Annotated in this window: 42 protein-coding genes and 3 pseudogenes (1 of these 45 cut by a window edge); 22 read left to right on the forward strand and 23 right to left on the reverse strand. The window is 73.8% G+C overall.

Features of this window, described 5'->3' with window-relative positions:
• Positions 1-417 precede the first annotated feature (417 nt).
• The gene (locus AB0I68_RS11915; protein WP_363177097.1) at positions 418-2,805 is read left to right on the forward strand and encodes an alpha-N-acetylglucosaminidase; all 2,388 of its coding nucleotides are present in this window, start codon (positions 418-420) and stop codon (positions 2,803-2,805) included.
• A gap of 42 nt (positions 2,806-2,847) precedes the next feature.
• Here AB0I68_RS11915 and AB0I68_RS11920 read toward each other — a convergent pair whose 3' ends face one another.
• Both AB0I68_RS11920 and AB0I68_RS11925 read right to left on the reverse strand, forming a co-directional pair.
• Complete coding sequence (locus AB0I68_RS11920; protein WP_363177177.1) at positions 2,848-3,816, reverse strand: MASE1 domain-containing protein; 969 nt, start codon at positions 3,814-3,816, stop codon at positions 2,848-2,850.
• Positions 3,817-3,846: 30 nt separating this feature from the next.
• Positions 3,847-4,680, reverse strand: a complete 834-nt coding sequence (locus AB0I68_RS11925; protein WP_363177098.1) for a PP2C family protein-serine/threonine phosphatase — start codon at positions 4,678-4,680, stop codon at positions 3,847-3,849.
• A gap of 219 nt (positions 4,681-4,899) precedes the next feature.
• Here AB0I68_RS11925 and AB0I68_RS11930 point away from each other — a divergent pair, with 219 nt between their 5' ends.
• Positions 4,900-5,820, forward strand: a complete 921-nt coding sequence (locus AB0I68_RS11930) for a MurR/RpiR family transcriptional regulator (RefSeq protein ID WP_363177099.1) — start codon at positions 4,900-4,902, stop codon at positions 5,818-5,820.
• Between the two features lie 315 nt (positions 5,821-6,135).
• On the forward strand, positions 6,136-6,507 hold the full coding sequence (locus tag AB0I68_RS11935; protein ID WP_363177100.1) for a hypothetical protein: 372 nt from the start codon (positions 6,136-6,138) through the stop codon (positions 6,505-6,507).
• Here the strand turns inward: AB0I68_RS11935 and AB0I68_RS11940 are convergent.
• Genes AB0I68_RS11940 through AB0I68_RS11950 form a run of 3 tightly spaced genes read right to left on the reverse strand, consistent with a single transcriptional unit; the run spans position 6,494 to position 12,884 of the window.
• Positions 6,494-7,558 carry a serine protease gene (locus AB0I68_RS11940; protein WP_363177101.1) on the reverse strand — a complete coding sequence of 355 codons (1,065 nt, stop codon included), beginning with the start codon at positions 7,556-7,558 and terminating at the stop codon, positions 6,494-6,496. The two genes, AB0I68_RS11935 and AB0I68_RS11940, sit on opposite strands and share 14 nt — an antisense overlap.
• Before the next feature lies 1 nt (position 7,559).
• Entirely contained in the window at positions 7,560-8,717 is a 1,158-nt protein-coding gene (locus tag AB0I68_RS11945) for a trypsin-like peptidase domain-containing protein (RefSeq protein ID WP_363177102.1), read from the reverse strand.
• Between the two features lie 6 nt (positions 8,718-8,723).
• Entirely contained in the window at positions 8,724-12,884 is a 4,161-nt protein-coding gene (locus tag AB0I68_RS11950; protein ID WP_363177103.1) for a hypothetical protein, read from the reverse strand.
• Positions 12,885-13,180: 296 nt separating this feature from the next.
• Between AB0I68_RS11950 and AB0I68_RS11955 the strand changes: the two genes are divergently transcribed.
• Both AB0I68_RS11955 and AB0I68_RS11960 read left to right on the forward strand, forming a co-directional pair.
• Positions 13,181-14,008: a caspase family protein gene (locus tag AB0I68_RS11955; protein WP_363177104.1), complete on the forward strand. Its 828-nt coding sequence runs from the start codon at positions 13,181-13,183 to the stop codon at positions 14,006-14,008.
• Positions 14,009-14,079: 71 nt separating this feature from the next.
• A pseudogene (locus AB0I68_RS11960) lies at positions 14,080-14,253 on the forward strand (winged helix-turn-helix transcriptional regulator); the annotation flags it as partial.
• A gap of 177 nt (positions 14,254-14,430) precedes the next feature.
• Here the strand turns inward: AB0I68_RS11960 and AB0I68_RS11965 are convergent.
• Positions 14,431-15,051, reverse strand: coding sequence for a response regulator transcription factor (locus AB0I68_RS11965; RefSeq protein WP_363177178.1), 621 nt, complete (start codon positions 15,049-15,051; stop codon positions 14,431-14,433).
• Positions 15,052-15,107: 56 nt separating this feature from the next.
• Positions 15,108-16,211: a sensor histidine kinase gene (locus tag AB0I68_RS11970; RefSeq protein WP_363177105.1), complete on the reverse strand. Its 1,104-nt coding sequence runs from the start codon at positions 16,209-16,211 to the stop codon at positions 15,108-15,110.
• Positions 16,212-16,432: 221 nt separating this feature from the next.
• On the opposite strand from AB0I68_RS11970, the gene AB0I68_RS11975 reads away from it, so the two are divergent.
• The 4 genes and pseudogenes from AB0I68_RS11975 (at position 16,433) to AB0I68_RS11990 (ending at position 19,686) form a co-directional block, all read left to right on the forward strand.
• Entirely contained in the window at positions 16,433-17,725 is a 1,293-nt protein-coding gene (locus tag AB0I68_RS11975) for a tannase/feruloyl esterase family alpha/beta hydrolase (RefSeq protein ID WP_363177106.1), read from the forward strand.
• 182 nt (positions 17,726-17,907) lie between these two features.
• Positions 17,908-18,099, forward strand: a complete 192-nt coding sequence (locus AB0I68_RS11980; RefSeq protein ID WP_363177107.1) for a DUF5302 family protein — start codon at positions 17,908-17,910, stop codon at positions 18,097-18,099.
• Positions 18,100-18,319: 220 nt separating this feature from the next.
• Positions 18,320-18,596 (forward strand): annotated as a pseudogene (locus AB0I68_RS11985) (rodlin); the annotation flags it as partial.
• 205 nt (positions 18,597-18,801) lie between these two features.
• A complete protein-coding gene (locus AB0I68_RS11990) occupies positions 18,802-19,686 on the forward strand; it encodes a glycoside hydrolase family 19 protein (RefSeq protein ID WP_363177179.1) in 885 nt (294 codons plus the stop codon).
• A gap of 33 nt (positions 19,687-19,719) precedes the next feature.
• Here the strand turns inward: AB0I68_RS11990 and AB0I68_RS11995 are convergent, their stop codons facing one another.
• The 5 genes from AB0I68_RS11995 to AB0I68_RS12015 form a co-directional block, all read right to left on the reverse strand.
• On the reverse strand, positions 19,720-22,491 hold the full coding sequence (locus tag AB0I68_RS11995) for a LuxR family transcriptional regulator (protein WP_363177108.1): 2,772 nt from the start codon (positions 22,489-22,491) through the stop codon (positions 19,720-19,722).
• Between the two features lie 189 nt (positions 22,492-22,680).
• Positions 22,681-24,504, reverse strand: coding sequence for a S8 family serine peptidase (locus AB0I68_RS12000; RefSeq protein WP_363177109.1), 1,824 nt, complete (start codon positions 24,502-24,504; stop codon positions 22,681-22,683).
• Between the two features lie 564 nt (positions 24,505-25,068).
• The gene (locus tag AB0I68_RS12005) at positions 25,069-29,205 is read right to left on the reverse strand and encodes a trypsin-like peptidase domain-containing protein (RefSeq protein ID WP_363177110.1); all 4,137 of its coding nucleotides are present in this window, start codon (positions 29,203-29,205) and stop codon (positions 25,069-25,071) included.
• Between the two features lie 6 nt (positions 29,206-29,211).
• Positions 29,212-29,559 carry a CU044_2847 family protein gene (locus AB0I68_RS12010; protein WP_363177111.1) on the reverse strand — a complete coding sequence of 116 codons (348 nt, stop codon included), beginning with the start codon at positions 29,557-29,559 and terminating at the stop codon, positions 29,212-29,214.
• Positions 29,560-29,747: 188 nt separating this feature from the next.
• A complete protein-coding gene (locus AB0I68_RS12015) occupies positions 29,748-30,497 on the reverse strand; it encodes a DUF1838 family protein (protein WP_363177112.1) in 750 nt (249 codons plus the stop codon).
• Positions 30,498-30,608: 111 nt separating this feature from the next.
• Here AB0I68_RS12015 and AB0I68_RS12020 point away from each other — a divergent pair, with 111 nt between their 5' ends.
• The 7 genes and pseudogenes from AB0I68_RS12020 to AB0I68_RS12050 all read left to right on the forward strand — a co-directional run.
• Positions 30,609-31,601 carry a DUF1996 domain-containing protein gene (locus AB0I68_RS12020; RefSeq protein ID WP_363177113.1) on the forward strand — a complete coding sequence of 331 codons (993 nt, stop codon included), beginning with the start codon at positions 30,609-30,611 and terminating at the stop codon, positions 31,599-31,601.
• A gap of 83 nt (positions 31,602-31,684) precedes the next feature.
• Positions 31,685-32,281, forward strand: coding sequence for a sigma-70 family RNA polymerase sigma factor (locus AB0I68_RS12025; RefSeq protein WP_363177114.1), 597 nt, complete (start codon positions 31,685-31,687; stop codon positions 32,279-32,281).
• Positions 32,278-33,006: a zf-HC2 domain-containing protein gene (locus AB0I68_RS12030; RefSeq protein ID WP_363177115.1), complete on the forward strand. Its 729-nt coding sequence runs from the start codon at positions 32,278-32,280 to the stop codon at positions 33,004-33,006. Before AB0I68_RS12025 ends, AB0I68_RS12030 begins: the two co-directional genes overlap by 4 nt.
• 117 nt (positions 33,007-33,123) lie before the next feature.
• Positions 33,124-36,495: a hypothetical protein gene (locus tag AB0I68_RS12035; protein WP_363177116.1), complete on the forward strand. Its 3,372-nt coding sequence runs from the start codon at positions 33,124-33,126 to the stop codon at positions 36,493-36,495.
• A gap of 130 nt (positions 36,496-36,625) precedes the next feature.
• Entirely contained in the window at positions 36,626-37,555 is a 930-nt protein-coding gene (locus tag AB0I68_RS12040) for a hypothetical protein (RefSeq protein ID WP_363177117.1), read from the forward strand.
• Positions 37,552-38,352, forward strand: a complete 801-nt coding sequence (locus AB0I68_RS12045) for an alpha-L-glutamate ligase (RefSeq protein WP_363177118.1) — start codon at positions 37,552-37,554, stop codon at positions 38,350-38,352. Before AB0I68_RS12040 ends, AB0I68_RS12045 begins: the two co-directional genes overlap by 4 nt.
• A gap of 10 nt (positions 38,353-38,362) precedes the next feature.
• A pseudogene (locus tag AB0I68_RS12050) lies at positions 38,363-38,536 on the forward strand (alcohol dehydrogenase catalytic domain-containing protein); the annotation flags it as partial.
• A gap of 163 nt (positions 38,537-38,699) precedes the next feature.
• Here AB0I68_RS12050 and AB0I68_RS12055 read toward each other — a convergent pair.
• The 3 genes from AB0I68_RS12055 to AB0I68_RS12065 form a co-directional block, all read right to left on the reverse strand.
• Positions 38,700-39,533: a PaaX family transcriptional regulator C-terminal domain-containing protein gene (locus tag AB0I68_RS12055; protein WP_363177119.1), complete on the reverse strand. Its 834-nt coding sequence runs from the start codon at positions 39,531-39,533 to the stop codon at positions 38,700-38,702.
• Between the two features lie 60 nt (positions 39,534-39,593).
• A complete protein-coding gene (locus AB0I68_RS12060) occupies positions 39,594-39,773 on the reverse strand; it encodes a hypothetical protein (protein ID WP_363177120.1) in 180 nt (59 codons plus the stop codon).
• A gap of 232 nt (positions 39,774-40,005) precedes the next feature.
• Entirely contained in the window at positions 40,006-41,073 is a 1,068-nt protein-coding gene (locus AB0I68_RS12065) for a DUF2330 domain-containing protein (RefSeq protein ID WP_363177121.1), read from the reverse strand.
• A 129-nt stretch (positions 41,074-41,202) separates the two neighbouring features.
• Here AB0I68_RS12065 and AB0I68_RS12070 point away from each other — a divergent pair, with 129 nt between their 5' ends.
• Positions 41,203-41,685: a hypothetical protein gene (locus tag AB0I68_RS12070; RefSeq protein WP_363177122.1), complete on the forward strand. Its 483-nt coding sequence runs from the start codon at positions 41,203-41,205 to the stop codon at positions 41,683-41,685.
• Here the strand turns inward: AB0I68_RS12070 and AB0I68_RS12075 are convergent.
• From AB0I68_RS12075 to AB0I68_RS12095, 5 genes are read right to left on the reverse strand one after another with little or no spacing between them, the layout of a single operon-like run.
• On the reverse strand, positions 41,643-42,356 hold the full coding sequence (locus tag AB0I68_RS12075; RefSeq protein ID WP_363177123.1) for an HAD family phosphatase: 714 nt from the start codon (positions 42,354-42,356) through the stop codon (positions 41,643-41,645). The two genes, AB0I68_RS12070 and AB0I68_RS12075, sit on opposite strands and share 43 nt — an antisense overlap.
• A complete protein-coding gene (locus tag AB0I68_RS12080) occupies positions 42,353-43,468 on the reverse strand; it encodes an ABC transporter ATP-binding protein (protein ID WP_363177124.1) in 1,116 nt (371 codons plus the stop codon). Before AB0I68_RS12080 ends, AB0I68_RS12075 begins: the two co-directional genes overlap by 4 nt.
• Before the next feature lie 5 nt (positions 43,469-43,473).
• Positions 43,474-44,418, reverse strand: coding sequence for an ABC transporter permease subunit (locus AB0I68_RS12085; RefSeq protein ID WP_363177125.1), 945 nt, complete (start codon positions 44,416-44,418; stop codon positions 43,474-43,476).
• Positions 44,406-45,314 (reverse strand): ABC transporter permease subunit, encoded by a 909-nt coding sequence (locus tag AB0I68_RS12090; protein WP_363177126.1) that lies wholly within the window; start codon positions 45,312-45,314, stop codon positions 44,406-44,408. The genes AB0I68_RS12085 and AB0I68_RS12090 overlap by 13 nt, the downstream gene beginning before the upstream one ends.
• Positions 45,314-46,438, reverse strand: coding sequence for an extracellular solute-binding protein (locus AB0I68_RS12095; protein ID WP_363177180.1), 1,125 nt, complete (start codon positions 46,436-46,438; stop codon positions 45,314-45,316). Before AB0I68_RS12095 ends, AB0I68_RS12090 begins: the two co-directional genes overlap by 1 nt.
• 289 nt (positions 46,439-46,727) lie before the next feature.
• Between AB0I68_RS12095 and AB0I68_RS12100 the strand changes: the two genes are divergently transcribed.
• On the forward strand, positions 46,728-47,474 hold the full coding sequence (locus tag AB0I68_RS12100) for a GntR family transcriptional regulator (protein WP_363177127.1): 747 nt from the start codon (positions 46,728-46,730) through the stop codon (positions 47,472-47,474).
• A 4-nt stretch (positions 47,475-47,478) separates the two neighbouring features.
• On the opposite strand, the gene AB0I68_RS12105 is transcribed toward AB0I68_RS12100, so the two are convergent.
• The gene (locus AB0I68_RS12105) at positions 47,479-48,378 is read right to left on the reverse strand and encodes an NAD-dependent epimerase/dehydratase family protein (RefSeq protein ID WP_363177128.1); all 900 of its coding nucleotides are present in this window, start codon (positions 48,376-48,378) and stop codon (positions 47,479-47,481) included.
• A 71-nt stretch (positions 48,379-48,449) separates the two neighbouring features.
• Between AB0I68_RS12105 and AB0I68_RS12110 the strand changes: the two genes are divergently transcribed.
• Positions 48,450-49,334: a LysR family transcriptional regulator gene (locus tag AB0I68_RS12110; protein WP_363177129.1), complete on the forward strand. Its 885-nt coding sequence runs from the start codon at positions 48,450-48,452 to the stop codon at positions 49,332-49,334.
• Positions 49,335-49,664: 330 nt separating this feature from the next.
• Here the strand turns inward: AB0I68_RS12110 and AB0I68_RS12115 are convergent, their stop codons facing one another.
• Both AB0I68_RS12115 and AB0I68_RS12120 read right to left on the reverse strand, forming a co-directional pair.
• Positions 49,665-50,345: a hypothetical protein gene (locus AB0I68_RS12115; protein ID WP_363177130.1), complete on the reverse strand. Its 681-nt coding sequence runs from the start codon at positions 50,343-50,345 to the stop codon at positions 49,665-49,667.
• Positions 50,346-50,452: 107 nt separating this feature from the next.
• Positions 50,453-51,160, reverse strand: coding sequence for an ABC transporter ATP-binding protein (locus tag AB0I68_RS12120; RefSeq protein ID WP_363177131.1), 708 nt, complete (start codon positions 51,158-51,160; stop codon positions 50,453-50,455).
• A 180-nt stretch (positions 51,161-51,340) separates the two neighbouring features.
• Here AB0I68_RS12120 and AB0I68_RS12125 point away from each other — a divergent pair, with 180 nt between their 5' ends.
• The 3 genes in view from AB0I68_RS12125 to AB0I68_RS12135 are tightly spaced (each overlapping or abutting the next) and all read left to right on the forward strand, a layout consistent with a single transcriptional unit that may run on beyond the window.
• A complete protein-coding gene (locus AB0I68_RS12125; RefSeq protein WP_363177132.1) occupies positions 51,341-54,643 on the forward strand; it encodes an FtsX-like permease family protein in 3,303 nt (1,100 codons plus the stop codon).
• Complete coding sequence (locus AB0I68_RS12130) at positions 54,640-57,405, forward strand: hypothetical protein (RefSeq protein WP_363177133.1); 2,766 nt, start codon at positions 54,640-54,642, stop codon at positions 57,403-57,405. The genes AB0I68_RS12125 and AB0I68_RS12130 overlap by 4 nt, the downstream gene beginning before the upstream one ends.
• Positions 57,402-57,671 carry the start of an ABC transporter ATP-binding protein gene (locus AB0I68_RS12135; protein WP_363177134.1) on the forward strand. It continues 708 nt past the right edge of the window, so 270 of the gene's 978 nt are visible here — the first part of the coding sequence; its start codon is at positions 57,402-57,404; its stop codon lies beyond the right edge, outside the window. The genes AB0I68_RS12130 and AB0I68_RS12135 overlap by 4 nt, the downstream gene beginning before the upstream one ends.

A 57,671-nucleotide genomic window follows, 5' to 3' on the forward strand; every position in this document is an offset into this window, starting at 1 on the left:
CGATTCACGGGCCTGGTGGCGGTGTTCGCCCGGGAGACGACGGGGGCGGTGGCGTCCGGGTCCGGGGCGGCCACGTCCCCCGGCGGGCAGGGCGCGGGCGGCGGGCACCCGGGGTCGTGGCGGTCGGCGCGCCGGAGATCCCAAGGCAGTCCGCGGGGGAAGCACGCCGTGTCGGAGGCTGCCTCGTCACCTGTCGGAGGCCTCCGGGCGCGGCGTGCTCGGGCGCCGGGCGAAGCACGGCGCCCGGACCTCGGCCCCGGCCGCGCCACTCCCCCGGCGGTCCCCGCCCGGGGAGCCGCCCGGGGAGCCGCCTGCGCGAGGCGGCGGCGGCCTGCCGGCACAGGGCGTCACCTCCCGGTACCCGGCGGCGTTATGGGGCTGCCGCCCTGCGGGGCCACCGATTCGGGAGGACCTCCGATGCCACGATCCGACCGCCCCCGGCCGCCCCGCCGGCCCGGGCTCCCGGCCCTCCTCGCGCTGCTGGCCCTCGCGGCCGCCCCGGGTGGGGCCGCCGCGCTGCCCGTCACCCCGTCGGCGGAACCCGCCCCGCCCACCGCATCCGCCCCACCCACCCCGGCCGCCCCGCCCGCTCTGCCAGCCCCAGCCGCCCCGCCCACGCCGCCCGCCCCAGCCGCCCTGCTCGCCCCGCCCGGCCCAGCCGCCCCGGCCGCCCCGGCCGCCGAGCCGGTACGCACCGGTGTCCCGGCCGCCGAGGCCGCGCTGCGGCGGCTGCTGCCCCGGCATGCCGACCAGTTCACCCTCCTGCCCGGGACCCGCGGCGCCGACGGCCAGGACGCGTTCACGGTGTCCGGCCGGGCCGGGGCCGTCGTCGTCCGGGGCAGTACGCCGGCGACCGTGCTGACCGGGGTCGGCTGGTACCTCCGGCACGTCGCCCGGGTGGACATCGGCTGGCCGGGCGACAGCCTGGGCGAGCTCCCGGACGTCCTGCCCGGAGTCCCCCAGCCGGTCACCCGCAGCGCCCTGGTGCGTCACCGGTACGCCCTCAACGACACCGACGACGGATACGCGGGCGCGTACCGCACGTGGGAGGAGCGCCGGCAGCAGATCGACCTGCTCGCCCTCCACGGCATCAACGAGGTACTGGTCCAGGTCGGCGCGGAGTATCCGTACTACGCGGCCCTCCAGCGGTACGGGTACACGGCGGCGGAACTGCGCGCATGGATCCCGGGCCCCGCGCACCAGAGCTGGTGGCTGCTGCAGAACCTGAGCGGCTTCGGCGGCCCGGTCGGGGAGCAGCTGATCGAGGAGCGGGCGGCGCTCGGCCGGCGGGTCGCCGACGAACTGCGCGCCCTCGGCATGACCCCGGTCCTGCCCGGCTTCTTCGGCACGGTGCCGCCGGGCTTCGCCGACCGCAACCCCGGCGCCCGGGTACGGCCCCAGGGCACGTGGGACGGGTTCGCCCGGCCCGACTGGCTGGATCCGGCCGGGCCCGTGTTCGCCGCGCTCGCGGCCGACTACTACGCCGCGCAGCACACCCGGTTCGGCGACAGCCCGATGTACCGGATGAGCCCGCTGCACGAGGGCGGGACGGCGGCGTCCGTCGATGTGAAGGCGGCCGCGGGCGCCGTGCAGAAGGCCCTCGACACGGCGCATCCGGGCGCCATCTGGGCCGTGCTGGGCTGGCAGGACGACCCGACCAAGGAGCTGCTCGCCGGGGTGGACGCCTCCCGGATGCTGATCGTGGACGGGATGTCCGAGCGCTACGAGAAGCCGGACCGCGAGACGTCCTGGGCACACACCCCGTACGCGCTGGGCACGATCCACAACTTCGGCGGGCACACGACGGTCGGCGCCAACACCTCCGTCTGGATCGAACGCTTCGACGAGTGGCGCGCCAAGCCGGACAGCGCGCTGACCGGCATCGCGTACATGCCGGAGGCGGCGGGGACCGACCCGGCGGCCTTCGAGCTCTTCACCGACCTCGCGTGGGAGCCCGGGCCGATCGACCAGCAGGAGTGGTTCGCCGCCTACGCGCGCAGCCGTTACGGCGCCGCGGACGGGTACGCGGAGGCCGCCTGGGAGGCACTGCGGCGCGGCCCCTACAGCACCGGGACCGCCACCGCGCAACCCCAGGACGGCCTCTTCACCGCCCGGCCGAGTCTGACGGCGAACAAGGCGACCACCTGGGGGCCCGGGGAAATGCGCTACCCGGCGGCGTCGGTGCGCACCGCGCTGGACGCGCTGCTGAAGGCCGCGCCCCGGCTGCGCCGTTCGAGCGCGTACCGGTACGACCTGGTGGACATCGCGCGGCAGGCCCTCGCCAACCATGCGCGGGTGCTGCTGCCGCAGATCAGGACCGCATACGAGGCCGGGGACCTCGGCCGGTTCCGCCTGCTGGTCGAGGAGTGGCAGCGCGACGAGCGGATGCTGGCGGCCGTCACCGGATCGGACCGGCACTTCCTGTTCGGCCGGTGGACGGCCGCCGCCCGGTCCTGGGGTGCGAACGACGGGGAGCGCGACCGCTACGAGTACGACGTCCGCTCCCTGCTGACGACGTGGGGCACGCGTACGACCAGCGAGCGGCCGTCCTGGCTGCACGACTACGCGAACCGCGAGTGGGCCGGGATGCTCGAGGAGTTCTACGCGCCGCGCTGGGCGCGGTACTTCGCCTCGCTGGACAAGGCTCTGGTCTCGGGTGACACGCCGGAGGCCATCGACTGGTACGCCGTCGAGGACGCGTGGGCCCGCCGTACCACGGCGCATCCGACGGAGCCGAACGGGGATCCGTACGCGCTCGCGCGCGCCGTCGCGGATGCGCTGCCCCCGGCGGACGCACGGACCTGACGCACCGCCGGACCGCCCGCCCCGCCCCGTCCTGGTCTGCGGTCAGTCCCCGGGCCTGCGGGGGGCGAGCCGTTCGACGACCTCGGCCAGGTCCTCGCACACCTGCTCGATCTTCAGGCGGATGTTGTGCTGCTCGGTGACCAACGCGGACAGCAGCAGCGCGGTCAGGGCCGCCGAACCGTTGAGCGCCTGAAGGTTGACCATGATCTCGAAGAGGGTGTGGCCGGAGAACGGTCCGACGCGTTCGGTCGCCGCCACGATCGTCAGGACGGACAGGAGCAGCACGACGGGCGCGCTGCCTGCCAGCCGGAAGCGCACGGCCGACCAGATCAGCAGCGGGAAGACGAGGAAGAGCAGCGACAGGGAGCTCCGGGTGGTCACCAGCGCCACGACCCCGGCGGCGACCGTCAGCGCCACCGCCTCGGCGACGCGGTAGGGGTCCTTCGGCATCCTCACCCTGGGCAGGACGAGCAGCAGCGGGGTCACGACGAGCACCCCCATCGCGTCGCCGGCCCACCACGCCGACCACACGGGCCAGAACCGGCTCGGTGCCAGGTCCCCGTTGCCCACCAGCACGAGGGTGCCGATGGTGGCGCTGAGCAGCATCGGCAGCAGCCCGCCCAGGAAGACCAGGGCCGCCCCGTCCCGGAGCCGGTCCAGCTCCGTTCGGAAGCCCGCGCGGCGCAGCAGCAGGTACGCGCACACCGGCGCGAGGGTGTTTCCGGCGATGATCCCGATGTCGGGGGTGTGGACGCCGCTGAGGTGCGCGATGGAGAAATACGCTCCGAGGGCGATGCCCGGCCAGACCCGCAGGCCGAGCCAGAGCAGGGCGGCGACCGCGATGCCGGTGGGCGGCCACAGGGGCGTGACCACCGCGCCCTCGACGACCACGCGCAGCAGGAGGCCGATCCGTCCTGCGACGTAGTAGGCAACGGTGACGGCGAGGATCTCGAGAAGGGTGCGGGTCAGTCGTCGCCATTCCTCGGTGGGCACCACAGCATCAGACAACAGCCGCCCCCTCCGGGCGGAGCGTGACACGCGCTACCAGGGGCGGGGTCCTGCCGCGTCATGGCTGAGGACGAGCACCGCCGCGTCGTCCGCGTGACCGGTGGAGTCGGCCACCTTCATGATCTCGGCGGCGATCTCGTCGGGGTCGGCGCCCGCCGCCTCCCGGACCACCTGGGCCACGCGGGCCAGCCCGACGTCGATCGGGAACGACGGCCCTTCGACGACGCCGTCGGTGAGCAGGACGATGGAGCCCGCCTGGTCCAGCCGGCGCCGGGTCACCGCGTACCCCGCCCCGGGCTCCACTCCCAGCGGCAGGCCTCCGTCGTCGTCGGTGATGCCGTACCGGCCGTCGACCGTGGCCCAGACGGAGGGCACGTGGCCGGCCCGGGCGCTCTCGAGCTCCCAAGTCTCGGGGTCGAAGCGGAGCAGGGTGCAGGTCGCGAAGAGTTCGCAGTCCATCGATAGCAGTACGTCGTTCGCCCGGCTCAGCACCTCGCCCGGGTCCACGACGACGGCGGACACCGCGCGCAGGCCGACGCGGACCTGCCCCATGAAGGCGGCGGCCTCGACGTCGTGCCCCTGGACGTCGCCGATGGAGAAGGCGAGAGCGCCTTCGGGCAGCCGGAAGCCGTCGTACCAGTCGCCGCCGATGTCCAGGCCGTGCCGGGCGGGTGCGTAGCGGGCCGCGCTGCGCAGCCCGGGCAGGTCGGGGAGCGCGGCCGGCAGCATCTCGCGCTGGAGGGCCACGGCGAGCTCCACCCGGGCCTGCTGCATCTCCGCCCCGGCCCGCACCCGGGCGGTGAGCCGTCCCAGGGTGGTCAGCAGGTCGTCGGCGCTCACCGATTTCGGGGGACGGCGCGGGGTCACGGACCACTCCCGGGTGCATCCATATGTGCCTGCCCTCGGCTCTCGGCTCTCGCTGCGCGCGCTGCGCCAAAGATCCGAGCACATCATATTTCCACCCTCCGGGGGCCGCGACAGATACGGTCCGTCCAGCTCCGGGTCCGGCCCTGCCGGTTACGGGTCGGCCGACCACAGGGCGTGAGCTATGTTTGAAGACGAGTGACATGAGAGGGAGGCCCATCGGTGTCATCGGGGCAGCAGGCACGCGCACAGGCGGCTGCGATCACGCCGAGTGGGCAGGCGCCGCCGGTCCAGGAGCGCGCCCCCGGCGACCGGGTACGGGCCCTGTTCGACGGCCATCGGCTGTCCCCCGGGCAGCGGCGGATCGCCCAGTACCTGATCGACCACCTCACCGAGGCCGCGTTCCTCTCCATCACCGAGCTCGCGGAGCGGGTGGGCGTCAGCCAGCCGTCGGTGACACGTTTCGCCACCGCCCTCGGGTTCAGCGGCTATCCGGCCCTGCGCGACGCCTTGCAGCCGATGGCACTGAGCGCGGTCGCGGGCTCCCCGGAGACCCACGAGCAGTTCCGCCGCAACGAGCTGCAGGCGGCCGTGGACGCCGAGATCGCGAACCTGGAGAGCGTACGGCGGCTGCTCGCCGACACCCACCAGGTGCTCGACATCGGCCGCGAGCTGGCCCGCTCGGTGCCGCTGACGGTTCTGGGCCTGCGGATCTCGGTCTCGCTCGCGGAGTACTTCGCCTACGCGGCACGGCGCATCCATCCCGATGTCCGGCTGGTGACACGTGGAGGCAGCGTCGCCTACGACGCCCTGCTCCAGTCCCGGGAAGCGGGCGGGACCTGGGCGCTGGCCTTCGCCATGCCCCGGCACGCCAAGGAGACCCTGGCGGCGCTCCGGGCCGCCCGCAGCGCCGGGCTGAAGATCGCGCTGATCACCGACACCACCCTGGGTCCGCTGGTGGACGAGGCGGACGTGGCGCTGACCGCCGGGACCGGGGCGCGGCTGGTGTTCGACTCGTACGCGGCGCCGGGCATGCTCTCCGCGGCCCTGCTGCAGGCGATGGCCGACGCGGATCCCGAGCGGACGCAGGCGCGGCTCGAAGGGTACGAGCAGGTCGCCGACCAGCACGGATTCTTCCTGTAAGACCGATTTTGAACCGGTACGAGGCAGTCCACTTTCATGCCGTCCGCGGGTATGTAATTTTTCATTCTCTTGTTTACTCGACGGTATATATGTTTACTAAGCAGCGCGCCGGATCCACCAGACGCCAAGGAGAGCGACCCCACGCTCTCTCAGAACAGGCATCCGCGCGGGACGCTCCTCCTCACGTCCCGCCTCGGTGCCGGTTCCCGACGCTGGGATCCACCAGAGCGCTTGTGGCGGCCTCGGTCAACCCCTGGGCCGAGGCCGCCCACCAACGTCTCGATCAGAGTTCGACACCATTCGGAAGCGACGAGAATGCGCCAGACGGCCTCTACCACGCTCAGCCCGGACTGGCCTTGCCAGGTCAAGGCCCCCGGTACCCACGACTGGGAACGCACGGCCATGCGCTGGCTGCGGGATCTGCTCCCGGCCCGCTACGGCAGCTATTCGACGCTGACGCGGAGCCCCGTCCTCCTCACCCGGCACGCCCAGCTCCAGCTCCAGCACGAGATGCGTGCGGTCCGGGTCGCGCTGGAGACCGCCCGGGCCGAACTGCCCTCGATGGGCGTGGCCGAGTCCGTCATCGAGAACTCGATCCGGATGTACGCCGTCGAGCTCCAGCAGCTCGGCCGGCTCTCCCGCGCGGTGCGCCTCCTCGGCGACGCGCTGCGCGTCACACCCAGTTGACCTGCGCACGGCGCAGCAGCGGGTCGTCCACCAGCTCCCACAGCGGTACCGCGTAGTTCCCGAAGCCGTAGCGGCCTCCGTAGTGCAGGCCGAGGACGCGGTGATCGACCAGGTCGAAGACCGGGGAGCCGCTGTTGCCGCCCAGCGTGGAGCAGTCGTGCTTCACGGTGAGCTCGCCGGGAACCAGCCCCGTCGTCGTGCCGGGCTGGAGGCGCTTCACGTTGTAGACGTCCATGAAGATGCGGCGCATGGCCTCCGGTTCGTTGCGGCGGCCGTCCTCCGCCGGGTAGCCGATCACGTACACCGGCCGGCCGGGCACGTCGGCGGGCGGATCGGCCGCCACGGCCAGCGGGGTCGTCGGAGCCCGGCCGCCCTGGGCGGCGTCGATGCGCAGCAGGGCCATGTCGACGTCGGGGTGGATCCCCACCACTTCGGTGACCGCGAACTCCAGCGAGGCGTCGCCGGGAACGGCGGCCAGCTCCTCGGCCAGGTCCAGCCGCGCGCCCATGCCCGGCCGGAACGTCCAGCCGGCTCCGTCGCCCGTCGCGAACTCGACGGCCACATGGCGGTTCGTCATCACGACGTCGGGACTGACGAGGAACGCGGTGCCCAGCCAGTCCAGACTGGCGTGTCCCGTGACCTCCACCCGGCCCACGCGGGCGATCGACGCCCGGATGCCGTCGCGCTGGCCGTCGAGCACCGCCCAGTCGCCCTGCTGCGAGGGGAAGTCCTGCCCCTGGATCAGCAGGGCCGGCCGGCCTTCGAGCAGGACGATCGCCTCGACGCCGAAGTACTCGTCGTCGTCGACCTCGTCCGCCCGCCCGGCCGCGAGCTTCTCCAGTCCGCTGACGCCCGCGTTCAGCACCCTCGCCCGCTCCTGGCGGGCGAACTCGCCGATCTGCCCGGCCGGTGCCCGGTCCGCCGGGAGGCTCTCCGCCGACTCGGGGATCTCCTCCTCCAGTCCCCGGCGTACCCGGTCGGCGACCTCGCGCAGGTCCCCGAAGACCTGCTCGGGCCCGGTCGCCACCGGTGAGCTGCCGCTGCCACGCATCTCATGCCACCTCCGTCCGGCTCTGCTGCTGCGCCAGCGCCGACTGCGCCGCCGTGATCTCGTCGTGGACCTCGGGGCTGTGCTCCCGCAGGTGCCGCATCACGCTGCTCATCTGGGTGCCGACATTGACGAACGCGGTGCTCTTGCCCTGGAAGTTGACGTCCTCGACGCGCCGCGTCCCGCGGTGGAGTGCGACCACCTGCCAGTCGTCGGTGAAGACGGGTGATCCGGACGAGCCGCCCCGGGTGTCGGTGAAGTAGCGCACGTCGTTCTCGTTCGCCTCGTAGACGAGGTTGTTGCGCAGGGCGACCCGCTTCGGCTGGCCGCCGGGGTGCTGGATGATGTTGACCGCCACCGGCTCCTGGGCGACCGTCAGCGGCTCGATGGCCACCCGCAGAGCCTCCCGCGGCGGCTGGCCGGTGAGCCGCAGGATCGCGTAGTCCAGCTCCTCGTCCCAGGCGACGAGGCCGCTGGCGGGCACCTCTTCGGTCTCCGTGCCGTCCGCGCCGTAGTCGAAGCGCGAGCGGGAGTTCTGCGCCTGCAGCTGGAGGTCAGCCGGATCCACGATGCCGCGGTCGGTGGCACTGCGGGTCCGGGCGTTCACCACGTGGTGGTTGGTGACGAGCAGGTCCGGGGCGATGAGCCAGCCCGTCCCCGAGTGCGGGAAGCCGTTCGGCTGGAGCGGGGCGCCGGCCCGGTACGGCAGGACCTTGATCCGGGCGACCGCCCTGCCCGCCTCCTCTCCGCCGCGCAGGAACTCGAAGGGCACCGTGTCGTCCCGGTGGATGATCTCTTCCTTGGTCTCCCCGGCGGGCAGGGCGGCCGGCACGTCGGGCTCACCGGCGGCGTCGCGCGCCACGTCGTCCAGGGCCTTCTGGAAGACGGCGAGCGGGCCGGCCTCGACGGTCTGGGCGACGGCGTTGCGCAGCCAGATCTCCAGCGGTACCGAGCCGTCGACGAGCCGCTCCACGCGGTTCATCTCGTTCAGGTCCGAGTGCACCTGCATGCCGGGAGCGGCGACCAGCGGCAGCGTGCCCCGGTACCTGGGCATGATGCCGTCGAGGAGCAGCCGCCGTACCAGCGGGTCGGCCAGCCCGGCCTCCAGTGAGGCGTCGACCAGCCGGACGATTTCCTCGGAGGGGAGATACGCATCGCTCATACGGGCTCAGGCCGCTCGCGGGCCGTTCCTTTCGGCTGTGCGGGCCGGTACGGGCGGCACCGGGCCGGGGGCGCCCGCACCCATGGCGGCCGCCACGCCGGAGACGAGTTCGCCGCTGTGGTCGTGCAGCACGAGAAGCCGCTGGGCGAGCCCGTCGAGGGTGCCCCGGTCGCGGGCCTCGCGCAGGAGGCCGGCCATGGCGGAGTACGGGACATCGGCGGGCGCGGCGCTCTCCTGCGGGGGCCCGTACGGCAGGACCACGGCGGCGGGGGACGAGGACGGCGGCGGGGACGGCAGGGACTGGGGCGGGGGAAGCGGTGGCGCGGGCTGGGCCGGCGGTACGGGGCCGACGGCGTTCCGGAGGATCTTCGCCAGGGCGAACCGCAGCTCGGGCTGCGCCGCCAGCACGCGGACGATCGTGTCCGCGAGCGCGTCCAGGGCCCCGTCGTCGGTGTCCGGCAGTCCCACGACCTCCAGGCAGTGGCCGAGCGCGGCCGGATCCTGCCGGGACACCTCGGCCGCGACGGCCCGGACCAGGACCGGCTGCTCGGCCAGCGCCTCGTCGGGCAGCTGCCGCAGCCGCCGGGCGAGGCGACGCTCGGTTTCGGGGCCGCCTTCGCGCGAGGCAACCAGCCGGGCCCGGGCCAGCATGGCTCCCATCGCGTCGAAGTCGCGGCCGAGGCCGGTCGCGATGTCCTCCGCCTCGACGAGGTCGCGTTCGGCGTCCTGCACGTCGCCGTCCTCCTCCGCGAGGCGCGCGGAGAGCAGCAGCAGCTCCAGCTGCGCATCGGCGTCGCCCGCCTCCTCCGCACGGTCGACGGCCTCCTGCGCCATGTCCCTGGCCTCCGTACGCCGTCCGCTGCGGGCCAGGGTCTCGACGAGCAGGGGGTGGAGGGGGCTGCCCGGTGTCCAGGGGCGGCGTTCGGCGAGCCGGGCCGCGGCCTCGTCGGTGTAGCCCTGCGCCAGCAGGTCCTCGATCTCGCGTGCGGCGATCCGCTCCCAGTCCTCCTGGTCGGCGTCGGACATCACCTGGTCCGCGATGTGCCCGCCGAGGCGGCCGGTCAGGAAGGCGGCCGACCGGGAGGACATGTCCTGGTCCGCGCGGTCGAGGTAGCGCTCGACGCCGGGCTCCCAGCGCTGCTCCACGGAACGGGGGTTCTCGTTCAGGCGCAGCCGGTGGTAGATCTCCTCGGCGCGGGCCTCCGGCCCCTCGCGGGCCGCGTAGTACTCCACCGCGCGCTGCCCGACGGTGCGCATCATGTCGGTGCGCGCGGTGTCCGACAGGCGCAGCATGATGGCCCGCAGGTCGGAGCGGTGCCTCAGGACATTGGGGCCGGCCGGCTCCATGAGGTCCAGCCGGGCCAGCCGTCCGAAGAGGCGGCGCGCCTGCTCCGCGGAGTCGACGTCCAGTCCGCACGCCGCGGCGAGGACGTCCTGGATCAGCTCGGGGGTGATGGTGCGCAGCGCCAGGCCCGCCTGGGCGAGGGCGCGTGCCTCCGCGTCGGCGATGTGCTTGAGGATGCGGTCGTACAGGATCCCCTGGACGAGCATCTGGTCGACCTTGCGGTAGAAGTACCGGCGCCGGGCGGGCAGGCTCTCGACGAGCTCGGTGAGCGAGCCGGCCTCCTCGCGGGCGGTCACGGCCGCCTGCGCGGCCAGCTTCAGGCTGAGCGGGTGACCGCCGACCCGATCGGCCAGGGACCGGGCCACGGCCTCGTCCTCGACCCCGCAGGACATCAGGAGTTCCACGGCGGCGTCCGGTTCGAGGTCGCCGAGCGCGATCGTCTTCGGTTCCGCGGCCCGTGCCGGATGGTGGACGCCGGCCCGTCCGGCGACGATGAACCGCAGCCTCGGATACGCCTCTTGGAAGGCCGACCAGATGGCCCACATCCGGCCGAGCACGGGGTTCGCGCGGTACTGGGCCTCCTCGAACGAGTCGATCACGATCACCAGCGGCGGGCCGCCGCCCGCGCCGCCGCCCGCGCCCGCCACCGCCTGGACGAGGCATTCGGCGACCCGGCGGACGAGGTCCGTCTCGCGGGTGCGCGCCCGGCTGTGGAACTGTTCGGCGGCCCCGCGCCCGGCTCCCGAGCGGGTGGTGGAGAGCTGGTACAGCTCGTCGACCGTGTTCTGCTCCTCCCGCTGGGTGCGGGCGGTCTCCTCGCACTCACCGGCCAGCGCGTCGAACGCGGCGCGCCGCTCGGGGTACTGGACGCCGAGCTGCCGGGCGATGTCGGCGACCAGAGTGACCGGCTCGTGGACGGAGAGCGTGGGCCGCTCGAAGTCGATGTAGGCGAAGGGGAAGCCGGCGGGGAGGTCGAGGAGGAACTTGGCGAGCAGGGTGCTCTTCCCCATGCCGCCCAGCCCGTGGACGAGCAAGGGGGGGTCCTTGACGGAGCCACCGCCCTCGGGGCCTCGTCCCGGCAGCTCCGGCTGCGGCGCGGCGGGCGGGGAGGCCGCGGGCAGTGCGACGTATGCGCGCAGCTGGTCCAGCTCGGCGGCGCGCCCGCAGAACCTGCCCTTGACCAGGCGTTCGAGCGGCTGGCGCAGTCTGGCCCGCTCCAGCAGCTGCTGGACGTGCTCGGGGTCCGCAATCCCCGTCGTGTGCGGGATCTGCGCGAGCCACAGCACCGCCTGGAGGATGTCGGCTAGCCCGTCGACGTCCTGTTCCATCAGCGCCGGCGGTGTGCCGCAGAGGTAGGCGAGCGCGAACCGTTCCGGTCCGGGGCCCTCGGGGGCCTGGCCGAGGTTGGCCTCCAGGCCGAGGCGCGCGGCCTCCGGGCCGGCCAGGCCGCGCAGTGCCGCCTCGCGGGCCTCCGGCTTGAGGACCCAGGTGGTACGGGGCTGCATGCCGAGGGTCGCGCAGTCGTGGACGAGTTCCAGCGCCGCCCGGCCGCTGCTCGCCCCCTCGCCCGGCAGCCGCAGCCGGGTGGGATCGAACCCGGTGAGCAGGCTTGCGGCCTCCCGGTACGCCCTGCGGCTGTCCGCGACGGCCGGCGCGGGCTCGAACGCCGCGGCGAGCAGTTCCCCGCGCAGCCGGGCGGCGAAGTCCTCGCCGGACCGCAGCGAGAGGTAGACGTGCACGGTCCGTTCCGCCGCCGTGCAGATCTTCCGCATGTAGCTGTCGTCCCCCGGACCCTGCGCCGCGTCGAGGACCGTCGCGACGGCCACGCCGGCCAGCGCCTCGATCTCGGCCGTGTCCCGCGGCTCGGGCGTCTGCGCGAAGAACGTCCGGAAGAACGTGTCCAGATCGTCGGGACCGACGACCCGTGCCGTGTCCCGGCACTCGTTCTTGCGGATGTCGTACGGCAGCTGGCGCATCGTCGGCCCGTAGCCCAGCAGCACCAGCCGGGGCACGGTCTCCTCCTGCACCGGGGTGTACTCGTAGACGGCCAGGGCCAGCTGGCCGATGCAGTCCCAGACGTCGGAGTTGACGTCGAGCTTGTCGCACTCGTCGAGGACGAGCCAGAACCGCTCCTCCGCAGCCGTGGCGCGACTGACGATCCGGTGCACGGCGTCGTCGACCGACGGCAGTGGATCGTTCAACTGTGCCGTGTTCAACGGTGAGATGTCGGCGTCCCGGTCCGAGACGAACTCGGCCAGCCGCCGGATCACCTGGGCGGCGGTCGAGGTGCGCGACAGCGTCACCCGCACCGGGCGGAATCCGCAGTGCTGGCCGAGGTAGCGGATCAGGTTGTACGTGTACGAGCGCCCGCTGTCGGCCTCGCCGTCGACCACCAGCACGGTCTTCTCGGGGTCGGCGAGGAATTCCCGCAGGCGCGCCCGCAGGTCGGCGCGGTCGATGAACACCTCGGTGCCGTTCTTGAGCACGCCGGCGAGGAAGTAGTCCGGGGCGCAGGAGTGCACGGTCGCGTCCTCCCGCAGCCTGGCCCGGAGCCTCATGGCCTCCGTGCCGGCCGGCAGGGAGGCCAGCTGGTCGAGGCTGAGCAGGACGTCGAGCAGGCGGAGCTGCGCCGCTATGTCCTTGCGCGAGGCGCGTACCAGCGTGGCGGCGTTCTCTCCGCTCTTGTTGGTCAGCGCGAGGCTGCCGATGAATTCCGGGGGGAACGCGTACTGCGCGAGCCTGTCCTGCGGGTCCGGGGTGTCGAGGAAATAGTCACGCACCCAGGTGGTGACGAGGCCCCATTCCGTATCGGTGAGCGGCATACCGCACCTACCCGGCCACCCCTGACGGGCGGCAGACGGATTGATTGCTACCTGTCATGGTTTCACTCGGTCTGTTCGGTGGCAAGGCGGCCGAACAGCACGCGCACCGGTTCCCGGACGGCCTCGGCCGCGAGGCTGGTCACCGCCAGTATTGGCCGGGCGCGGAGTGGCCGCCAGTCGGTCCCGGGCGTTGCTCCGGCCGCCGCGCCCGATCGGGCGTCGCTGCGCGCCGCGCGATTGGGCGGGCCCTCGGCCGCGGAACCCATGCCCGAGGTACCGCCCCATCCGATGCCATCGTGCTCACCTCGTCCGAGGAGGACCTCATGCCCGCAGGCCTGTCCATCCACGTAGGACTCAACAACGTCGACCCCCGCGCATACGACGGCTGGGACGGACAGCTCGTGGCGTGCGAGAACGACGCCCGCGACATGGCCGAACTGGCCCGCGGCGCCGGGTTCGACGACACCGTGATCCTGACGAAGGACGCCACCGTGGACACCGTCACGGCCGCACTGCGCCAGGCGGCCGGGAAGCTCAAGGGCGGGGACATCCTGCTCCTCACCTACTCGGGCCACGGCGGCCAGATGCCCGACACCGACGGCGACGAACCGGACGAGCTCGACGAGACCCTCGTGTTCTTCGACCGCCAGTTCCTCGACGACGAGCTGCACCGGGAATTCCTGCGGTTCCACCAGGACGTCCGGATCCTCACCCTCCTCGACTGCTGCCACAGCGGCACCGCCACCGAACTGGTCGACACCCCCGCCCCGGGGGAGGCGGTCCGGCTGATGCCGGTGCTGAAGCAGCAGCAGATCTTCGAGCGGGACAAGGCGTTCTTCCAGGAGCTCCAGCGCGAGCTGAGGAGTACGGACGGCGACGGCCGGGAACCCGGCGTCGTCCTCATCTCCGCCTGCCAGGACGACCAGGTCGCCATGGACGGCCGCGTCAACGGCAAGTTCACCGAAACCCTGCTCCGGGTCTGGAACGGCGGGGAGTTCAGCGGCGGCTACGAGGCCTTCCACCAGCGCATCAAGAAGGCCATGCCCGCCACCCAGATCCCGAACTTCTTCACGACGGGCAACCCCGACGCCGGCTTCCTCGCCCAGAAGCCCTTCACGGTCTGAGCCGCCGGGGATCGGCGTCACCGGTCCGCCACGTCAGTTCGGTCACTGAACCGACGCGCAACGGTTGGCCCATGGCGCTCCCCCGCGACTACCGCGGCCAGTCCTGCTCCCTCTCCCGCGCCATGGAGGTCGTCGGCGAGCGCCGGACCCTGCTGATCGTGCGGGACGCCTTCTTCGGAGTCCGGCGGTTCGGGGACTTCGCAGCCCACCTCGGCATCCCGCGCGCGGTTCTCGCCGACCGGCTCGCCGGCCGCGGGTGCACCAGCGGCGCGCGGTGCGGGGGAAGGACGGCGCGTGACCTTTGGCGCGGTCCGTCGTTGAACACGGCGGTCAAGCGAAGTGCACCAGTGAAGTCCCGGGTCTCCCCGCGAGGCCCGGGACTTCGTGCGTCGGCGCCGGGATCCCGGGCGGCGGCGTCCGGGTCAGATGAGCCCGTTGTCCCTGGCGTAGAGGGCGGCCTGGGTCCGGTCGCGCAGGCCCAGCCGGCTCAGGACGCGGGAGATGTGGTTCTTGACGGTGCCCTCGCTGAGGTAGAGGCGGGAGGCGATCTCCTTGTTCGTGGCACCCGCCGAGATGAGGCGGAGGACCTCCGTCTCGCGGGGCGTGAGCAGCTCGGGGGCCGGGAGTCCGGCCGCCAGGTCGGCGATGACCGTCTGGTCGAACTGGGCGATCCCCGCGTGGGCGAGACGTACGGCCCGGGCCAGCTCGGCGGCGGGCAGGTTCTTCAGGAGGTAGCCGACCGCGCCGGCCTTCAGCGCCCGGGTGACGTACTCGTCGTCGTTGAACGTCGTCAGCATCACGATCTTGCATGCGGGCAGGCTGCGGCGGAGCAGCCCCGTGGCGGCCACGCCGTCGATCCCGGGCATCCGGACGTCCATCAGCACCACGTCGGGGCGGCAGGCCGGGGCCGTTTCGGCGGCCTCGGCGCCGTCGCGGGCGCTGCCCGCCACCTCGATGCCCGGCTGGATGCCGAGGAGTGCGGTGATGCCCTCCCTCACGAGGTCCTGGTCGTCGACGACGAAGACCCGTACGTTCGCGTTCACGCCGGCGTCCCCGTTCCCGTTCCCGTTCTGGTTGTGGTTCTGGTTCTGGTTCTGGTTCACCACGGGACCCCGACCGTGAGGACCGTGCCGCCGGCCGAGCTGTCGATGGCCACGGTTCCCTCGGCGATACGGACCCGTTCGCGCAGTCCCGTGAGCCCGAACCCCTCGTCGGCAGCGGCGAATCCGGTGCCGTTGTCGACCACTTGGAGGCGGGCTCCGTGCTCGTCGTGGGCGACGTTCACCCCGATCTCGGTGGCGCCGGAATGCCGGCAGGCGTTGGTCAGCCCCTCCTGTGCGGCCCGGTACAGCACCAGCAGCGGCCTGCGTTCGGCGCCCGACATCTCGAGGGTGATGCGGCGGCTCCCGCCGTCCAGGTGGTGGACGAGGTCGGCGAGCGCCCGGGACAGGCCGACCGGTTCGGACTCCGACTCGGGACCCAGGGTGCGCACGGACGCCCGTACCTCGTCCAGGGCGCGGTTCGCCGACCAGCGGGCATGCGACACGGCTTGCGCCGAACCCTGCGGATCGAGCGAGGCGAACGCCTCGGCCTTCTCCAACTGGATCCCGATCGCCGTCAGATGGTGGCCCAGGCTGTCGTGGATCTCGCGGGCCAGCCGGTTGCGTTCGCGGGCCGCCGACAGCTCCGCGACCTGGGCGAGGGTGCCCTCCAGCCGGGCCCGGGCCTGCTGCTCGCGAACGGCCACCGCGGCCATGGCGAGGGCCAGGACGACCCCCAGGGCGAACATCAGCAGGTCCGAGATGTACTCGGCCCGCACCTGCCAGTGCGGTACCCAGAGGGTGAACGCGCCGGCCAGCGCCGCCACGCAGCCGACGCCGAGCCCGATGGCGACGGCGGACCCGTACGCGAACAACGCCAGGAACGGTACGAGGACGAACAGCACGCGCGACAGTCCGGAGTCGTCGAGGGCCGCCACCGCGCAGAGCAGCACCACCCTGAGGGCGAACACCGCGCCCGGAGCGATCCGCCGGCCCCGCCACTCCCGCCGTTCACGACGGTCCAGGGCGATCAAGGCGCCGAGCAGGGCCGCGTATCCGGCGGTCCGGGCGCCCGGGCCCGCACCGATCAGGGCGTAGTAGACACCCCCGAGCAGTACGGCGCCGTACAGAACGGCGGGTATCCAGGGAACCGGCCGCGACATCGGGCCTCCTCAAGGGCTCATGAAGGCTCGAAGGCTCTCTTCCGGTGCAGCGTACGCGGCCGCTACCCCGATCCCGCATGCACGCGAGGAAGCGGCGCAGGGATTGGCCGGAGGTCATGTGACCTCTGGTCACAGCGGATCGGGCCGTCTCTCACTTACCCACGATGACCTGCGGTTTCTAGATTTCGAGGCGTCACGTTCCCCATCGAGAAGAGTGCGTCGTGCTTCGCCATCTCGCCATCGCCCCGTTGCTGCTCGCCACCGCCCTGACCGTTCCGGCGGCCACCACCCAAGGGGACCGCTGCTCCGGCGTACGGGTCCCGGGAGCCGAGTACGCGGTCTCCAGCTGCCTGACCGACCTGACGACCACGGGAACCACCCGGACCGGGCACACCGACAAGGAGGACTGGAAGGGTCTGGTGGCGCCGGACACCGTCACCCCGTCCGGGGTCCCCGGGGTCCAGATCGACGGCTACTTCCCCGACACCTCCACCACCAACACCAACCACGGCTGGAACCACGACAGCCAGTTCGTCATCCGGCTGCCCAAGAACTGGAACGGCGGGCTCGTCGTGGCCGGCCCGCCCGGGACCCGCGAGCAGTACGCCAACGACCCGATCATCAGCGACCAGGTGCTCGCCAAGGGCTACGCCTACGCCGCCACCGACAAGGGCAACACCGGCGACGAGCTCTACAAGGACGGCGACCGCCCCGGCGACGCGATCATGGAGTGGCACCGCCGGGTGGCGGAGCTCACCGTGGCGGCGAAGAAGGTCACCGACCAGCACTACGGACGCACCCCGCGCGTCACCTACGCCGCCGGGCTCTCCGCGGGCGGATACCTGGTCCGCTGGCAGCTCGAGCACTACCCGGAGCTCTACACGGGCGGCATCGACTGGAACGCCCTCACCTTCACCAAGGAGGGCAGCCTGCTCACCACCCTCCCGCCGGCGCTGCGCGCCTTCCCCCGCCTGACCCAGGGCGACCAGGCCGCACGCGATGCCGCACGCGACGAGATCATCGCAGCGGGCTACCCGGCGGATTCCGAGAAGCAGTGGGGCTACCACTACGCCTACCAGTGGGACCTCCTGCAGCGTGTGGTCCGCGAGGAGGTCGACCCCGGCTACGACGGCGCAACCCAGGGCGGCACCCCCTTCTGCCCGGCGGGTACCGGTCCCGGCTGCGACACGGACTACGACTTCGCCTCGCGCCCCCGGTCGGTGCACCGGGCGGTCGAGCGGATCTCGCTGACCGGGAAGATCCAGCGCCCGCTGATCAGCATCCAGGGCACGCTCGACGCGCTGACCCCGCCGGCCGCCTTCGGTGACGTGTACGACCGGATGGTCGCCGACGCCGGGCGCGCGCCCCTGCACCGCTACGTCCACGTCCCCGGAGGCACCCACACCGACGGGCTGGTCGTGATCGACAAGGAGGCGTACAAGCCGATGCTGCCGTCCTTCGTCGCGGCATTCGGTGAGCTGGAGGCGTGGGCACGGCCCACCACCCGCTCGTAGCCCGGCCCGGCGGCCCGGCGGCCCGGCCCCCGCCCCTTCCGCATCCGCATCCGCGGCGGGAGCCGGGCCGGGCCGTTTCCCGGTCGGCGCCCGCCGCGGGACCCCCTGGGCGCGGAACCCGCTGGTCAGGGGGGACGGCAGCTGACAGACTGAAGCGGCTTCAGGTCAACCCAGGAGGACACATGGCAGAAGAGTCGGACACCCCGCAGGACGAATCGGCGGCCGAGGCGGCCAAGCGCAAGTTCCGGGAGGCCCTCGAGCGCAACGCCCGCAGTGCCCATGCACAGCAGGCTCACCAGAGCCGGGCGAAGATCCAGGGCGCCAGCGGTGGCGCGGGCGGCAAGAACAAGAAGACCCGCCGCAAGACGGGCTGACCGGTCCCGGCCTCCGCGTGAATGCCCGCTCGGGACCGGCGTCCTGCCCGCCGGTCCGCGGCATCCTGCGCAGAACCGTTCGAACGGATCAAGCCAGTCCCTGTATGTCGTACGAGGGGCCGCTTCCAGCTCGTGGAGCTGTTGGCGGCCCCTTTTGCGTGGGCCCGGTCCGGACCCGGGCACTGGGCCACTCGGGTGACTTGCGATAACCAAGCCGATCTACGGCAACCAGGAGACCGAGGGCGCGATGAGCCCGCAGCTCAGCCTGGTCCAGGGCTCGCTCAACAAGCTCTGCGTTCGGCCTGCCGGCGAAGGTCAACGCCCAGTCGGTGTTTGCGCTCATCGCCAACGTCGGCGTCCAGGACATCAACGTCCTGCACAACCCGATGAGCCAGCAGTGCACCGAGAACTCCACCCAGGCCAAGGGTGACGACTCGGCCTCGCACATCCTCAGCAACATCCCGGTCCTCTCCGGCAACCTCTCCGCCGGCAGCTGATCACCGCTCGACCACCGGCAGGGCCCGTACGCGCGATGGCACGTACGGGCCCTGCCCGTTGCCCGAACCCGATGAAAACTGGTCTAGACCTTGACAGGTCCAGACCAGTTTCGCTTCAGTGGCGGTACTCGCCCCCCCCCACGGCAACTCCCCCCACTGAAGGAGCAATTACGTGATACGTGCGCTTCGCCGCCGCGCTCTCGCCCTGGCGGCCGCCGCGGCCGCCACCTTCGGCCTCGCGGTCGCCCTCCCCGCCTCCCCCGCCTCCGCGGCCGCGGCCTGCGTCACCCCGTGGGCCTCGTCCGCCGTCTACACCAACGGCCAGAGCGCCTCGTACAGCGGGCACAACTGGCAGGCCAAGTGGTGGACCCAGGGCGAGACGCCCGGCACCACCGGCCAATGGGGCGTCTGGTCCGACCTCGGCACCTGCGGCGATGGCGGCGGCCAGGACCCGGACCCCGGCACCCCGTCCGGATTCGTGGTCTCCGAGGCCCAGTTCAACCAGATGTTCCCGAACCGGAACCCCTTCTACACCTACAACGGCCTGGTCTCGGCCCTGTCGGCGTACCCCGCCTTCGCCCACACCGGTGACGACACCGTCAAACGGCGCGAGGCGGCCGCGTTCCTGGCCAACGTCTCGCACGAGACGGGCGGGCTCGTGTACATCGTCGAGCAGAACACCGCCAACTACCCCCACTACTGCGACGCGAGCCAGCCCTACGGCTGTCCCGCCGGACAGGCCGCCTACTACGGCCGCGGCCCGATCCAGCTCAGCTGGAACTTCAACTACAAGGCGGCCGGTGACGCCCTCGGCATCAACCTGCTCGCCAACCCGTACCTCGTGGAGCAGGATCCGGCCATCGCCATGAAGACGGCCCTGTGGTACTGGAACACCCAGAACGGCCCGGGCACGATGACCGCCCACGCCGCCATGGTGAACGGAGCCGGCTTCGGCGAGACGATCCGCTCCATCAACGGCTCCCTGGAGTGCAACGGCGGCAACCCCGCCCAGGTCCAGAGCCGGGTGAACGCGTACCAGAGCTTCACGCAGATCCTGGGCGTGACACCGGGCGGCAACCTCAGCTGCTGACCGGGACCGGGCCGGCCACCGCGCTGCGCTCCCTCAGCGGGTGCGCAGAGTGGTGGCCAGCTGGGCTCGCGAGCGTACGTCGAGCTTCTGGTAGATCCGGGTCAGCCGGGCCTCGACCGTCTTGACGCTGACGAAGAGCTTCGCGGCCGCCTCCTGGTTGCTGGCGCCCTCGGCGACGAGCAGGGCGAGACGGGTCTCCGCCTCGGTCAGGACGGCCAGGGCCACGGCTGCGCCGCCCTCGGCCGGCGCCGGCTCCCGGTTCTCGGCGGCCAGTTCCGCCCAGGGCTTCGCGCCGGCCGCGGCGAACACCTCGGCAGCCGCCCGCAGCGCGGCGCGGGCGGGTGCGCGCCGCCGGCGGCGCCGTTCCACCCGGGCCAGGGCGAGCAGCGTACGGCCGCGCTCCACCGGGAGCTGGAGCACACTGAACCGGTCCGCCGTGGCCTGCAGCAGGTGCACGGCGGCTTCGGCGTCGCCGTGCGCGGACAGGCACAGGCCGCGGGCCCGGTCGAGTGCGGCCACCACCGCGGTCCGCCCGAGGCCGACGGCGACCGTACGGACGGAGTCGAGCAGCTCCGCGGCCTCGTCGGGTGCGTCCGCGGCCACCAGTGCCTCGGCCAGCTCTCCGTGCCAGCGCAGGATCGAGGGGTCGACGACCTGCTGGGCCTCCTCCAGTTCGGCCACCCGGCGCAGGGTGGCCACGGCCTTCGCGGCCTCCCCCGTCGCCAGCTCGGTCAGGCCGAGCGCGTACAGGCTGCGCGAGAGGAACACCTGGTCGTGCTCCTCCTCGGAGGCCTGGATGCCGCGCCGGGCGTAGCCGGCGGCGCGCGCGAAGCTGCCGCCCATGGCCTCCGCCATCGCGGCGGCGTACCAGGCGGGGCCGGGCGAGAGGCCCGCCTCGATGGTCAGTTCGAGGGCGCGGCGGGCGTGCGCGGACGCGATCGCGCACCGGCCGCGCCGCAGTTCGACCTCGGTGAGGCTGCGCAGCACCTCGAAGACGTCTTCCGCGGATCCCGTGCGCCGGACGGCGGGCAGCAGGACGAGCAGCTGGTGCCGGGCGTCGGCGAGGCGGTCGTCGAAGAGGGCGTGCCGGACGGCGAGGTACTGCGGGGCGTTGCGCATGCCGAGCGGCACTTCGGGGGCGGGCAGGGCCAGGGCCTCGGCCAGGATGTCCTCGGCGTCCGCGTCCCCGAGGATGCGGCCCATGCGGGCCCGTACGGTCAGTGCCATGGCCTCGGCGACCTGGTCGCCGCCCAGGGCGGCGAGCCGGCCGGCCTCGGCCGCCGCGTCGCGGGAGCGGACGGGGTCGCCGTCGCTGAGGTTGTACTTCGTGGCGATCCTCAGTTGCACGGCCGCCTGGAGGGCGGGGTCCCCGGCGGCGTCGGCCATGGCGCACGCGAAGGTCTCGTCGAGGGCGGCGAGGGCCTGTCCCGCGGCGTCGATCACCGCGAGCCGGGCCCGTACCCGGTCGGCGGGCGAGGCGTCGCGGGCCAGCACGGCACGGGTGGCGCGGCGCGCGAGGTCGGCGCGGCCGGCCCAGCCGGCGTCCTCGGCGGCGGCGACGAGACGGGCCAGTTCATCCCCGGGCCGGTCGGTCGGCGTACGTTCGGCCGCGAGCAGGCCGAGCTCGGCGGCCAGGGCGCGCTGGCCGCGTCGTCGGCAGGCCGCGGCGGCCTCGGTGATCTCGGCGGCGAGCCGTTCCCCGGGGGTGTCCACGGCCAGCGCCCGGTGGCGTACGGCCTGGACGGGGTCGTCGACGGCCGCGGCGAGCGCGGCGTGTCCGGCGGCGCGTTCCGGCCAGCCGGCGTCGGCGGCCAGGGCCATGGGCAGGGCGCCGGCGGTGAACGCGACCGCGCCGTCCTCGCCCACGGTGACCAGCGCGGCCCGCTCCGCCTCGGCGAGTTCGGCCTCGGCGTCTGGTCGGCCGGCCCGGCGCAGCAGGGCGGTCGTCGGGCGCGCCGCGAGGGCGGCGAGCAGCAGGGTGCGGCGGGCCCGGGCCGGGGCTTCGGCGAGGAGCCGGCGGGCGACCTCGCGGGCCTGGCCGGACAGGGGCAGGGTGTCGGCGTGGTGGGCGCTGCCGTCGCGGGCCTCGGCGGCTGCGGCGAGGGAGTGGCCGAGGGCGAGGGCGAGGCGCGGGTTTCCGCCACTGGCCTGGTGGATGCGGCCGGCGAGGCGGGCGGGGAGGCCGTGGCGGGCGAGGAGTTCGGCCACCTCGTCGGCGCCGAGCGGGGGGACCCGGATCTCGGGGGTGCCGGGGCCGCACAGGGGGCCGCCGACGGGGGCGCCGCCCTGGACGCATTCGGCCACGAGGACCCGTACGCGGGGCGGGGTCAGGCGCAGGGCGAAACGGAGCAGATCGGTACTTTCCGCGTCCAGCCACTGGGCGTTGTCGAGGACGAGCAGGACGGGGGTGCGGGCGGCGAGGGTGCGGAGCACCTCGACGACGGCGAGGCGCAGCGCGACGTGGTCGCGGCCGGCCCGGGGCGCGTCGGCCTCGCGGCGCAGGAGGGCGATGGCGGTGCGCTGGGGTCCGGAGAGCCGTTCCAGCGCGGCGCACGGCACGGAGGCGAGCAGCGCGGCGGCGGAGGCCTCCGGGATCCACTGGTCCGCGGCCTCGGGGGCGAGCCGGAGCACGGTCTCGTGGCGCGTCGCGGCGGCGGCCGCGACGGCGCCTGCCACCTCGGTCTTGCCCGCGCCGGCGGGTCCGGTGAGGAGCGCCCGCCCGTGCGCGGTCAGCGCGCGTTCGACCGCCTTGATCAGTTCACCGTGTCCGACGGTCGTGTCAGCGTTCCCCGTCGCCGCCACCACGCACAGCCACCAGCCTCTCGGTCCCCACTCTGCGCCTCTCCTGTGAGACGCGACAATACGAGGTCGGATGCCGGGTGGACACGGATTGTGACGCAGAATTCAGTCAGCTGTCAGGAAACGGCTGCGGACCTGCCGATACGAGGTGTATCAGCAGGTCCGCGGGGCTCAATGGTCCGTACTATCGGTCCCTCAGAAGCCGAGGCTCCAGGCGTCGATGTAGCCGGTGTCGCCGGCGGCGTTGTCGTTGACGCGGAGCTTCCAGGTGCCGTTCGCGACCTCCGAGGAGGCGTCCACGGTGTACTGCTGGTTGATGTTGTCGGTGCTGCCGCCGGCCCGGTTGTGCAGCGTGTAGACGCTGCCGTCGGGGGCCACCAGGTCGACCTTCAGGTCACCGATGTAGGTGTGCACGATGTTCACGTTCACCTTGAGGGCGGCCGGGGCGTTGCCCGCCACTCCGCTGACCGTGATGGGGCTCTCCACGGTCGAGTTGTCGGCGATGTTCACGTTCGTGGTGTTCTCGAAGCCCGGGGCCGGCGGCGCGGTCACGGCGGCGACGGTCGCGGCCGCGTCGGCGAGACCGGCGCCGCAGCCACCGGTGCAGGTGCCGGCGAGCGGGCGGGCGTTGGCCTTGATGGCCGACTCGACCTGAGCCGGGGTCAGCGAGGGCTTGGCGGCGACGACGAGCGCGGCGAGGCCCGCGATGTGCGGGGCGGCCATGCTGGTGCCCTGGTAGGGCTTGTAGATCTCGGAGCCCGGGGTGGTGGCGCCGTCGTTCAGGGTGGAGAGGATGCCGTTCTCGGGGGTGGTGACGGTGCCGGGCGTGTCGGTGGCGCGGCGGGTCTCACCGCCCGGCGCGGCGATGTCGACCTTGCTGCCGTAGTTGGAGTAGAAGGAGCGGTCGCCGGTGCGGTTGGTGGCGGCCACGGAGACCACGTTGTTGCAGCTGGCGGGCGAGAAGCCGGCCGCGTCCGCGTTGCTGTTGCCGGCGGCGACCACGACCGTGGTGCCGCGGGCGACGGCCGCGTTGATCGCGTTCTGGTAGGACGCGGTGCAGGCGCCGGAGCCGCCGAGGCTCATGTTGATGACCTTGGCCGGGGTGGCGTTCGCCGGGATGCCCGCGACGGAGCCGCCGGAGGCCCAGGTGATGGCGTCGACGATGTCGGAGGTGGTGCCGCCGCACTTGCCGAGCACGCGGACGGGCTGGATCTTCGCGTTGTACGCGATGCCCGCGACGCCCTTGGCGTTGTTGGTGGCTGCGGCGATGGTGCCCGCGACGTGGGTGCCGTGCCAGGAGGAGCCGCTGGCCGTGGAGCCGGTGCCGCACTCGCCCGCCGCGCTCCAGTCGCCCTGGTCGGACGGGTCGCTGTCGCGGCCGTTGCCGTCACGGGCGGCGGTGGAGTCGCTGATGAAGTCGTAGCCGGCGACGATGTTCGGGGCCACGTCGGAGTGGGCCACGTAGCCGGTGTCGATCACGGCGACGGTGACGCCGGAGCCGGTGCTCTTGTCCCAGGCGGCCGGAACGTTCATGCCGGCGGTGGGCTCGAAGAGGTCCCACTGCTTGGCGTACTCGGTGTCGTTCGGGGTGGACATCGCGTAGGCGCGGGCGTCCGGCTCGACGTACGCGACGTCCGGGTCGGCACGGAACTGGGCCATCACGTCCGCCGCGTCGGCCGGGGCGGTCGCACCACCCAGGTTGACGAGGGCGGCGCCGGTGCCGAGGCGGCGGTCGAACTTCGCCTTCTTGCCGGCCTTCTTGCCCTTGGCGGCGGCGTCGTCCGCGGCGGCCTTGTTGGAACTGGCCTCGGTGGCGGAGGACTTGTAGCCGACGATCAGGTTCTGCACCGGCGCGGCGGCGGGGGAAGCGGGCGCGCCCGCGGCCGGGAGGGCGGAGGCGGCGGCCGGGGCCGGCGCGGGGGCCGAGCCGGCCAGGGCGACAGAAGCGGTGGCGGAGCCGGCGAGGAGGGTGACGGAGATCGCCACCACGGATATGAGCCGGCTTCTCGTTGCGTGCACGGTGTTCCCTTCGCGGGCCGTTTCCGGGCAAGCCGGAGCGGGCGGTTGGAGCTGTGTGGGAGGTGAACCGGCGGCTACGGGGCCGGGGACGGGTTGGTCACGCCCGTCCCGGCCACCGCTGCTCGCCGCGTTGCCCCGGCCGCTTCGGCGGGGCGGGGGCAACGGCGGTGCGGGCGATCCATCCGGCCGCACGGTTTCGCACCATGTGGGGTTGGTGCGGGGTCCGTGCGGGGTGGGAAAGATCGCCGGTGGGCAGACAGTAGGCAACGCGAGGATGAACCCGATACCGGGAAAACCCTTGTCCACCCCCCTGAAGCCCCCCTACACCTCCCCGGACCCTACCTCCCGCCCCCGCGGAACCATCGCCGGGGGTGCCCCGTGCAGCGTGGCCCGATCACGCGCCGAGGCACCCTCGAGTGCCGGCCCCGGGCAGCCCGCCGCGCCCACCGCCGGCCGCTGCGGCAGCCCGCCGCGCACCGCCACAGCCCTGCACGGCCCGTCCCGGGCTGCGGGTCGGGCCGTGCAGGGCTGCGCTTGCTCAAGGGGTTCTGTGCGTTCCCGGCATCAGGGGCGTGGACACACGTGCCCGACTGCCTTCCGTTCCACGTCGTCGAGGCCACCGCTGAAGGCGTCACAGATCTTGTCGATCGAATCCTTGGCCGGGGAGACGTCCCTCAACCGCACCTTTGCGTCGTCACCGCCGGTGGCGAAGGTATGCCAGTCGCCGCTGAACGCCACCGACCGCACTCCCCCGCTGTGGCCGGTGGCCTTGGGGCGGAACTTGTCGGTGGCCACATCCCACCACCACACGGTCGACGTCTCGTTGCTGCTGATGGCGAGTGTGCGTCCATCGGGGCTGAACGCCAGCGCGTTCACCTCCTTCGTGAGGCTGTCCAGGGGTCTGCCGCGCCTGCCGTTGGCCACTTTCCACAACCGCACCGTCTTGTCGGCGCTGCCGGTGGCGAGAGTGCGCCCATCCGGGCTGAACGCCACCGCCCGCACCGTACGTGTGTGGCCGGACAGCTCGTGGCCGGGCTTGCCCTTACGCGCGTCCCACAACCGCGCCTTCTTGTCATCGCCGCCAGAGGCGAGAGTGACCCCGTCCGCGCTCAGTGCCACAGCCCGCACCACGCCGTTGTGGCCGGGCAGCGTGTGGCGGAGCTCGCCGGTCTGCGCATCCCACAAACGCACCCTGCCGTCATCGCCGCCAGAGGCGAGAGTCCGCCCATCCGCGCTCAACGCCACCGACCACACCACACCGGTGTGGCCGGACAGCGTGTGGCGGAGCTCGCCGGTCTGCGCATCCCACAAACGCACCCTGCCGTCATCGCCGCCAGAGGCGAGAGTCCGCCCATCCGCGCTCAACGCCACCGACCACACCACACCGGTGTGGCCGGACAGCGTGTGGCGGAGCTCGCCGGTCTGCGCATCCCACAAACGCACCCTGCCGTCATCACTGCCGGAGGCGAGAGTCCGCCCGTCCTTGCTCAGGGCCACCGACCGCACCACACCGGTGTGGGACAGCGGGCGGCGATTCATACCGGTGTCCGCAGCCCACAACCGCACCGTCCCGTCGACGCTGCCGGTGGCAAGGGTCTGCCCATCCGGTCGGAACGCCACCGAGTTCACGCCTTCGGTGTGGCCGGACAGCGTGTCTCCGAACGTTCGGTTGACCCCATCCCACAACCGCACGGTGCCGTCGCCGATGCCACAGGCGAGCCTGCCTCCATCCGGGCTGTACGCCACCGACCACACCGCGTCGGTGCGGCCGGGCAGCGGTTTGCCGACCTCGTCCTTGGTCATGTCCCACACCCGCACGGTGCCGTCGAGGCTGCCCGTGGCCAGAGTGCGTCCGTCCGGGCTGAACGCCACCGAGTTCACCGGTCCGGCGTGGCCGGACAGCGTCCGGCGGAGGCGGACCTCTGCGTTGCCCACATCCCACAGCCGCACCGTCTTGTCCTCACTGCCGGTGGCGAGGATCTTCCCGTCCCTGCTGAACGCCACCGCGTTCACCGGTTCGTTGTGGCTGCCGGACGACAGGCGGCGATTCGTACCGGTGTCCACATCCCACAGCCGCACCGTCCCGTCGACACTGCCGACGGCGAGGGTGTGCCTGTCCGGGCTGAACGCCACCGATTTCACCGCGTCGGTGTGGTCGGGCAGTGTGCGGAAACTGCCGTCGTCCACGTTCCACAACCGCACGGTCCTGTCGTCACCGCCAGTGGCGAGGATCTTCCCGTCCGGGCTGAAGGCCACCGACCGCACCGGTCCGGTGTGGCCGGTCAGTGTGCGGAAACTGCCGTCGTCCACGTTCCACAACCGCACGATCTTGTCATCACCTGCGGTGGCGAGCGTGCTCCCGTCCGGGCTCGACGCCACCGACCACACCGTTTTGCCCTGGCCGGGGAAACGCCGTCGCAGCGGGAGGTCTGCGGCATTTTCTAGACTTTCGTTGGATTCGGCAGTGTGGCTGGTGTTGTACGCGCGGATGGCCAGGAGCGCGGCACGGTCGGGGTTTGTGCTCAAGAGCGTGTCGGACTGGGTGGCAAGCTCCCGGGACAGGGCTGTCCGACGTTGGTGCTCGGCTACCTCCCTCTGCACGAAGGCTTCTCCCCCGGCGACGAGCGCGAGGGCGAGCAGGGTGCCCAGGACGATGTTCAGGCGTCTGCTGCGCCGGATGACGGCCACCTGGCGCTGCTGGCTCGCCGTGAGGAAGACCGCGATGTCGCCCGGCAGGCGGCGTTGCTGTGACCACTCGACGCCCTCGGCGAGTGCTGTTCCGACGAGGAGGTCCCCCGGGTCGCCGCTTTCCGCATGGCGCTCCTGCCGTTCCCAGGTGCCCTCGAGCCAATCCTGGAAGCGGTGGTCCTGGCTGACCCACTCGCGCAGTGTGCCCCAGTCCTGGATGAGTGCATCGTGGATCAGTTCGGCGACCGGCGGCCCGGCAGGGGTGTCGGGGCTGTCGGGCGTGCGGGGCGTGTGCGTGGTGATGATGCGGTAGCGGGTGAGGGCGGCCAGTACCTCGTCGAAGGCCTCTCCGGCGTCGGGCGTGGTGTGGGGGTCGGCCGCCAGGTCGCGCAGGTCGTGCAAGGGGACCTGCGCGCGGATGGCGGGAATGTGGTGGGCGGGGTCGGCCGGCCGCACCAGGGAGGTCAGGATCCGCTGCGCGACGAGCCGGTGATCGGGGGACAGCTGGTTGAGGGCCGTCTCGCACCACGTGGTCAGGCTGCCCGTGACTCCGCCGATGCGCCGGTACGCCTCATGCGTGAGGAATCCGTCCTGGCGCCTCTGCCACAGCTGGCTGAGCGTCAGCTCCAGCAGAGGCAGCACGGTGACGGGTGCCTGGTGGTCGGCAGCCCCCCGGGGCGTGATGGCCAGGACGTCGATGATGATCTGCTCGGGCAGCCCGTGCTGGAAGTGGGCTCCCATGTCCTGGGCGGGCAGGGTGATGATGTCGTGCAGGTCCTGCCGGCTCAGTGCGCTCGGTACGTTGAGGAGCCCCGGCATCGCCGCCTCCACGATCCGCGCCAGGGCCGCCAGCTGGGGGTAGAAGTCGTCACGCATGATCAGGATCACGCTGAGCTCGACGTTTGACTTCACGGCTGCGGTGATCTGGTCCGTCGCGGCCAGGCGGCGCTCGTGCTGCCGGCCGTTGCCGGACTGGGCGAGCAGCTCCTCGAACTGGTCGATGACCAGGACGACGCGCTCATAGGGTGCGGCCTCGAGCCGGCGGGTGACGGCCGCGGCGATCCCGTCGGTGGCGGCCCCCGGAAGGCCGGCGCGCTCGATTTCGACGAGCAGGTTCTGCCGCGGCCGGGCGAGGACTTGCAGCCACCGGTCGCTGCCGGGCAGTTCACCGGCGGCCAGTGCGGGCAGGACGCCGGCTTCGACCAGGGACGACTTGCCCGAGCCGGAGGGCCCGAGCAGCAGGGTCAGCCGCCGCTGCCGGGCCAAATTCGCCAGCACTTGCGCCACTGCGTCCTTGCGGCCTTCGAACCAGCGGGCCTCCTCCGCGGTGAACGGCTCCAGCCCCCGGTAGGGGCACACGTCCTGCTCCGCCAGGTCGGGCCAGACCTCCCGCAGGACCTTCGCGGGGGTGACGTAGGCGATGTCCTGCCCCTTCGTGAGCGCGTCCGGGGCGGTGATCTCGCTGAGCATGCCGATGACCAGGTCGGTCCGCTCGTCGAGGACCGGCCCGCCGCTGAACCCGGTCGTCAGGTCGTTGGCGTCGGTCAACTGGAGATACTCGCCCCTGCCCTCGCCGGCCGGCAGCAGATCGACGGCCACACCGCGGCCGAAGTGCCCTCCCGGCGGGGCCTGGGCGGGGAACCCGAACGAGCGCACGGCGTGGCCCCGGCAGCCTGCCGCAGAGCCCAACGCGAGCACCTCCACATCCGGCAGGGTGCCGCTCAGACGGACGACGGCCACGTCCTCGGCCTCGGGAGCGCGCCACGGCTCCTCCAGCACCCGTCCCTCGACCCGAGGCGCGCCGGGCGCGTGCGGGAAGACCAGCTGCACGCTCCCGCCGGGCCCGGATCCGGCCCCGGTGACGACATGCGCACAGGTGACCAGGATGTCCTCGGCCACCAGGAAGCCCGCCCCGGCCACAGCCCCGTCGGCGCCGAGGATCTGGGCCACGGAAGGCGGCAGCCCCGCTCCCGGCGCGTGGTCCCGCTCCGGCTCCTCGGCGGCGCTGTTCACCCCGGATCAGCCCGCACCGTCGCGCAGGCCCGGCTGACCGGGGTCGTTCCGCTTCCATGCCACGGTCACGGTCAAGTGGCACCCGGCGCCGGTCTTGGTGATCACGGCCCCGGCCTGGACCGCGAGGTCGACACCGAACCCGACGACGATCTGGTCGGGGCGGGCCTTGCGCAGTTGCTCCAGGGTGGCGCGCACCGCCTCCGTGACCGGCACCAGAGCCTCTTGCAGGGTCTCCGGCAGGTCGTGGATGGCATCGCCGAGGCGACCGGCCTTCACCGGTCCTTCCAGCCCGGCCGGGGCCTCGATCAGGAGACCGCCCCCGCCGTCCAGGGGAATCCGAGCCAGAGGTGCCACAACTCCTCCTCCACCCGCTCTGTCGGGCTGAGGGCCGCTGATGGCCGCGAACGGGATCGCGATGGCGTCGGGTTGGCGGCGGTCGCGATCGACGCCTGCCTGCGGGCCCGCTGCCGGGTCCCGACCATCATCGTCACATCCGGGTACGTGCTGCATCCCGTGGTACGCCGTCCAGGGGCGAAGGCCCGTCAGGGCCGGCGCTGCCCGGGGTCGTGCTGCCTGCGGAAGTAGGTCCAGCTGGTCTCGTTGGGTTCGGTCCACTTCTCCGGGGCGTGGGCGTACTCGGGGTGGTGGGCGGCGATGTGGGCGCGGGTCCGTTCGGGGACTTCGGCGTAGGAGCCGAGCTTGCGGCCCCGGCAGTGGAAGGTGAGGCCGCCCGGGCGCTGGCCCTGTTCCATCCACGGCAGCCACGGGGACATCCGCATCCAGGACATGGTGCACGGGACGCCGGGCTCGTCGGTGGTGAGCACCGTGCGCGGCGCGAAGAACTGGAAGAGCTCCAGGGCCTTGTACGTGTCGTCGGCCGAGTTCAGCGGGTACTGCGCGACCGGGAGCGGCGAGGGATAGGCGAGCGGGATCTCCAGGCTGAAGCAGACCTGGTCGCCGAGCTCGGTGAGGGGGATGGGGAAGGGCCGCAGTCGGAGGTTGGCCGGGTCGTTCCAGATGTGGATCACCGGCTTGTCCTCCCAGGTGTCCAGGATCTCCCGGGTCTGCGGATCCAGGTAGAACGCGGCTTCCCTGGTGAGCAGTTGGAAGCCGCCGCTCTCGCCGTCCGCGACGAGGCGGGCGACGTTGAGGCCCTCGAAGCCGAAGAGGTGCCGGTACGGCTGGTCCGGGGCCCAGGAGTAGACGTCCCCGGACCACCAGAAGGTCACCTCGCCTCCGTCGAGCGAGGCGCGGGTGCGGGCGAACGCGTGCAGGAGCTCAGCGGGTGTCATGCCGGGTACTGTGCGGGGTCCTCCGCCGGCCGGGCAAGCTCCCGGGCGGCGGTCTGGCCGACATGCGGATGCAGGTTGACGCTGCGGCGCGCAACGGCAACCGTGACCCGCATGGTGAACGAACGCCGACTGCTCACGCTGCTCGTCTGCCTGGTGCTGGGCATCGGGCTGGCCGCCGCCGTGCTGGGCGCCGCCCGGGTGGCGCGTCCCGACGGGGCGCCGCATTCCGGGGTGAACGCCGGTGACTACGTGGACATACGGGATGTGCCGCCCGGCCCCCGTGCCCCGTCGGCCGGGCCCGACGCCTCGACGGGCACCGTGACGGTGGACTGCGGGCGCAACGAGGAGCGCCACTACAACGAGGACAACCTGGTGGTGTCGCCGGGGCTGCGCTCGGGCGCCCACCACACCCACGCGTACGTCGGGAACCTGTCCACGGACGCGATGTCGACCGATGCCTCCCTGGCCGCCGCCGCGACCAGCTGCCGCGGCGGCGACCGGTCCACGTACTACTGGCCGGTCCTGCGCCGGCCGGACCGGGCGGATACCCACCCGCACGAGAGCTCCGCCGGGCACGGCAACGCGGGCGAGACCCTGCGCGAGGCGGCGGTCTCCGTGGAGTTCCGCGGCAGCCCGGTGGGCAAGGTCGTGCCGATGCCGCGCTTTCTGCGCGCGATGACGGGCGACGCGGTGGCCTACACCGCGGCGAGCGATGCCGACGTCCGCGCCCGCTGGGGCTGTTCCGGCTCCCCCGACCGGTTCACGACCCGCTACCCGCGCTGCCCTGCGGGTGAGCGCCTCACCCGTACGCTCGTCTTCCCCAGCTGCTGGAACGGGCTGGACACCGACAGCCCGGGCCACCGCTCGCACCTCGGCTTCCCCGCGGCCAACGGCGTCTGCCCGCCGGGCACTTTCGCCGTGCCCCAGCTGCGCATCTCCCTCGCGTACGACGTGCCCCCGGGGGTGCCGGTCGCCGTCGACTCCTTCCCCGAGCAGCGGCACAGCCCGAAGACGGACCACGCCATGTTCGTGGACGCCATGACCGACGGGCAGATGGCCGCCGTCGTCGACTGCCTCAACGAAGGGCACGACTGCCGCACCTGAGTGACGCGGGTCACATGAACCAGGTCCCGGCGGGACGCGTGTTCTGTCCGCACCAGATGGGCGAGGAAGACGGAGAGGGTGAGATGGCCGGACCAATGTGGCCCCGCACGCGGCGGGGCTCGACCGATGAGGCACTGATCAGGTCGGTGTACGAGGAGCACGGCCACGCCCTGCTCGCGTACGCCACCCGGCTGACCGGAGACCGGGCCACCGCCGAGGACGTCGTCCAGGAGACGCTCATCCGCGCCTGGCGGCACTCCGAGGTCCTGATCAACGGGAAGGGTTCGGTGCGCGGCTGGCTGCTGACGGTGGCCCGCAACATCATCACCGACCGTTACCGGGCCAAGGCCGCCCGCCCCGCGGAGGTCTCCGGGGCCGCGGCCACTCCCCCGGTCGAGCTGGACCACGCCGATTCCGTCGTGGACACGATGACCGTGCTGGGGGCCCTCGACCAGCTGTCCCCGGAACACCGGGACGTGCTGAAGGAGTTGTACTACCGCCAGCTCAGCGTGGCCGAGGCGGCCGACAGCCTCGGCATCCCGGCGGGCACGGTCAAATCACGCGCGCACTACGCGCTCAAGGCGCTGCGCGAAGTATTCCGTCAAGGCATTACCAAGGAGGGCAATCGAATGGGCAGGCCGCCCCAGCAGCCCGCCGGACTGCGGGAGGTGGTGGCATGAACCGGCAGCAGCACGAGGAGGAACTGCTCGGCCCGTACGTTCTCGGCGTCCTGGACGAGTACGACGTCCGTCGGGTCCAGGAGCACATGAGCGGCTGCGTGCAATGCCGTGAGGAGGTGGCCGCGTTGCGCGAGATGGAGGCGGCATTGGGCGAGGTGCCTGCGGAGGCCTTCCTCGACGGGCCGCCGCAGGGCGGTGATCTGCTGCTCCAGCGCACGCTGCGGCAGATGCGCAACGAGGCGGCCGGGGACCGGCGCCGACGCTGGAGCGTCGCGGGACTGGCCGCGGCGGCCTCGCTGGCCGCCGTGTTCTGGGCCGGGGCGCAGCTGGGCTCCGCGGACGGGGCGCCGGTCGCCCAGCCGCCGCCGCCTTCGCCGACGGTCACGGCGGCGCCGTCACCCCCGGTGGCGGGCACGAAGGTGGCCGCGGCGACCGACGCGAGCACCGGCGCGCGGATGACCGTACAGGTCACGCCCGCCGCCAAGTGGGTACGGGTGCATGCGGCCGTGGCGGGGATCCCGCCGGGCGAGCGCTGCCTGCTGATCGTGGTCGGACGGGACGGCAAGCGCACCACCGCGGGCAGCTGGGTCGTGGGCGGCCAGAACGGCGAGGGCAAGGGCGCGTCGCTGGACGGCTCGGCGGCGGTGGACCCGGCCAACGTCAAGGAGGTCGTGGTCGAGAACGAGTCGGGCAGGCGGTTCGTGTCCGTGCCCATGCCGGCGTAACCGGCGGGGCCCTTCGAGGAGCCCGGGCGGCCGCGAGCGGCCGCCCGGGCTCTGCGCCGTACGCGGCTGCCGGGAAACGTATTCCTCCCGTCGGCCCCCGGTGGGCACACTGACCCCATGTCACGCTCTGCCGCACAGCTGCTCGCCGACCTCGACCCGCTCCCGTACGCCGACCGGCTGCGCCTGCTCGCCACCACCGCCCGGGACCTCGCCCGCACCGGCGAACTGACCGGCGTACTGGCCGAGCTGTCCGGGCAGGGCCGCTACGAGCGTCGGCTGGCCGCGATGGCGGCGCTGGCGGGGCGGCAGACGGATTACGTGGCGCAGCGGCTGGCCGACCCGGACCCGGTGGTGCGGTCCATCGCCCAGCGGGCCGTGCGCACGCTGCCCGTGCCGGACGAGGCGATCGAGGCCGCGTACGACGACGCCTGCGCCGAGGTCCGCCGGGAGCTGGCGCGCGCCGTGTTCCGGGGTTCGCGCCCGGCGCTCGCGGAACGGCTGACGCCTGTCCTGCGGGCCCAGTGGGGGGACCGCGAGGCCGCCGCCCTCCTCCCGGCCTGCGGAACGGAGTTCGTGTCCCGGCTGCTGCCGCACCTGGCGCACGCCGTCAGCCACTGGGGCCGGCTGGGCCGCAGCCATCCCGGCCCGGTGCTGGACCAGGCGGCCGGCGAACTGGCGGAGCTGCCGGAAGGCCTGCGGGCGAGCTGGTGGGAACGCCGGGCTCCGGGACTGGCCGCGGCCCTGCCCGCAGCCCCGGAGCGCGTGCTCGCGCTGCTGGAGCAGTACGGGCCGAGCCGGCTGCCCCGGCATCTGGAGGCCCTGGCCGGCGACCTGATCGCGGTGGACGCCGAGCGCTTCGTGCGATGGCTGACCGCCCCCGAACGGGGGGCCGGCCACAACGATCACCTCCTTCCGCCGGCCCCGCTGCGGCGGCTCGTCCGGGCCGATCCGCCGTCCCTGCCTGCCCTCGGCCGCCGCTGGGCAGGACGCCCCGCGTACTTGGCCGCGCTGTTGAAGGCGCTGCCTCCGGGCCGGCGCGAGGCGTTCCACGACGCGGCCGCCGAGCACGCCCCCGCCTTCGACGGGATGGTCCCGGACGCCGTCCGGGCCGTGCTGCCGCGCGAGCGCCGCCAGGCCGAGGCGCGGCGCTGCGCGGACCGCGCCCGCCAAGATGCCGGGGCGATCGGCCGGCTCCTTGAAGTGATCGCGCACCTTCCGGTCGCGCAGGCGCGGCCGGAACTCCTGGCCGCGACGCAGCGGTCCGACGCCGACACCCGCCGGGCGGCCTGGCCCCGGCTCGTCGAGAACGCGGTCCACGCGCGCGATGCCGAAGCGCTGGGCGAGGTGCTCGAGCTGATGACACGGCGGCTGCGCAACGACCGCGACCCCGTCCGCGCCGCCGCCCTGGCGGCGCTGGCCGGGGTTCCGGTGCCGCTGCTGTCCGGCGCGGCGCCGGTCGCGTTCCTGGACCGGATCGCCGTGGACGCCTTGGAGGCCCGCGACGGCTCCGCCGAGACGCGCCGGGCCCTGGAGCGCCTCGTGTTCGGGGTGCTGGAGGCCCCGGCTCCCGGCTCCGTGCTGCTCGACTGGGCGCTGCGCACCCTCGAGCAGCTCACCCTCCGCACCGGCCGCCTCGTGCTCAGCCGGCAAGGGGGCGTGCTGCCGCGCGGCCGGGAGCAGCGGATCTTCGAAACCCTGCGCCCCTGGCTCGACCTCCGCGCGGGCAAGGGCGAGTACCAGCCGCTGCTCACGCTCACGACCTACCTCGGCGACCGCTGCCACCGCATACCCGAGCTCCAGCGGATGCTCGGCGAGGCCCGGGAGCGGTGCACCGACGGGGTGTTCCCGCAACTCGCCCGGGTCTGGCTCTCGGACCCGGCGACGCGCGGCGAGCGGGTGGCCGCGCTGCTGGAGCACGAGCCGTCGGCGGTCGCGCTGGCGCCCGTCCTGGACGTGCTGTCGGCGCACCGCACCGATCTGCTGGACTCCGTGCTCGCCGCACGCCCGCCGTACGGCAGGTTCCTGCGCGAGGGCTCCGTGCGGCCGCTCCCCCGCTTCGACCGGGCGCACCGGTGGGTGCCCCGCCAGCAGGAGGAGGCGGCCTGGCTGGCCGAGGTCGCCGTCAGCGACGAGTCTCGGGCGGTGTACGACCGGGCCGTTGTCCTGCGCGGCGCGGCGCGGATCCCCGACCGGGGGCTGGAGCTCGTACGGCGGTACGCGCGCTCGGCGGACACGCTGCTCGCGGAAACCGCGCTCGCCGCCTCGGCCCGGACCGCGGAGCCGGCGGCCGTCCTGCCCGAACTGCTCGCGCACGCGGGCGACGACCACGCCCGTGTCGCGGTGTACGCCGCCGGGCGGGCCGCGGCCGCGACCCGGCCGGCCCGGCTCGCGGAGCTGCTGGACGGACTGTTGGGCGCGCCTTCGGGCGTCAAGGTGACCAGCCGCAAGGAGGCGGCCCGGCTGACCGTCCGGTTCCTGCCGCCCCGCCGGGCCGCGGCGCTGCTGGCGCGCATCGCCGGAGGCGAGGACAGCCACCCCGATGTCGTGACCGCCGCCGTGGCCCTCGCGATCGGGCTCCTGGGGACCGAGGAGGTCTGGAACCTGCTCGAAACGGCCGCGGCGACCGGCACCCGGGAGGCGGGGGCGGTGATCGCGCACACCCCGCCGCTCCGGGTGGCGCATCCGCACCGGCCGCGCTACGCCCGGCTGGTGGCGCTCCTCGCCGCCTCTCCCCACCGGTCCGTGGCCGATCAGGCGGTCACGGCGCTGCCGGACTGGGTCGCCTACGCGCCCGAGGTTGCCGACCCCGTACGGCTGGCGGTCTGCGACCTGGCGCCGCGCCCCGGCTGGAAGGCCGCGGCGGCGGCGCTGGAGAAGATCGCCGGTTCGGGGCTGCCGCACCCCGTCGGCGGCGGCGAGCCCGGGAGCCAGTTCCACCGTGCCGTGGACGAGTTGTTGGCCGTCGTACGGTCCGGCGACGATGCCGAGGCCGAGGCCGAGCGGGATCTGCCGGCCCTCCAGCGGGTGCGCTTCCTGAGCCATGGCGTCGCCGGCGAACACCCCGAGCGGCGCGCGGCCCTGGTGCGGCAGCTCGCCGGCGAACCCGCCCTGGCCACGGCCCGCGTGGGGCTGCTGCGGCGTTCGGTCGACCTGCGCGCGGACCTGCCGGAGCTGCGGGCGGCCCTGGACGCCCTCGTGACGGCCCACGAGGGCCGGCCCGGGCTGGCCGCGTCGACGGCGAGCGCGCTGCGCGAGGGCGGCTGGCACGGCGATCGCGTGCGGGATCCCGCCGTGGTGCTGGAGGCCGTACGAGGCCTCGCGCAGGACGGCGCCCCGGTTCCGGGGATGTTCGCCGTCGCCCTCACCGCGGCCATGGGCAGGCGCTCCGGCTGGCCGCCCGAGTGGCGCGCGCTGCTGCGGGAGCTGAGGCGGCACGGGGAACCGGAGGTACAGGACGCGGCGCTGGCGGCCACGACGCACCGCGAGTGACCGGCGGCCGGAGGGGCCGGAGGCCCTCACCCCCATCCGGACCGATCATCACATTGCGTCCATGACATCCTGTGACGTCACAACTCGCCGGACGGGATCGGCGGACGTCCGGGGAATATGGGGAAGGTCGATGAGGCTCTGCTTCCTGGTGGAGGAGCACTACCGCCACGACGGCATGCCGAACGAGGTGATCCGGCAGCTCACCGCATGGGGGCACCACGTGGACGTGGTGCGGCCGGGCGGCTCGCTGCTGCGGATGACCGAGGTCGTGGCTTCGGGCACGCACGACGCCTGGGTGCTCAAGACGGTGTCCGGCGGCCCCGGGCTGACCCTGCTCGAGGCCGCGGCCGCGGCCGGGATGACCACGGTCAACGACGCCCGCTCGATCCGGGGCGTACGGGACAAGGCGCTGGCCGCCGCCATCGGCCGGACCCGGGGGCTTCCGATGCCGCCGACGTACGCCGTGGCGCAGCCCGAACTGCTGCGGGAGATACCGGCGGCGCAGTACCCGCTCGTCGTCAAGCCCGCGGACGGCAGCTCCGGGCGGGCCGTGCACCTGGTGTCCTCGCCCGCGGAGCTCGAGGCGGTCCTCCCGGGGCTGGCGGGCGAGCACATGCTCATCGCCCAGCCGTACGTGCCCAACTCGGGCACCGACATCAAGGTGTACGCGGTCGGCGGGGAGCTGTTCGCCACCGAGCGCTGCTCGCCCCTGCACCCGGATCCGGCGGTGCGGGAGCGGCGCGTGCCGCTGTCGGCCGAGGTGGCGGCGATCGCCGCCCAGGTGGGGGCGGTCTACGGGCTCGACCTGTACGGGCTGGACGTGCTGCTGGGTCCGGACGGGCCCGTGGTGGTGGACGTGAACGACTTCCCGAGCTTCCGTCAGGTCCCGGATGCGGCGGCCCGGGTGGCCCGGGCCGTGCTGGGCCTGGCGCGGACGGGCAGCCCGGCGGCAGCGGCAGCGGCCGTGTGCCACCCGCGGGCGCACGGACTGCCCGTGTCGATTCCGGTGCAGGCGTCCGCCGCGCAGGCGTCCGCGCGGGCCGGCGAGGCCGCCCTGTGAGGATCTGCCTGGTCACGCCGGAGCCCGGCCATCCGCTGCTGGCCGCCGCGACGGAGCTGCTCGAAGCCGCCGGGCACCGGGTGGAGTCGCTGGATCCGGGTGCGGTGGGGGAAGCCCCGGAGGACCTGGCCGACGCATACCTGCTGAAGTCGCGGACGCCGCGTGCGCTGGACCTCGCGCGGGAACTGGAGCGGCGCGGGGCCCCGGTGCTGAACTCGGCGGCGGCGACCACGCTCTGCCAGGACCGCACGGAGATGGCGGAGCTGGCCCTGCGGGGCGGTCTGCCGTTCGCGGGCACCCGTACGTACGGCTCCCTCGCGGCCTGGGCGGCGGGCGCGCCGCTCGGCGCCTCGCCCCTCGTGGTCAAGAGCCGGCACAGCCGCCGGCACGACCTGGTCGCCCGCGTCGACGACCGGGCCCGGCTGCGCGAGCTGGCGGACGCCTGGCCGCAGGAGCCGGTCGTGGTCCAGGAGTTCGCGCCCAACAGCGGCTGGGACCACAAACTGTGGGCGATCGGGGACCGGGTCTTCGCCGCCCTGCGCCGCTCCGAGCTCGCACCGGAGGGCCGGGGTCCGACCCGGCCGCTCGCCCTGGCCGAACTGCCGCCCGGCTGGGAGGACGTGGTCCGCCGGACCGGCGAGGTGTTCGCGCTCGACGTGTACGGGGTCGACCTCATCGACACGGGCGACGGCACCCCGCTGATCGTGGACGTGAACGCCTTCCCCGGCATCCGGGGCCAGGCCGGCGCACCGGAGGCCCTGGCGGCGCTCGCCCTGGACCGGGCCGCCCGCCGCTGACTCCTCGACCCGCCGGGGGGAGAGCGCTCCCGGTGCCGCAGCGCGCCGCACCGGGCACGAACTCGCCGGTGTGGTGGAGGCGGTGGGCTCCGGGGTCGTCGGCCGGCGGGCCGGGGACCGGGTCACCGTGCCGTTCGTCCGTGCCTGCGGGAGCTGCGCCGACTGCGCGGCCGGCGACCGGCAAGGTGAGTCCTCGACACCGCCGCGCGCCCGCAGATCCCGCAGAACCCGAACCGCGGCCCCCATCCGCCGCCGGCGCCGCCGCATACGCCGACGCCCGACCGGACGCCGTGGAAGCCCGGCCCGAACGAGCCGTCGATCCCGACGTACACCATCGCGCCGCTGCCCTAGAAGGCGTCCTCCTCGAGGCCCGTGACCTCCCGGACGTGGCGCAGGCTCGGCTCCAGCAGGACCGCGTGGAGCTGCTGGAAGACCTGGCGGGCCGCCACCGCGTTCCAGTCGGCCGGCAGGAGTTCGGTCGGCAGGCCCGGGTCGAGGTACGGCAGGCGGCGCCACTGCGTGAGCAGCGGTACGTAGTGGCGGAACGCCTCCGCCGGGCCGGGCTCCCCCTCCGCCGCGAGGCGCGCGGCGACGGGGGCGTAGGTGTCGGTGAAGGCCGCGTACTGCGTCTGGATCGCCGGGAAGTCCCACCAGAAGCTCACCGTCTGCGCCAGGTCGCTGAAGGCGGCGTAGTCGGCGGCGAACAGGTGCACGTACTCGCTGAGGCCGAGCCGTACGAGCATGCCGCGGGCGTCCTCCAGCAGCCGCCCCGGGGCCAGCCACACGCCGGGGGCGATGTTGCCGAAGCCGAGCCAGGTCAGCCGGGTGCGCAGCTGGTAGCGGTGGGAGCGTTCGGACTCCGGTACGGAGAACACCGCCATGGCCCAGCCGTCGGCCAGGTCGGCGGGTTCGAGGCTGGTGAAGATGCGGCGGTCGCCCTCGTCGAACACGGGGTACACGGCCGGACTGAGCCGGTAGCCGGTGGCACCCCGGCGCTCCGGTTCGAGGACGCCGCGCTTCTTGAGCCGCGAGATCGCCGACCGTACAGCCGGGCCGTCGACGTCCAGCTCGCCCATCAGCGTGATCAGGTCGGCGATGGAGATCCAGCCGCCGAGGCGGCGCAGGAACGCTCCGTAAACCGTGTTGATCAACGAGCTGGGCCTGAGGGGGCTGTCCGACATGATCGCCTTCCGTTGTGCGCGGTCGCGATCATATCGAGCCCGTCCCCGGCCTGACGGGGACTACTGCGGCAGCGGCGCCTGCGCACAGGCCCCGGAGAGCAGGTGTCCCGCCCCCGGGGCCAGCGCCGGCAGGCCGAGGGCGCGCAGCATCTGGTGGGCGGTGCAGACGGCCGCCGACACCACCGGCTCGCCCAGGAGCTGTTCGGCCTCCTCGATGGCGCCCAGGGAGGGCATCTGCACGCAGGCGGAGAGCACGACCGCGTCGGCCCGGACGAAGGGCTACTGGGGTTGCGTTCTCGCGCCTCGGCGCCCCCGCGGTGCCCGGGCAGCCGGCATGGCCGGCGACCGGGGCCGGGGTCGTCACCGTCCTCACCCTCAGTCCCGGGGCGGCGCGGGCGGGCACCTCGTTCGGGTCGGACCACCAGTGCGCGTTCCGGCGGACGCAGCCGCCCCGGCCGCGTAGCGCGCCGTGTCAGGCGGTCCTGCTGCGGGACCTCCGGCGGAACGAGGTGAAGGTGCCCGCCGCGAGCGCGGCGAGGACGGCCACGAGGGTCAGCAGCCAGGCCGGAATGCCGCCGACGGTGAGCAGTTCGCCGTGGTAGATGACCTTCCGGTACGGGATGTCGGCGGCCGTGGCGCGCAGTTCGTGGTCGCCGTCGATGCGGCCCGGCTCCGGGAACTCCTGGTCGATCGCCGTCAGGAAGGCGGGCTTGCCGCCGGTGAGCGTGGCGAGGGCGCCCTCGGGGGTGACCTTGCCGGCGAAGGTGATCTTCGGATCGGCGCCGCCGATCGGGGAGGCCGGTTCCATCCGGTGGTCGGCCAGGACGTACAGGCCGAGGGACTGCGGGGTCTTGGCGAGGCGGGACAGCCGCATCGGGTAGACCAGCCGGTTGCTGTCGAAGCGGATCTTCAGCGGGTCGAGGGTGCCCGTCAGGGTCTTGCCCGGCTGCCGGGGGGCCAGGCGTACGGCGACGTACTCCCACTTCTGGTCGACGTACGGCTTCAGCTCGCCGGCGAGGCCGTCGGGCAGCTTGAAGCCGTTGGTCTCCAGCCAGTTGCGCAGCGCGTCGGGGTCGGTCGCGGTGAGGCGCGCGACGTCGAAGTCGCCGAGCTGTTCGCGGCCGACGACGCCGACCGGGGGTGCGCCCGCGCCGGGAGCCGCGTCGCCGACGGAGCCGGAGCCCGAGGAGAAGGGCCAGTCCCGGTCCCGCGGCCAGAAGTAGCTGCGGGTCCTGAACTCGGGCCGGGTCAGCCAGCTCAGTTGCTGGAACACGGCCCCGTCGCCGAGCTCCACCGTCGCGCGCCCCGGTACCGGCATGATCCAGGCCGCCCGCGGGGCGTCCCCGCGGACGACGAACCGCATCACGATCTGTTCCGTACGGCCGTCGAAGCGCACCACGGAGGTCTCCCGTTCGACGCCGATCCGGGCGTAGCCCTCGGGGATCATCGCCCCGCAGCCACAGGCGTACGCCGGACTGACCAGGGATCCCAGCTGCGTCGCGAGCAGGGCCAGCAGCAAGGCGGCAACTCTTCGTCTCATCCACACGGGGTCTCAGACGAAGGCCCCCGTGATCCGGTTCCGGCCACCGCGGTCCCCGCCTGGTCACGGGGCCGTTCCGACTGGCGGAACCCCCTGGTCAGGCCGGTTCCCGATCCCCATACTGCTCGCATGAGAGGGACGGACAACAAGCCGCGCAGCAGCCCCTTGGTGCCCGACGCGGTGGGGGCGGAGATCGACCGGCACGACTGGGAGACCGTCAGGTGCGGCTGCGGCCGCAGCGCGGGGCATCTCGTGGACACCTTGTGGGCGGCGGCCGAGGGACATCCGGCGGCCTTCCGGGCCCTGGAGGGCCACGCCTTCCTGTCCGGGCACCTGCATCCGCCCGCTCCGGCGGTGTGCGGGGTGCTGATGGCCGTCTGGTCGGCGGGCCCGCCGCGGCTGGCCACGCGCGAGGCGCTGCTGTGGACGCTGCTGTCCCTGCTCGGTTCCGACGACGACGGGTCCTCGTACGAGGCCGGGCTGTACGGGCAGTGCGCGGCGTTCGTCCGCGGCGGTCTGCCCTCGCTGCGCCGCGCGGCGGCCGCCGCTCCGGGCTCCGTGTCGGCCGCCTACGTGGACGGCGTCGTGGAGCTCCTCGGCCTGGGTTCCTGACGGCCCTGCCGCGGGACACCGGCGGTGAGGCACCGCCGCAGCAGGTCCGGAGTGACCTCTTCCAGGGACTGCGCGAAGGTGCGTACGGGTGAGGCCGGCACCTCCAGCAGCGACGGGACCACCAGCAGCCCGCACCCGGCGGCCTCCGCGGAGGCCGCGCCGTCCGGCGAGTCCTCCACCGCCACGCAGTCCCGTACCGCGGCGCCCAGCCGCTCGGCGGCCGTCCGGTAGGGGTCCGGGTGCGGTTTGGTGCGGGCCGTGTCGTCGGCGGACAGGGTGAACGCGAACGGGACGTGGGCCAGCGAACCGCCGACCACCGAGTCGACGACCAGCCGTGGCGAGGCGCTCACCAGGGCGAAGGGCACGCCCTCCGCCTCGAGCGCGGTCAGCAGCCGCTGGGCGCCGGGCCGCATCGGCGCCCCGGCCTCCACCCGGCGGAAGAAGTCCGCGGTCAGGGCTGCCGCCACCGCGTTCGGGTCTCCCCCTCCGCAGACCCGTACGAGGTGGGCGGCGGTGTCCTCGACGGCCCGGCCGACGACCTCGGGGGCGTCCGCGCCGGTGAGTTCGTGGCCGAGGCCTTGCGCGACCAGCTCGGTGGTCCGCCACCACAGCACCTCGGTGTCGACCAGGGTGCCGTCCATGTCGAACAGGACGGCGGCGAGGGCGTTCACGCGGACCGGGCCACGACGAGCACCGGCCGCTCCGCCAGGCCGACGACGGCCCGCGCACCCGGCGCCAGGTCGCCCGCGTCCCGCGAGGGCAGATCCGCCTTGACGGAGGTGCCGCCGGGCAGGTCGAGGTGGAGGCGGGTCACCGCGCCGAAGAAGGACGCGGAGACCACGGTGGCCGTGCCCTCGGGGTCGGCGGTCGCGGTGACGTTCTCGGGCCGGACCAGCACCTCCACCTCCCGCGTCGCCGCCGGGACCGGGCCGTCGACGGGCAGCCGGGCGCCCGCCACCTCGACCAGGCCGGAGCCGGTGAGCTGTCCGGGCAGCCGGTTCATGGTGCCGACGAACTCGGCGACGAACGGCGTCGCGGGGCGCTCGTACAGCTCGGCGGGGGCCGCGCACTGCTCGAGGCGGCCGGCGTTCAGGACGGCGACCCGGTCGGCCATCGACAGCGCCTCCTCCTGGTCGTGCGTGACGAACACGGTGGTGATGCCGAGGGACAGCTGGAGCCGGCGGATCTCGTCGCGCAGGTTGGCCCGTACCTTGGCGTCGAGCGCCGACAGCGGCTCGTCGAGCAGGAGCACGCGCGGGCGCAGCGCCAGGGCGCGGGCGAGTGCGACGCGCTGCTGCTGGCCGCCCGACATCTGGTGCGGGTAGCGGTCGCCGTGGTCCGGCAGGCCGACCAGATCGAGGAGTTCGGCGGCCCGCTCGCGGCGCTGGGCGGCCCCGACCCCCCGCACGCGCAGGCCGAAGGCGACGTTGTCGCGGGCGCTGAGGTTCGGGAAGAGGCTGTACGACTGGAAGACCATCCCGGCGTCGCGCCGGTTGGCCGGCACGCGGGTGATGTCCTCGCCGTCGACCAGGACCTCGCCGGAGTCGGGCTGCTCGAAGCCCGCGACCACGCGCAGGGCGGTGGTCTTTCCGCAGCCCGACGGGCCGAGCAGGGCGACGAGTTCGCCCGGCTCGATGGTCAGGTCGAGTCCGTCGAGGGCGACGGTGGAGCCGAACGCCCGTCGCAGGCCCCGGAATTCGACGCGCGCGCCCGCGGGGGTCGCGGAGTTCGTGCGGCCGTCGGGGCCCTCGGGCTTCCTGGCCGCGGGAAGGGTGGTGGACATGTCGGTCAGGACTCCTTGCGGGAGGTGGGGGACGTACTGGGGGCGGAGGACGCCGTGGCGGGGTTGGTCCCGGCCCGCGAGAGGACGAGCAGCAGCAGCCAGGTGATGAGGAGGCTGAGGATGGAGACGGCGACCGACATCCGGGCGTGGGCTCCGGAGATCGTGACGATCCACACGGCGAAGGGCCGGAAGCCCAGCAGGGAGGCGATGGTGAACTCGCCCAGGACCAGGGCCAGGGTGAGGAAGGCGGCGCCGGCGAGCGAGGCCCGCAGGTTGGGCAGGAGCACGCGCAGGACCACGTACGGCCAGCTCGCGCCGCAGCTGCGGGCGGCCTCGACCAGCGTCGGCACGTCGATGGCGCGCAGTCCCGCGTCGAGCGAGCGGTAGACGAAGGGCAGCGCCAGCACGGTGTACGCGAGGACCAGGACGACGGGGAACTGCTCGTTCTGCACGGCCAGGAAGGTCTGGTAGAAGGGGGTCCGCGAGAGGTGCTCGGGGCCCCAGCGCAGCACGGTGGTGATACCGGTGACCAGGGCGATCGGCGGAACCACCAGGGGCAGCATGCACATCACCTCCACGACGGGGCGCAGCCGGGGCGAGCCGAGCCGTACGGCGACCAGCGCGGGCACGGCGAGCAGCAGCGACGCCGCGATGGTGGCGGCGGCCAGGCCGAGGGAGAGCAGCATGCTCTCGGTGAACCCGTCGGCGGCGAGCAGCTGGGTGTACGCCTCGAAGCTGATGCCCTGGCCGGGCACGTGCACGGTGAAGACGAAGGAGGCGATCAGCGGGACGAGGAAGTACGCGCCCGCCAGCAGGAGTACGGCTCCGCGCCAGACCCGGGGACGGGGGCGGCGGCGCGGCCGGGCTGCCGGGCCCGGCGCCGTGGGGCCGGCCGGTGCCGCCCCGGTGTCCGGGGCGGTCGATGCGGGCGTCGGGGTCATCGCAGCCATCGGGCGCTCCGTCGCTGGAGGGGCAGGTAGACCGCCATGACGAGGCCGGCGATCAGGATCATGTCGAGGCCGAGGGCGAGCGCCACGTTCTCCTGTCCGGTCATCACGTTGCCGGACAGCGCATCGGCGATCTTGAGCGTGACCAGCGGTACGGAGCCGCCGACGAGGGCCGCGGCCGTGGCGTGCGCGGCGAACGCGGTGCCGAAGAGCAGCACGAACCCGCCGAGCAGGGAGGGCGCCAGGACCGGCAGTCCGACGTGGCGCCAGAACTGCCATCCGCTGGCCCCGTTGTTCTGGGCGGCTTCGCGCCACTGCGGGCGCAGTCCGTCCAGCGCCGGAACGATCACGAGCACCATCAGCGGGATCAGGAAGTACAGGTAGACCACGGCGAGGCCGGTGAACGAGTACAGGCTCCAGCCGAGGCTGCCGAGGTCGGCGAGCTGGGTGACGACTCCGGAGATGCCGACGGTGGCGATGAACGCGAACGCGAGCGGGACGCCGCCGAAGTTGGCGAGGACGCCGGAGGCGGTCAGCGCTGCGCTGCGCAGGGCCCGGGACCGGGAGGTGACCACGGCTTGCGCGATCAGGACCCCGAGCACGCCGCCCACAGTCGCGGTGAGGGCGGAGAGCTGGACGCTGCCGATGAGCGAGCCGAGGTAGGGGCCCTGGAGCGAGCGCGTGAGGTGCTCGCCGGTCAGCCGGGTGGCGCCGGTCGCCGGGTCGGTCTGTGTGACCGCGCCGAAGGCGATGGCGCCGAGCGGGATACCGAAGCAGAGCCCGGTGAAGGCGAGGAGCGGGAGGGCGGCGAGCCAGGTGCGCGGGCTGCGCCGCCGGCGGCGGCTGGTGCTGCCGCCGGCGGTGCCCTCCGGGTGGGAGGCGGGGGTGGAGGGGGACATCAGGAGAGGGCCTTGTCCCACTTCTCGGCGAGGGTGGCCTTGGCCTTGTCCAGCTCCGCGGAGGCGGGGAAGGCCGGGGTCCCCTGGATCTGCGGGAGCTTGGCGGCGGCGTCCTTGTCGGCGGTGCCGTCCTGGGTCATGACGGGGAGCAGGACCGGGCGGGCGTGGCCCTTCAGCCAGAGGTTCTGGCCCTCGGCGCTGTAGAGGAACTCCATCCACAGGCGGGCGGCCGCCGGGTTCGGGGCCTCCTTGTTGATGGCCTGCGAGTAGTACTGGGCGTAGACGCCGTCGGCGGGGACGGAGACCTTCCAGTCGACGCCCTTGCCCTTGAACTGCTCGGCGTAGCCGGCGTTCAGGTAGTCCCAGTCGATGGAGATGGGCGTCTCGCCCTTCTCCACGGTGGCCGGGGTGGACTCGACCGGGATGAAGTTCCCGCTCCCCCGCAGCTGCCCGAAGAAGTCGATGCCGGGCTGGATGTCGGCGAACGAGCCCTTGTTGGCGAGGGCGGCCGCGTAGACGCCGCCGAAAGCCGAACCGGACTTGGTCGGGTTGCCGTTGAGGGCGACCTTGCCCTTGTACTCGGGCTTCAGCAGGTCCGCGAAGGTCGTCGGGCAGTTCGGGATCTTGGCCGCGTCGCAGCCGATGGAGACGTAGCCGCCGTAGTCGTTGTACCAGCGGCCGTCGGCGTCCTTCTGGCCGGCCGGGATCTTGTCCCAGGCGGTGACCTTGTACGGAGCGAACAGGTTCTCGCCGGCTCCGCTGCGTGCGAAGGCGATGCCGAGGTCCATGACGTCGGGGGCGCGCTTTTGGCCCTTGCGGGACTTCACGGCGGCGATCTCGTCGGAGCTGGAGGCGTCCGGGTTCTCGCTGCTGACCTTGATCTTGTACTTGGCCTCGAAGGCCTTGATGATCTCGCCGTAGTTCGCCCAGTCCGGCGGCAGCGCGATGACGTTGAGCTGGCCTTCCTTCTGGGCGGCCGCGACGAGCGCGTCCATGCCGCCGAGGTCGGCGAGCGAGGCGGCGGCGCCCGGCTGGACCTTGGACTTGCCGTCGGCAGCACCGGCGGCCTGGTCCGGAGCGGCGCCACACGCGCTGAGCGTGGTGAGGACGGCGGCGCTGAGCAGTACGGCTGCACCACGGCGGGCGGAGGAACTGAGCACGGTCTCTCCCGGAGACGGTTCCTGACGGGGGTCTACTTGTCTGAACAAGTTGGCTCCAGTTCGCCCGGTCTCACTGTACGGACGGTGAACGGGGGCTGGACCGCGGGGCACGACTCGACGAAGAGACGAGAATGACCGAAAGAGGACGTGACAAGAACGGTGTAATGATCTTCACGCCTAGGCTGGCGGGCACATGGAGACACGATCGACGGCAGAGTCGACGGCGGAGTCGACGGCAAGGGGGCGGCACGGCATGGGCACGGTCCGATATCTCGAGATCGCCGAGGCGCTGCGCACGGCGATCCTCTCCGGCGAGTACACGGTGGGCGCCCGGCTGCCCTCGGAGAGCGATCTGGCCGCACGCTGGTCCGCCTCGCGCGGGACCGTCCGGCAGGCGGTGGCCACGCTGGCCGCGGAGGGGCTGATCGGTTCCCGGCAGGGCGCCCGGAGGATCGTTCTGCGCCATGAGCGCCGGCACAGCTTCGGCGAACTGAACAGCTTCGCCCAGTGGGCCGAGGGGCTCGGTCAGGAGGTGTCCAGCCGCTTCCTCTCCCGGACCCGGCGGCCGGCCACCGCCGAGGAGGCTGACCGGCTCGCGCTCGCGCCGGGCACCGTGATCCTGGCCGTACTGCGGCTGCGGCTCCTCGACGGGGAGCCCACCATGGTGGAGCGGACCGCCTACGCCGACTGGGTCGCGGCCGCGGTCGAGGCCATGCCGGACGACGTCCGTTCGGTGATGGACAGCCTGGCCAACGACTCCGCAATCGTCGCCCACTACGGCGAGCACCTCATCGACGCCCTCCCGGCCGGCAGCGAGGACGCCCGGCTGCTGGAGATCCGTCGCGGGAGCCCGCTGCTGCGCCAGCGGCATGTTTCCGCCACCGCCACGGGTCGTCCGATCGAGTGGTCCGACGACCGCTACCGCGCGGGCAGCGTCACGTTCAGTGTGAGCAACTCTGCGGTAGCCACCCCCTTGGAGCGCCGTACGGGCGACGGGTGAGCGGTCAGCGGGCCGCTTCGGCGACCGCCTCGCCGATCGCCTCGGGCAGCCAGTCCGCGACCCGGCCGAATCCGAAACCCAGGGCGGCGGCCCGGCTGTTGTCCAGGGCGTAGTCGCGGTCGAAGGAGAAGGGTGAGGCGGGAGCGCCCTGGTCGACGACCCGGTAACGGGCGGGCCGGCCGACCCGCTCGGCGACCCGCTCGCACAGCCCGAGCACGTCCAGCGCCCCGTGGGACGCGGCGTCGACCGCGCCGGTGAAGGACTGCCCGGCCGCCCACTGCAGGAACCGTGCGATCTCCCGGTGGTGGATGAAGGAGGTGGCGTACGGGGCTGCGTGGACGTCCACCGGGGTTCCGGCGGAGATCCGCCCGACGTAGTGCGCGAGGCGCCCCGTGAACTCCTCCCGGCCGCCGCCCAGGACGTGCGCGGTCCGTACGGCGGCGAAGCCGAAGGGGTCCGCACCGCCGTCCCGCGGGCCGCTTCCCGGTCCGCCGCCGCCTCTCGGTCCGCCGCCGCCCTCCGGTTCGCCGAGGAAGACGGCCTCGGCCTGCCGCTTGCCCTCGGCGTAGGCGCGGGCCTCGGGGGTGGGCGGCGCCGGGTCGTACACCTCCATCGTGGAGGTCATCACGTACCGCGCGGTCCGGCCGGCGAACACCCGGCGGGCGACGGCGGCCTGCCGGGGCGTGTAGCAGACCTGGTCGATGACGGTGTCGAAGGTGCGAGCGCCCAGGGCGGCGAGCAGCTGCCCTTCGTCGTCGCGGTCGGCGACGAGGCGGCCGACGCCGGGCGGCGGCGCTGCGGAGCCGCGATTGAGGACGGTGACCTCGTCGCCCGCGTCGCGCAGGAGGGTGACCAGGTGCTTTCCGAAGTACCGGCTTCCGCCGATCACGAGAATCTTCTGCATGGCTTCGACTGTGCCGCTGTATGGTCCCCAGCAGAACCGATCACCTGCTGAACGGGTATGAAGGAAAACTTATGATCGATGTGCAGCGGCTGCGCATCCTGCGCGCCGTCGCCGAGCACGGCAGCTTCAACAAGGCGGCCGGAGCCCTGCTGCTGACCCCGTCGGCCGTCTCGCAGCACATCGCCTCGCTGGAGCGGAGCCTGGGCCACCCGGTGGCGGTGCGCAGCACCCGCGGGGTCACCCTGACCGAGCCGGGGCGGCTGCTGGTGGAGGCGGCGGAGACGATCTCCGCCGAGCTGGACCAGGTCCGCCACGAGATCGACCGGCTGACGGCGCAGCGGCCCCGGCTGACGGTCGCCACGTTCACCAGCGGCGGCCGGCATCTGCTGCCGGCGGCGCTGGTCCGGTTCGTGGCCGCGCACCCCGATGTCGAGCTGACCGTACGGGAGGCCGAACCGGAGGCCGCAGTGCCGATGGTGCGCAGCGGCGGGGCCGACCTCGCGCTGACCTATCACTTCGACGGTCCGCTGCCCCTGCGGGCGGGGCTCGACTGGACGCCGTTGATGGACGATCCGCTCTGGCTGGTCCTGCCGCGCGAGCACCGGCTCGCCGGCCGCGCCTCGCTCGGCCTCGCCGAACTCGCCGCCGACCGCTGGGTGCTCGGCTGCCTCAAGACGGAGGCCTTCCTGCGCCGGTACGCGGCGCTCGCCGGCTTCGACCTGCGGGTGGCGGCCTCCACCACCGACTACTTCTTCGCACAGACCCTGGTCGCCGCGGGTGTCGGCGTCTCACTGATCCCGCACGTGTCGCTGGCCCCGGAGGCGTCACTCGCGGTCGTACGGGTCGAACCGCCGCGCCCCGCCCGCCACATCGGGGTCGTCGCCCCGCGCCGGCGGCGCCCGCATCCGTACGCCGAGGCGCTGACCGAGGCTCTGGCCGAGGCGGTGGAGCGGTGAACGGGCACCTGCTGTCCGGTCTGGCCGCCAATCCGGCGCTGCCGGCCGAGCTGCTCGACCGGCTGCTCGGCCGGCCGGCCGCGCGTGCAGACCCGGATCGGGACCCGGATCGGGACCCGGACGAAGCCGCGGAACAGGCGTTGGCCGGGCGCACGGACCTCGGGCCCGCCCGGGTGGCCGCTTGCTCGGAACCCGGCCACACCGGCGGCGGCCGCGGCCTCCCTCGCCGGCCATCCGTCCATGCTGATCCGCACACCGACGCCGATCCCGCGGTGGCGGGGGCGGCGGCCGCCAACCCTTCCCTTCCGGTTGCGGTGATGGCGGACCTGCTCACGGACGGGTGGGGGGAACGGGAGGACGGGTCAGCCGATCGCCCACCAGGCTGCCCACGGGGTCGCCCGCCTCGAGGGTGACGGGGATGCCTCCGGTGGCCTTCTCCAGGCGTGCCTTGTACTCCTTCGATGCCGCGCCTTCGGCGGAGGTGACCAGGGTGACCCCCGTCGCGCCGGAGCTCGCATGCCCGGCGTAGGCGGGGAAACGATCCTTCAGCCGCATGGCCTGGTCGACCGCGGCCATGAGCCTGCGGTGCGTGTACGGGCTCAGGTAGAGGTCGGCGCGGCCCGGGTCGGCCTCCGGATCGGCCGAGTGCGCCGCCTCCAGTAGCTTCCGGCCGCGGGCCAGGTCGGTGACGCAGAGGACCACCCGGCCCGGGGGCTGGTCGGTGATCTGCGTCGCGTAGACGTCGGCGAAGGCGCCGTACCCCTGCTGTCCGATGGCCGCGGACAGGCGTGCGCCTTCGGGGGTGCCGCCCTCGCTCTGGGCCGTGCCGGCCGGCTCGGCACTGCGGGCGGTGAGGTCGAGCGCGGGACACCGCTTGTCCCCCGCTGCCGGGGTGCCGCCGGGCGCGGGCGGGTGCGCGGCCGACGGGGCGCCCCTGCCGCACCCGGTGAGCAGGAGGGCGGCGGTCACGGCGGCCGTGCAGGCGTGCTGTGCGGCAGTGCGGCGGATCATCTTGGGTCCCCCTTCGCGTACCGGTGCCCGGTCGGCACCTGTGGGACGCGAAGCCCGCCCCGCCGGTTCCGCGGCCGGGGCGGCGGCGCACGCACGGGCCCCGCGGCTCAGGCGTCCCCGTCGACGATCCGGCCGTCGCGCAGCTCCACCACGCGGTCGGCGAGCTCGATCAGGTTCTGGTCGTGGGTGGCGACCAGGACGGTGACGCCCTCGCTGCGCACCACCGCGCGCAGCAGCTGCATGATCGAGCGGCCGGTCTCGGAGTCGAGCTGGCCGGTCGGCTCGTCCGCGATGATCAGGGCCGGCTCGTTGGCGAGGGCGCGGGCCACGGCGACCCGCTGCTGCTGGCCGCCGGAGAGTTCGGCGGGGCGCTGCTCCATGTGGTCGGCGAGGCCGACCAGGGCGAGCAGGGTGCGGGCGCGCTCCTCGCGCTGCTGCGCCGGCACCTTGCGCATCCGCATCGGGATGCCGACGTTCTCGACGGCGGTCAGGACGGGGATCAGCCCGAAGGACTGGAACACGAAGCCGATCCGGTCGCGGCGCAGCGCGAGCAGTCCGGCCTCGTCCAGCGCGGCGAGATCGGTGCCGTCGAGCACGACCGTGCCGCCGGTCGGGGTGTCGAGGCCGCCGACCAGATTGAGCACGGTGGTCTTGCCGGAGCCGGACCGGCCCTTGAGCGCGGTGAGTTCGCCACGGCGAATTTCGAACGACACCCCGCGCAGCGCGTGGACGGCCCGGGGTCCGCTGCCGAAGCTCCGGCGGAGGTCGTTCACCGCCACCATGGGCGCTGCCGTGCCGGTCTGTTGCTGCGTCATGGTCTGGACTCCCCCTGGAATCGGCCCGGCGGAGCCGTCTGACGTCCCGCCGTTTCGAATTTGCTCATCCGTCACATCGTTCGCGCAAGTCCCTTCCGATCTCTTCCGATGCACAGTCGAATCTGACAGCATCGTCCGCTATCCGGTGCCAACGGTCCGGATGGGGGAGGAAAACGGCACATGCTCGGCTTCGTCGTGCGCCGGCTCCGGGGGCGGCTGCCGCTCGCCGCCGCCGTGCTGCTGACCGTACTGATCACCACGACCGTGCTGACCGCACTGCTCGCGTTCAACCGCGGCGTGGGCGAGGCCGGGCTGCGCCGGGCGCTGCAGGGGCCGGGCCGGAACCGGACCACCGTCCTGGTCGCCGGCGAGCATCCGGTGGCCGCGCGCGGCAAGGACGACGAGGCCGTACGGACCTTCTCCGACGAGGTGTTCGGCCGGCTGCCGGTCACCGTCGAGAGCGTGGCGCGCAGCCGCTCGTACGGGCTGCCCGGCGCACTCACCCCCGGCCGGGACACCGCCGACCTGACGCTGCTCGCGGCCCTGGCCCGGGACCGCGTACGCCTGGTCTGCGGGCAGTGGCCCGAGCCGGCCGCCGCGCCGGGCGGCCGGGTGCAGGCGGCCGTCCCGCAGGCGGCGCTGACCCGGCTCGGGCTGGCGCAGAACGCGCTCCCGGCCGAGGTGCGCCTCGACGACCGGTACGGCGGCGCCCCGCTCACCGTGGTGATCACGGGCGTGTACCGGGCGGCCGACCCCGATGCCGCGTACTGGCGGCTCGACCCGCTCGGCGGCCGGGAGTTCCAGGTCGGCAGTTTCACCACGTACGGTCCGCTGCTCGTGGACGACACCGTCTTCGGCGTCGGCGGGCTCGTGCAGAACAGCCGCGACTCCCTCCTCACCGCCGACTTCGCCACCGCCCGCATCGCCGAGACCAGGGCGGTCCGGGCCCGCGCCACCAGTGCGACGGACGCCCTCGCCGACGCCTCGGGACTCCACGCCAAGACCGAACTGCCGCAGCTCTTGGGCGAATTGGAGTCCGGACTGCTTGTCGCCCGGTCCACGCTGCTGGTCGGCGCCCTGCAGCTCACCGTCCTGGCCGCGGCCGCACTGCTGCTCGTCTCCCACCTCCTGACGGACCGGCAGGAAACCGAGCGCCTGCTGCTCACCGCACGCGGGGCCTCCCGACGCCGCCTCGGAGCCCTCACCGCGGCGGAAGCGCTGCTGCTGGCGCTGCCGGCCGCCGTCCTCGCACCCCTGCTCACCTCTCCGCTGCTGCGGCTGCTCGCCGGTTTCGGCCCGCTGTCCCGGATGCCGGCGGACAGCTCCGGGACCTGGCTGCTGTGGCCGGTCGCGGCGGGCTGCGCCCTCACCTGCGTCCTGCTGACCGCGCTGCCCGCCGTACTGCGCGGCGCGGCGGCCGCGGCGCGGCGCCGCACGCGCGGCCGGCAGGTGCTCGTCGCGCGCGCCACCCGTTCCGGAGCGGACCTCGTGCTGGTGGCGCTGGCCGTCCTCGCGTACCAGCAGCTGTCCCGGTACAACGACGCCGGGCCCGGAGCGGGCAGCCCCCGGGACTCCGGTGCGTCCGGCGCTCTGGGCATCGACCCGGTGCTGGTCGCCGCGCCGAGCCTCGCCCTGTGCGCCGGCACCCTGCTGGTGCTGCGGCTGCTGCCGTTCGCCGCGGCCCGGCTGGGCGGGCGGATGGCAGCGCGCGGACGCGGCCTCGGCCCGGCGCTGGTCGGCTGGCAGCTCGCCCGGCGGCCCGGACGCGCGACCGGGCCGGTGCTGCTCCTCGTCCTGGCCGTCTCCAGCGGGGTCCTGGCCCTCGGCCAGCAGACGGCGTGGTCCGCGTCCCAGCGCGACCAGGCCGACTTCGCCACCGCGGGCGGGCTGCGGATCTCGGGCTCCGATCTGTCGGCCATGGGCCAGGGCGGCCGGTACGCGGCACTGCCCGGCGGCGAGCGGGTGATCCCGGTGATCCGCAAGCAGCAGGAGCTGGTGGGCGGGGCGGCCGCGGAGCTGCTCGCGCTGGATGCCCGAGGGGTGGCCGAACGGGTGCCGCTGCGGGCCGATCTGCGGAACGGGCGCCCGATGTCCGAACTGTTCACCCCGCTCGCCGCCGACGCGGGTGCCCCGGGTTCGACCGCCACTCCGGGTGCCGGCGGCATCGCGCTGCCGGGCGCACCGGTGCGGATCGACGTCGACGTGACGCTGCGCGCGCAGCAGGGCGGCGCCCCCGGCATCTCGCTGCTGCTGCGCGACCGGTTCGGCCTCACTTTCCGGACTCCGATGATGCCGATCCCCGGCGAGGGCGAGGCGACCCTCTCCGCGCATCTGAACGCCCTGGCCGATGCCCCCATCGGAGCGGCCGCCGCGCCGCTGAGCCTCGCCGGAATGACGGTCGGCTACGCCGCCCCGATGCCCGGCGACTTCCGGCCGGCCGGCGCAGAGTTGGCCATCCGCCGGATCGCCGTGTCCGACACGGCGAGCGGCGCGGCCGTCCCCCTCCCCCCGTCCGCCGTGGCCGGCTGGAGGATGTCGGCGCCGACCCTGAAGGACGGCGTCGCGGCGGTACAGGTGCCGGGCGCCGCCGACGGCTCGGAGCTGCTGCGGATGGACTACCACAGCGCGGCCGACGCCCTGGGCGGCGTCACCGTCACCCTGACTCCCACCGGTGTGCCGCCGGCCGCCGGGGAGCTCCCGGGCATCGCCACCCCCGCCTACCTCGGCGCCGTGGGTGCGAAGGTGGGCGACACGATCCCCGTCCGGTTCGGCGACTCGACCGTACGGGTGCGGGTGACCGCGGCCGTGCACTCGCTGCCCGTGGCGGGAGACACCGCGCTGGCCGTCGATCTGGCCTCCCTGGGCCGGAAGTTCGCCGCGGAGAACGGGCGCGAGCTCCCACCGCCCACCGAGTGGTGGCTCCCGGAGGCCTCCGCCGACGATCCGCTCCCCGCACGGGCGGCCGCCGAACTGCGCTCCGGCGTCGGCCGGCAGAAGGTGCAGCTGCGCGAGGAGGTGGCCGCCGAACTGCTCGACGATCCGCTGAGCGCGGGCCCGCAGAGCGCGCTGGCCGCCCTCGCCGTGGCCTGTGCGGTCCTGGCGGCGATCGGGTTCGCTGCCTCGTCCGCCGCGGGCGCGCGGGAGCGGACCCGGGATTTCACCGTGCTGTCGGCACTGGGTGCGCCCCGGCGGAGTCTGACCTGCACGGCCGCCGCCGAGAGTCTGGTGCTGGTCGGCCTCGGCGGTGCCGTGGGCGTGGGGCTGGGCGCCGTCGTCGTGCACCTGGTCGTGCCGTTCATGGTGCTGACTCCAGCCGGCCACGGCCCGCTGCCGCCGGTGGTGGTGGATCTGCCGGACGGCCGGACGCTGCTGCTGGCCGCCGCGATCGCCGCGCTGCCGCTGCTGTCGGCCATGCTCGGCGGCCGACGTGACCAGAGCGGCCGGGGCGTAGCCGCCCGGCTGCGGTACGTGGAGGAGATATGACCGGCCCGGCCGCACCGGCCACCGCCACGACGCCGCCGCCCCCGCCCGGCCCGCAGGCCGGCGCCCGGCCCGCGCCCTGGGTGCGGACCCGGCTGCGGGCGGCGCCGCTGACCACCCTGCTCGCCGCCGCGCTGGCCTTCGTCACCGTACTGCTGTCGGCCGCGCTGCCGCGCACCCTGGACCGCAGCGCCGACCGGGCGCTGCGCTCCTTCCTCCAGGACCGCGGCGCCGGCGCGACGAGCGTGCTCGTCACCTCCCCCGCGCAGGACGCCGCGCAGAGCCCCGAGGGCCTGGACTCCGCGCTGGCCACCCTGCTCGCACGGACCGGACCGGGATACGGGATCGCCCCGAGCGGTCCGGTGCACGGCAGCCGGAGCCTGAAGCCGCGCTCCCTCGACAATCCCGAACTCGCCCGCCCCGAAGGCGTCGCGCCGGTCCTGTACCTGATGCACCTGCGCAAGGCCGAGGAGCACGTGCGTCTCGTGGAGGGGCGCTGGCCGAGCGGCGGCACGTCCGGCGGACCCGTCCCCGTGGCACTGCCGCAGAAGACCGCGCAGACCCTCGGCGCCAAGGTCGGCACGGTGCTGCGGACCTCGTCCGGCACCCCGGACGAGGTCGACGCCGAGGTCGTCGGCCTGTACACCGCGAACGACGAGGCGGACGTCTACTGGACCGAGCTGCCGTGCCCCACCCACGCCTGCCCGCGTTTCACCCTCAAGAAGCTGCCGGAGATGTACTGGGAGGCCGCGGCCCTCGTCGGGCCGGACGCGCTGGAACGCATCGGCCGGTGGGGCGGGCAGGCCGAGGAGTTCTGGCGGCTCCCGGTGGACGTCGGCGCGCTGCGGGCCGATCAACTGCCCTCCGTCGAACGGCAGATCGCCGGGTACATGGCCGGTCGGACCGCCGCCGAACTGGCGCGGGACACGGACCGGCCCAGGCTGCGGATCGGCTCCGGGCTGCCGGCGCTGTTGACCCAGGCCCGGGCCCGGCAGGCGGCCGCCGCGCCGCTCGCCGCGATCGGCCCGGCGGGGCTCGCGGGGGTGGCCCTCGTGCTGTTCTGCCTGGCCGGCGCCCTCACCGCGGACCGGCGGGAGGCCGAGCTGCGGCTGCTGCACGCCCGCGGCGGGTCCCGCCGCGCCATCCTGCTCCGCCTGCTCGGCGAGGGCGCGGTCACCGTGCTGCCCGCCGCCGGGCTCGCGACGGCTCTCGCCGTACAGCTGCTGCCCACCCCGCGGTGGACGGCCACCGTGCTCGCCGCGTCGGCTGCCTCGCTGTTCGCGCTGCTCGCCTTCCCCGTACGGGCCGCCGTGGTGCTGTCCGCACGGCGCGGCCCGCGCCCCCGGCGCAGGCCGGCGGGCGAGCTGCTCGTCCTCGCCGTGACCGCCGCCGCCGTGTTCGAGGTCCGCCGGCGCGGGGTCGCCCCCGCCGGGGAGGGCGTCGACCCGCTGCTGGTTGCCGCCCCGCTGCTGCTCGCCCTGTGCGGCGGCCTGGTCCTGGCACGGCTCGTCCCCGCCCTCGTCGGAGCGCTGGCCTGGGTCGCCGGGCGGCGGTCGGGGCTGGTCGGCTTCCTCGGGCTGGCCCGGGCCGCACGTGGCACCGGCAGCCGGCGGCGCCCCTCGGTGCTGCCGGTGGTCGCCCTGCTGCTCGCCATCACGACGGCAGGCTTCGGGGCCGCGGTACTCGCCACCGTGGACAGCGCCAGGATCGAGGTGGCGCGGGTGAACGTGGGCGGCGACGCCCAGGTCACCGCGCCCTACGGGGAGATCCTTCCGGAGACCCTCCTCAAGGCGGCCGCCGCACTGCCCGGGGTGCGGCTGTCCGTACCCGTGTGGACGGACGACGACGCGTTCGTCTTCGGCACCGAGCAGGGGTCGACCAAGGTCCGGGTGGTCGTCGCCGACCCGGTGGCGTACGCGGAGCTGGCCCGGGCCGTGGGGTGGGGCGAGTTCGACCCGGCCCGGCTGGCCGCCGGCGGGGCCGGCGCGCCCGTACCCGCGCTGTTCAGCCGCGACTTCGCACGGCTGGCCGGCCCCGGTCCCCACGAGCTGCGCCTCGACGACGCCGGGCCGTTGCCCGTGAAGGGGGCGGGAGTGGTCGAGGGCACGCCCGCGCTGCCGGGCGTCGGCGGCTCCTTCGTCGTCCTTCCGGCCGGCCCGGCGACGGCGAAGATCGCCCAGACGACCCACCCCAACCGGTGGTTCGCACTCGGCTCGCCGGCCAGGGCCGCGCTGGACGAGCTGGTCCGCGCCGCGCCCAAGGGCCCGACCTCCGAGGGCTGGGCCGTGCACACCAGCGCCGACGAGAACGCCCGGCTGGCGAGCGACCCGCTGCGGCGCTCGGCGGGACGGCTGTTCTGGGCGTCGGTGGCCGGCGCGGGAGGCCTCGCCCTGCTGGCCGTCCTGCTCACCATGGTCCGGGCCGCGCCCGAACGGGCCGCGCTGCTCGCGCGACTGCGGACCATGGGCCTGCGTCCCCGGCAGGGCGTGGCGGTGATCCTGACGGAGGCGCTGCCCCAGGCCTTGGCCGCCGCACTGGGCGGCGCCCTGGTCGCGGCGGCCGCCGTGGCTCTGCTGGGGCCGGCCGTGGAACTGTCCGCGCTGGTCGGCTCGCGTTCACACACCGGCGTACGGCTCACCGTGTGGCCGGTGCTGACACAGGCGTTGATCCTGGCCGGCCTGGTCGCGGCGGCCCTGATCGCCGAGGCGGCCCTGACCGGGCGGCGCCAGATCACCACCGAGTTGAGAGCGGGAGACCAGCGTTGAACAGCGACCAGCCGACCTACGAAGAGCTGCGCCGGCGGGCCCTGGCCGCCGCCGAGCCCCGGAGCGTCGGGGCGGACACGGCCATCGCCTGCGACCGCCTGGTCCGGATCTTCAGCAGCGACGGCATCGAGGTGCAGGCCCTGCAGGGGCTGGAACTGACCGTCGCCCAGGGAGATCTGGTGGCCCTCGTGGGCGCCTCCGGCAGCGGCAAGTCGACCCTGCTCAACATCCTGGCGGGCCTGGACGTCCCCACCGCGGGCACCGCG

The sequence above is a fragment of the Streptomyces sp. NPDC050448 genome, assembly GCF_040655295.1.
Lineage (GTDB): Bacteria > Actinomycetota > Actinomycetes > Streptomycetales > Streptomycetaceae > Streptomyces.

Bases quoted from the DNA above. Each gene is read 5' to 3' on its own strand.
- AB0I68_RS11915 (WP_363177097.1), top strand. From the start codon at position 418: ATGCCACGATCCGACCGCCCCCGGCCGCCCCGCCGGCCCGGGCTCCCG.
- AB0I68_RS11935 (WP_363177100.1), top strand. From the start codon at position 6,136: ATGCGCCAGACGGCCTCTACCACGCTCAGCCCGGACTGGCCTTGCCAG.
- AB0I68_RS11940 (WP_363177101.1), bottom strand. From the start codon at position 7,558: ATGCGTGGCAGCGGCAGCTCACCGGTGGCGACCGGGCCCGAGCAGGTC.
- AB0I68_RS11945 (WP_363177102.1), bottom strand. From the start codon at position 8,717: ATGAGCGATGCGTATCTCCCCTCCGAGGAAATCGTCCGGCTGGTCGAC.
- AB0I68_RS11950 (WP_363177103.1), bottom strand. From the start codon at position 12,884: ATGCCGCTCACCGATACGGAATGGGGCCTCGTCACCACCTGGGTGCGT.
- AB0I68_RS11970 (WP_363177105.1), bottom strand. From the start codon at position 16,211: ATGTCGCGGCCGGTTCCCTGGATACCCGCCGTTCTGTACGGCGCCGTA.
- AB0I68_RS11980 (WP_363177107.1), top strand. From the start codon at position 17,908: ATGGCAGAAGAGTCGGACACCCCGCAGGACGAATCGGCGGCCGAGGCG.
- AB0I68_RS12015 (WP_363177112.1), bottom strand. From the start codon at position 30,497: ATGACACCCGCTGAGCTCCTGCACGCGTTCGCCCGCACCCGCGCCTCG.
- AB0I68_RS12020 (WP_363177113.1), top strand. From the start codon at position 30,609: ATGGTGAACGAACGCCGACTGCTCACGCTGCTCGTCTGCCTGGTGCTG.
- AB0I68_RS12025 (WP_363177114.1), top strand. From the start codon at position 31,685: ATGGCCGGACCAATGTGGCCCCGCACGCGGCGGGGCTCGACCGATGAG.
- AB0I68_RS12030 (WP_363177115.1), top strand. From the start codon at position 32,278: ATGAACCGGCAGCAGCACGAGGAGGAACTGCTCGGCCCGTACGTTCTC.
- AB0I68_RS12035 (WP_363177116.1), top strand. From the start codon at position 33,124: ATGTCACGCTCTGCCGCACAGCTGCTCGCCGACCTCGACCCGCTCCCG.
- AB0I68_RS12040 (WP_363177117.1), top strand. From the start codon at position 36,626: ATGAGGCTCTGCTTCCTGGTGGAGGAGCACTACCGCCACGACGGCATG.
- AB0I68_RS12055 (WP_363177119.1), bottom strand. From the start codon at position 39,533: ATGTCGGACAGCCCCCTCAGGCCCAGCTCGTTGATCAACACGGTTTAC.
- AB0I68_RS12065 (WP_363177121.1), bottom strand. From the start codon at position 41,073: ATGAGACGAAGAGTTGCCGCCTTGCTGCTGGCCCTGCTCGCGACGCAG.
- AB0I68_RS12070 (WP_363177122.1), top strand. From the start codon at position 41,203: ATGAGAGGGACGGACAACAAGCCGCGCAGCAGCCCCTTGGTGCCCGAC.
- AB0I68_RS12080 (WP_363177124.1), bottom strand. From the start codon at position 43,468: ATGTCCACCACCCTTCCCGCGGCCAGGAAGCCCGAGGGCCCCGACGGC.
- AB0I68_RS12085 (WP_363177125.1), bottom strand. From the start codon at position 44,418: ATGGCTGCGATGACCCCGACGCCCGCATCGACCGCCCCGGACACCGGG.
- AB0I68_RS12090 (WP_363177126.1), bottom strand. From the start codon at position 45,314: ATGTCCCCCTCCACCCCCGCCTCCCACCCGGAGGGCACCGCCGGCGGC.
- AB0I68_RS12100 (WP_363177127.1), top strand. From the start codon at position 46,728: ATGGGCACGGTCCGATATCTCGAGATCGCCGAGGCGCTGCGCACGGCG.
- AB0I68_RS12105 (WP_363177128.1), bottom strand. From the start codon at position 48,378: ATGCAGAAGATTCTCGTGATCGGCGGAAGCCGGTACTTCGGAAAGCAC.
- AB0I68_RS12110 (WP_363177129.1), top strand. From the start codon at position 48,450: ATGATCGATGTGCAGCGGCTGCGCATCCTGCGCGCCGTCGCCGAGCAC.
- AB0I68_RS12115 (WP_363177130.1), bottom strand. From the start codon at position 50,345: ATGATCCGCCGCACTGCCGCACAGCACGCCTGCACGGCCGCCGTGACC.
- AB0I68_RS12120 (WP_363177131.1), bottom strand. From the start codon at position 51,160: ATGACGCAGCAACAGACCGGCACGGCAGCGCCCATGGTGGCGGTGAAC.
- AB0I68_RS12125 (WP_363177132.1), top strand. From the start codon at position 51,341: ATGCTCGGCTTCGTCGTGCGCCGGCTCCGGGGGCGGCTGCCGCTCGCC.
- AB0I68_RS12130 (WP_363177133.1), top strand. From the start codon at position 54,640: ATGACCGGCCCGGCCGCACCGGCCACCGCCACGACGCCGCCGCCCCCG.